The following is a 50022-nucleotide window of genomic DNA, read 5'->3' on the forward strand; positions in this document are numbered from 1 at the left end:
CGCGATATTCATCGGCACCTTGATTTCACGCGCCTTTTTCATCGAAGCCTGCACCACCGCCTGCGCCTGAGCCGTCGTCAAATCGCCCGGCAGCGTTTTGGTCAAATCCGCCGAAAACGCCGGCGCACCCAATGCCAAAGTACACAACAATGCAACTGATTTTATGCCGCGCATAACTGTCTCCTTGTATTGAATCAATGAAAGGTACTGCACTTTTGATTGTATGCCTGTCGGCGGGAAGAATAAAGGTCGTCTGAAAACCTGATTTTCAAGTTTTCAGACGACCTCGGATGGGTTTTGGGTTTCAAACACCGTATGCCCACAGCTTCAGCAGGTCGGATTCGCCAATCCGAAACTTACCCTTACCCCTGCTTCTGGATGATATGCACGTCGCGTTGCGGGAAAGGAATATTGATATTGGCGGCGCGCAGGTTTTCCACTACCTGCTCGTTCAGCCCGAAGCGGAACGCGCCCAAATCGGCTTCATTCGTCCACGCCCAAAGCGTGATTTCGATGGCGCTGTCGCCCAAGTTGGTAATAAATGTTACCGCTTCTTTGCCTGGAGTCTGCACACACAGAGGATGCTCGGTGGCGGCTTTTAAAACAGCGGCTTTGGCGGCTTTCAAATCACAGGCGTAATCGACGCCGACTACCACCTGCACGCGGCACAGCGGCATGGAAGAACGATTCACGATACTGTTGCTCATAACGACGCTATTAGGCAGGATGACTTCTTCGTTATCCGGCGTACTCAGCGCGGTCTGCACCATTTTAATTTCGCTAACAACGCCTTCGAAGCCGTTGACTTTGATGTAGTCGCCGACTTTAAACGGACGGAACAGAATAATTAGTGCGCCGGCGGCAAAGTTCGACAGCTGGTCTTTCAGCGACAAAGCCACCGCCAAGCCCGCGCCGCCGATTAAGGCGGTAACCGACGTGGTCGGAATGCCCAGCTTGCCCAGTGCGGCAATAATAATCAGGATTAACAGGCCGACATTAGCCACATTGCCGAGGAAGCTGACGAGCGTTCTGTCCACTTTGGCGCGGGTCAGCGCAGCTTTCATCAAAATAACAAGGCGGGAAGCTATCCATCTGCCGACAAAGAAAATCGCCAACGCGGCAACGAGGTTGGTACCGAATGCCATGCCGATTTCAACGAGACGTTCCCAGCCTGAGAATGAAGAGAGGTTTTCAAGATCGAAATTCATGATTTTTATTTATGGTTCAAGAATGGTAAAAATTTTGGATATTATGGGTTTTGCACCAAGCCTGTCCACATTTTCAGACGACCTTAAAACCTTGTACCCAAGCTGATGTGCCAACGGAGTTTCTTGTCTTGGTGTCCGTAGGCAAGGTCGAAGGAGAACGGGGCGACGGGGCTGAACCAGCGCACGCCGACACCGGTACCGTGTTGCATACTCATGTTTTTGAAATTGCTGGTAACGTCGCCGACATCGTGGAAGATGGCGCCGGATACGCTTTTGGTAATTGGGAATTGGTATTCGAGGCTGCCGACCAGTAACGCCCTATCGGGTAGGATTGAATTTTTCGGACCTTCCAAGCCGATGCTGTCGAGTTCGTAACCGCGTATAGAAGATGCGCCGCCGGTGCGGAACATTAAACTGGAAGGCACGTCTTTGCCTTCGTGGGCGTAAACGTAGCCTGCTTGTCCGCGCACGATGAAGGTACCGAGTTTTTTGTTTTCAGGCGTGTAGAAATAGCCTGCGCGGGCGGTGGCGCGCGCCATGGCGGTGGAAGAAAGGAGCTTGCCCAGCGTTACGCCGACTTTGCCGTCGAGGTAGTAGCCGTTTTCGGGACGCAGTTCAGTTTCGATGTTTTGGCGTTTCCACGAGGCGGTCAGCATGGTGGCGTGGCTGCGACCGAGGTCGTAATTGGTATCGGGGACTTTGCGTTCTTCGGTAATAAATTCAATACCGAGACGCGATTCGATGCTGTTGCGGTCGCGCACGCGCCAAATGCCGCTGGTCAGGGCGCGTTTTTCAAGATTTTGTGTGGTCGAGCGGTTGTAGGACGTGTTGGTCGTCCAATATTTGCCTTCGCTGTTGCGCGGCTGGCTGATACCGGCGGCAAGGGTGGTTTCGTATTTGTCCATGTCCCAAACGACGGAACCGATGTAGCCTTTGTTGAAGAGGTTGTAATAGTCGTAGCCGATGCGTCCGCCGAGACCGTATTCGGAATCGTAGCGGATACCGGTTTCGAGTTTGTGGCGTTTGACTTCGGTTACGTTGACTTTGACGGGCACGCGGTCGCCTTGGAGTCGGTCGAAGTCGGCTTGGACGGATGCGCCGGAGTAATGTCCGTTTTGTTCGAGCGCTTGTTGGAAGTCGAGCAAGAGGTCGAGGTCGTAAGGCGCGCCGGGTTTGAAGCGTGCCAGACCGGCGACGACGTTGTCGGGATAGCGGCGGGTACCGGTGATTTCAAAGTCGCCGAAATAAATGGGACGGTTGCTTTCGACGATCACGTTCAGATCGGCGGTGTTGTTGTTGGGATTGACGGTGGCTTGGGTGTTGCTGAGTTTGGCAAGCGGGTATTTTTTACGGGTTACTGCGCTGAGGACGGAGGTTTTGCTGCCGCTCCAGCCGTCTTGGTCAAAGTATTCGCCAACGGGCTGCTGCCAGTTGAGCATGGCTTTTTGGTAATACTCGGCAAGGTTGTCGTCTGAAAGGATGTCACCGAGGATGGCGACGCTGACGTTGTCGATTTTGGTGCGCGGGCCGGGATTGACGGCGACGGTATAGCTCGAACCGTTGTCTTGGACGTTGACGCTGCCGTTGAAATAGCCTTTGGTTTTGAGCATGGTTTTGACGTTGTCGGGCGCTTCTTCGGCGAGGAAGCCGACCTGCTCTTTGTCCAACTCTTCGTCCTGCTGCTGGGTAATCAGCGGCAGGTATTCTTCGAGCATGGATTTGACTTCGCTGTTTTTGGTTTCGATTTTGACGGGAAACTTGGGCGTCAGTTTGCCTACTTTGTCAGCCTGCTCGGATTGCCCGCCCTGCTTGAAACCGGGAATCGGTTCGTAGTCTTCGGCACGCGGCAGATCGGCTGCGGCTGCGTGTCCGTAGGCAAGGGCGAGTGAAACAATCAAAATGGGCGAAGTCAGTCTGGTCATGGCAAAAAAATGTTTCAACGGCAGAAGGGTTCTAAATTCTACCATTATTTTCAATCGGGTTTAAAACCTGCCCGAGACGGAGGAGTCGTCTGAAAAGGCGGATGCGCCTGCCCCTGCGCGACAGAAGCAAAACACATTAACTCCCTCCAATCCGAAAAATACAGCACAAACTGCCCAATTCTCTAAAAAATCAAGCATTTTTCGCCACAACAATCGATTTGATATGTAAACCTGCGCAATAATTGATATTTTCTTTTAAAATGCAACGTTTCTTAACACATAAAGTAAGAGGACGTATCATGGCAAGTGGTAATCCACTGCTGAACGCAGTCAACCGTATCGGACTTGTCCCGCAAATCATCATCGGTTTGATGTTGGGCGTCTTGGTCGGCTCCATTTCCCCGAAAGCAGGTTTGGGCGCAGGGCTGCTCGGCGAATTGTTCGTCGGCGCATTGAAAGCCGTCGCCCCCGTATTGGTGTTTGTCTTAGTAACCGCCGCGCTGGTGCAATACCGCAAAGGCGGCGAAGCCAAAATCAAACCCATCATTATTCTGTATCTCGTCGGCACATTTGCCGCAGCCGCCGTCGCCGTTGCCGCCAGTATGGCATTCCCGACCGCGCTGGTGTTTAAAGACGTAGCTACCTCCACCCTCGCCCCGCCCTCCGGCATCATCCAAGTCCTCAAAGAGCTTTTGATGAAGCTCGTGTCCAACCCGATTAACGCCATCGCGCAAGCCAACTACATCGGCATTCTCGCATGGGCGTTGGTTTTAGGCTCCGCATTGCGCCACCACGGCTCCGACACCACCCGCCAAGTCGTCGCCGACCTCTCCGACGCCGTTACCACCGTCGTGCAATGGGTTATCCGTTTCGCCCCCTTGGGTATTTTCGGACTGGTCTCCCAAACCGTTGCCGAAACCGGCTTTTCCGCCTTCCTCAGCTACGGACGCCTGCTGGCCGTCCTGCTCGGCAGCATGGCGTTTATCGCCCTCGTCGTGAACCCGCTCATCGTCTGGTCGCAAACCCGCAAAAACCCCTACGGACTGGTCTTCACCTGCCTGCGCGAAAGCGGACTCTACGCCTTCTTCACCCGCTCCTCCGCCGCCAACATCCCCGTCAACATGGCATTGGCGAAAAAACTCGGCTTGCATGAAGACACCTACTCCGTCTCCATCCCGCTGGGCGCAACCATCAACATGGCAGGTGCAGCGATTACCATCACCGTCTTAGCCATGGCAGCCGCCTACACCAAAGGCATCGTCGTCGATTACCCAACCGCCCTGCTCCTGAGCCTCGTCGCCACCGTCGGCGCATGCGGCGCATCCGGCGTTGCCGGCGGCTCGCTGCTGCTGATCCCCGTCGCCTGCAGCCTCTTGGGCATCGACAACGATTTCGCCATGCGCGTCGTCGGCGTCGGCATGATTATCGGCGTAATCCAAGACTCCGCCGAAACCGCCCTCAACTCCTCCACCGACGTACTCTTTACCGCCGCCGCCGACTTAGGCAGCCGCCGCAAAGAATAAAGATTTGGTTATTTCTCAAAAAGTCAAAAGGTCGTCTGAAATTTCAGACGACCTTTTTTCTATACTATTAAATCGAATTCATATACCCATACCGTCATTCCCGCGCAGGCGGGAATCCAGACATTCAGTTTTCAGAAATGTTTGGAGGTTGCCGTAATGCCAAACTTCTGGATTCCCGCCTGCGCGGGAATGACGGCATGAGTGGTTTCTATTTTAAACCGATATACTGTGCAGTTTAGGCAGATCGGACTTTTGAATCAGATATAGGTCTCCGACATACATCCCTACCCTCTTCCGCCACACAAATTTTCCGCTACGCCAGAAAGATAACCTAAACCTAAATAAAAGGTCGTCTGAAAATCCTGTTTTCAGACGACCTTTTGCTGTATGAATTTCGTAAAATTAAGGAATAATCGGAACCTGCCCGTACAGTCGCGTTCCAACTACTTTCATCTTTTTAGGATTCGGATGTTCAAAAAAATCCTCGTTTTTATATTGGTTTTATTCTTTACCGCTGCGCTTTTGCCGCTGTGGATTATGTGGCGCGATTTTCAGGTGTCGCGGTTGGATGCGGATACGGTGCGTCCGGCGGATGCTGCGGTTGTGCTTTCGACCCGTGCTTATGAAGGGGGTCGTCTGAATCCTTGTTTGGTGGCGCGCGTTGAAGCGGCCGTCGAGCTGTATCGTGCCGGCAAGGTGAAGAAGCTGGTGATGACGGGAGGAATCAGCCGTGATTTGCAGTCTTCCGCGGGCAATATGCAGATGATTGCGGAGAAAATGGGCGTACCGAAGGCAGATATTATTCAGGAACGGGAAGCGGGCAATACGTTTGAAAACATCGTGTTCAGCCGAAAATTTATCGAAAACAGCCCACGCGTCGTCATCGTCAGCGCCGGTTTTCATTTGGCGCGGGCGCGGATGATGGCGGACAAGCAGTGGCAGGGACACGATATTCAGGTGTATGCCGCGCCGTTTTGTTCCGAGCCCTACGGCGGCTACGGTTTCACGGTATTGCGCGAGTCGGCGGCGTTTGTCAAAAACGCTTTGAAGGGAAGGTTGTAGTTTCAGACGACCCGAAGTTGCCGGGTCAAATCATGTATAATTGCAAACAATTTGACTGTTTGATTTAACCGTTTGACCGACCTACCGACAGGACTCCGACATGATTAACCCTATCGCTGCACTTTCCCCCCTAGACGGCCGCTACGCCAAATCCGTTGAAGCATTGCGTCCGATTTTCTCCGAATACGGCCTGATGAGGGCGCGCGTCAAAGTCGAATTGAGCTGGCTCAAAGCCCTCGCCGCCGAACCGAAAATCACCGAAATTCCCGCCTTCAGCGATTTCACGCTTGCCGAAATCGACAAAGTCATCGAAAACTTTTCATTGGAAGACGCAGCCGCCGTCAAATCCATCGAAGCGACCACCAATCATGATGTCAAAGCCATCGAATACTGGCTTAAAGAACGCTTCGCCGGCGTACCCGAAGTCGCCGCCGCCAGCGAGTTCATCCACTTCGCCTGCACCAGCGAGGACATCAACAACCTGTCCCACGCCCTGATGCTGCAAGAAGCGCGCGAAACCGTCATCCTGCCGAAACTTGCCGAAATCATCGAAAAACTTACCGGCATGGCGCACGACCTTGCCGCCGTCCCCATGATGAGCCGCACCCACGGTCAGCCCGCCACACCGACCACTTTGGGCAAAGAAACCGCCAACATCGTGTACCGCCTGCAACGCCAGTTTAAAAACCTTCAGGCGCAAGAATTTCTCGGCAAAATCAACGGCGCGGTCGGCAACTACAACGCCCACATGGTCGCCTATCCCGACGTCGATTGGGAAACCCACTGCCGCAACTTCGTCGAAATCGGCCTCGGTCTGGCCTTCAACCCCTACACCATCCAAATCGAACCGCACGACTACATGGCTGAATTCTTCCAAACCCTCAGCCGCATCAACACCATCTTGATCGACTTCAACCGCGACGTTTGGGGTTATATTTCATTGGGTTACTTCAAACAAAAAGTCAAAGCAGGCGAAGTCGGCTCTTCCACCATGCCGCACAAAGTCAACCCCATCGACTTTGAAAACTCCGAAGGCAACCTTGGCATGGCCAACGCCGTATTGGGCTTCTTATCCGAAAAACTGCCCGTTTCCCGCTGGCAGCGCGATCTGACCGACAGCACCGTCCTGCGCAATATGGGCGTAGGCGTAGGCTATGCCGTGTTAGGTTTCGCCGCCCACCTGCGCGGCCTGAACAAACTCGAACCCAACCCCGCCGCACTGGCTGCCGATTTGGATGCCACTTGGGAGTTGCTCGCCGAACCGATTCAAACCGTGATGCGCCGCCACGGCGTCGCCAATCCTTACGAAAAACTGAAAGACCTGACACGCGGCAAAGGCGGCATCACGCCCGAAGTGCTGAAAGTCTTCATCGAATCGCTGGAAATCCCCGCCGAAGCCAAAGCCCAACTGCTCGCCCTGACCCCCGCGCTGTACATCGGCAAAGCGGAAGAATTGGCGAAACGGATTTGATGCAGCCTTGATGATTTGAGATTGAGTTGAAACAAAAGGTCGTCTGAAAACCAAGATTCAGGTTTTTCAGACGACCTTTCGTCATATTAAGAGTAGCGTGGGCTTTGCCCACGACTTTTAACCCAGACATCAGAATCCAATCATTTCTATTCATTCGTGGGTAAAACCCACGCTACGGGCTTAGTTTTTGATACGGAACTCGCCACTAGCTGTCATTCCCGCCCCCGCCTACGCGAGGACATTGCTGATTTGAATTGACTATATTCAGCGGGCAAAGCCCATGCTACGGGGTTCGGCTTATCCACAGCGTGTTTTGATTCATCGAGGTCGTCTGAAAACTGGGAAACCAAAGTTTTCAGACGACTTTTTTCAATCTTAGAGCGTGTTCATAGTCTTCGTAGCAGGACTCCCAAGAAAGCCAAAGCTACCATTTGCAGACTGGTACTCAACTTACGCTCGCAGTTTTTCCAAAGCCGCCTGTTCTTTTCCAACCAGGAAAAGCTGCGCTCTACTACCCATCGCTTCGGCAATACTGCAAAACGGTGCAATTCGTTTCGTTTGGCAATCTCTACCTCCGCACCAATCAACTCCTGTACCGACGAAGCAAATGCCTTACCCGTGTAACCACCGTCAGCAAGGATTTTTTGTATCGCACCAAGATTATCCCGCCCACGTTCCAATGCCACCAGGCAGCCTTTTCTATCCGTAACATCCGCCGTCGTTACCGCAAGGGCATGCGGCAAACCTTGCGTGTCAACCGCTATATGTCGCTTGATACCGCTAACCTTCTTGCCCGCATCGTAGCCTTTTTCCATGGCGGTATCCGTGTTCTTCACACTCTGCGCATCAATAATCAGGAAAGTAGTTGCTTCATGGCGCCCCTGCTTGCGGCGCTCCGCAACTACCTGATTTTTTTAATGCTTCCTCAAGGATGCTGATGCCACTCTCGCGTGGTTTGGTCCATCTCTGGAAGTAGGAATGCACGGTGCGCCATTTGGGGAAGTCGCCCGGCAAAGCGCGCCAGGAGCAGCCAGTGCGTTGCAGGTAGAGAATGGCACAAAAGACATCGTACAAGTCCACCTGGCGTGGCGCTGTGCGTTTACGGGCACTTTCCAGCAGGGGAAGGAGAGGCGCAAATTGCTCGCGACTGATATCGCTTGGGTAGGTTTTTCTGTTCATGCCGATAGTTTACAGCAGAGGCTGAGACAATGAACACGTTCTTAAATCCCACTTCTTAATCAGAACAGTAAATAGATAAGACACCCTCAAAACAAACGTAGCGCGGGTTCTACCCGCGAAGCAGATGTCAGCACAAATACCCGAATCAGACTGACGGACAGCAAAGCTCGCGGGCAAAGCCCACGCTACGGGGTTAGGTTATCTCAAGCGTGTTTTGATTAATAAAGGTCGTCTGAAAACCGTGTCCGGCTTTGCAGCATAACCAATCTGCCTGTCGGTACGACTTTTCACTTACGCTTCAAACGCATCCAGCCAAATCTGCCAGCTTTCGTCGGTATCGGCACAGACGGTCAGGATTTCGCCGTTTTCGATGCTTTGGAACGACAGGCTTCGGGCGTGGAGCATGAGGCGGGTGGGGCCGAGGTGGGCGGCGGTGGCGTGATTTTGGCGCAGGTCGCCGTAGTTGGTGTCGCCGACGATGGGGTGGAAGATGTGTTTCATGTGGCGGCGCAGTTGGTGTTTGCGGCCTGTGTGCGGGATGAGTTCTGCCCACGAGTAGCGCGAGGTCGGGTAGCGGGCGGCGGATTGGAAGGGCAATTCGGTGCGCGCAAGGCAGCGGTATCGGGTTTGGGCTTCTTGGAGGGTGGCTTCGGTTTGGGATTCGGCGATTTTGTCGGGCTGATATTTGAGGGGGTAGTCGATGAGTCCGTCGTCGGGCAAATATCCGCGCACGATTGCCCAGTAGGTTTTGCGTGTGGTTTTTTGTTCGAACTGCTGCGTCAGCAGGCGGGCGGCTTCGGGGTCAAGGGCAAACAGGAGGACGCCGGATGTGGGGCGGTCGAGGCGGTGGGCGGGATAGACGTGTTGTCCGATTTGGTCGCGCAGGGTCTGCATGACGAACTGTGTTTCGTGGCGGTCGAGCCAGCTTCGGTGGACGAGCATTCCAGCGGGTTTGTTGACGGCGATGGTGCGGCTGTCGCGGTAGAGGATGTCGAGCATGGCAGGATATGGGCGGAAATGGGGGATTGTAACGCAAGCGGTCGCGGCTGCAATGGCAATCTTGGGCTGGAACGCATGATTCGGTTCAAATAAGGAACACTTGCTGCCGTTCATGTTTGCGTTTTCAGACGACCTCGGGTTCTGTCGGTTACAATGTGGGGGTTCAACAAGATGAAGGAAAAACTGTGAGCCTGCTCAAAAAACTGCCCAAGCCTATGCTGACCGATGAGGCGCGCCGCGAGATTCAGGCGCGGGAGTCGTATCATGTTTTGAAGATTATTTCGGAATTTGTCGAGGCGGGCGAGGAGCTGCGGGCAATTCAGCCTGCGGTCAGCATTTACGGCAGTGCGCGCACGCCGGAAAACCATCCCGACTACGAATTTACGCTGCGGCTGGCGCGCAAGCTCTCGGATGCCGGTTTTTCCGTTATTTCGGGCGGCGGGCCGGGGATTATGGAAGCGGCGAACAAGGGCGCGTTTGCGGGCGCAAGCCCGGCGGTGGGGCTGAATATCGTGTTGCCGCACGAGCAAAAAGCCAATCCGTATCAGGATTTGTCCATCAAGTTCCAACATTTCTTCCCGCGCAAAGTGATGTTTGTGAAACACGCGGTTGCGTATGTCGTCATGCCCGGCGGCTTCGGCACGCTGGACGAATTGTTTGAAAGCCTGACGCTGGTGCAGACAGGCAAAACGCCCGACCGTCCGATTATCTTGGTGGGCAAGGATTTCTGGTCGGGCTTGTTGGACTGGATACGCAAAGAGCTGCTCGGGCGCGGGCTGATTTCGGAAGCAGATATGGATTTAATCCGACTGATCGACGGCGAAGACGAAATCATCGAAGAAATCTTCGCGCATTACGAAAACCGCTTGGAAGATTTTTCCGAAGGCGTCAACGCGTGGTCGCTCGGATTGTGACGGGTTGAGAGGTCGTCTGAAAACCTTCCGAATCTCGCGGGTGAGTTGAAATCAAGACAAGCGGCAACGCCGTATCGGTTTCCAGTTAACCCGATATATAGTGGATTAAATTTAAATCAGGACAAGGCGAGGCAACGCCGTACTGGTTTAAATTTAATCCACTATAGAATCGTTTCAGACGACCCCTGCCTATTTCGGTACAATACCTTTTCGCCGCAAGGCTGCCATGCCGCTGCGAATATTCCCTTTATCCAATCCACCCGATCCAACCGTTCATGACCGATACCGCTCAAATCATTACCAGCTACGGCCGCCGCTACATCGTGCGCACGCCCGACGGCAAAACCTACGAAGCCAGCACGCGCAAAAAGCGGGTGGACTTCGCCTGCGGCGACCGCGTGCATATCCAAAACCTCAACGCCGAACAAGCCGTCATCGAAGACTACCTGCCGCGCGAAAGCCTGCTCTACCGCCAAGACGCTTGGAAAACCAAGCTCATCGCCGCCAACGTCAGCCAGCTCCTTATCGTTACCGCCGCCGTTCCCTCTCCCAGTGAAGCCCTGCTGCAACGCGCCCTCCTAGCCGCCGAAGCCGCGGGCATCCAAGCCGTCATCGTCCTGAACAAAGCCGACCTGCCCGAAACCGCCCTCTGGCGCGAAAAACTCAAATTCTACGAAACGCTCGGTTATCCCGTCATCGAAACCCGCGCATTGGAAAACGCCGACGTCCTGCGCCCCGTCCTGCAAGGGCATACCAACATCCTGCTCGGACAAAGCGGCATGGGCAAATCCACCCTGACCAACGCCCTCTTGGGCAACCAAACCGCCCGCACCGGCGACATCTCCACCGCGCTCGATTCAGGCAAACACACCACTACCCACGCCCAGCTTTACGATTTAAACGAAGCAACCCAATTAATCGACTCACCCGGTTTGCAAGAATTTGGCCTGCACCACCTCCAAGCCGCCGACCTGCTGCAATACTTCCCCGACCTGCTCCACCTCGTCGGGCAATGCCGCTTCCACAACTGCACCCACCGCGCCGAACCCGGCTGCGCCGTCAAAGCCGCCGCAGAAGCAGGCGAAGCCAAACCCGAACGCATCGAATTTTTGCAACGGATAACGGATGAGTTGTTGAGATAGGGTAGGCAATCGGAATTGTCTTTGTGAAATAAAAAAACGTCGTCTGAAAACTTGTAAAACAGGTTTTTCAGACGACCTTTTTTCATAACGGCAAACTTACGCAACCGCAGGGGCAACGGCTTTCACATAATTCAGCGCGATAAATTGCTTTTCGGGGTCAAGCTCGGTGATTTTGAGCAGGACTTGCGTTTTAGGCAGCGCGTCAAACGGGATGCCGGTGGCGCGCGTTACCAGCGGCAGGCCTTCGATGCGGACGAGGTCTTCTTTGAGGATGGTTGCGGTCAGCTCGCTTGTGCCTTGCTGTTGCAGGTACACGAGGCTCCAGTAGGCTTCCATCTGCCGTTGGAAATCGGCGTAGGCGGCGTAGGCGGTGTCGAAATCGCGCAGTGCGGCGAAGAGTTCGGCATCGCTTTGCTGGAAGAGCGGCTCGGCGGTGTCGTCTATCAGGCTGAGGAGTTGTTTTTGATTGATGTAGTCGGCGGCGCGGCGCAGCGGCGAGGTGAACCAGCCGTAATGTTGCACGCCCATGCCGATGTGCGGCTCGGATTTGGTGCTCATGCGCACTTTTCCGGCGGGTTGCACGCGGAAGAGGCCGGGCAGGTCGTTGTCATGGAGCATCTGCGCCCAAGTGCTGTTAGCCAAAATCATCATTTCGCTGACCAGCATATCGATGGGCGAACCGCGTTCGCGGCGGACGACGGAGACTTTGCCTGCTTCATCCAATTCGATGCTGTAATCGTATTGCGGCGCGCGGTCGGGTTCGTATTTGCCGCGTGCTTTTTGCAGGGCGACGGCGAATTGGTGGAACCAAATCAGGTCTTGATGGTGGGCGAACATCATTTCGCCGGCTTCGTCCAAGCCGGTTTCAGCGTTGAAATGCGGCTCGATGGTTTGAATGCGCAGGTTTTCAGCGATGTTGACGGCTTCGATTTTGCAGGTCGGCTCGCCGACGTTGAACTCGCTGTCCACATCAAAATAAATGCTGACGGCAGGACGGTACGCGCCCGCATCGAGGCTGAACGCGGCAATCCAGTTTTCGGGCAGCATGGTGATTTTGCCGCCAGGAAAATAGACCGTGCTCAAGCGTTCCATGATGTTTTTTTCCATTTTGTCGCCCGGTTTAACGGCGAGCGACGGTGCGGCGATGTGGATGCCGACGCGTTTCGTGCCGTTGCCCAAATCGGTCAGGCTCAAGGCGTCGTCCACTTCGGTGGTCGATTCGTCGTCGATGGAAAAGGCGGTAACGTCGGCCTTGGGCAGGTCGGGCAGGTCGGGCAGGGGGAGGTCGGGGAAACCTGTTCCTTTGGGGAAGTATTTGATTTCAAACCCGTCTTGCAGATATTGGGGAATGGACGTAATGCCGCCTGTTTTTTTCGCCAATTCATAGGCGGAGGTTTTCAGCGCGTCGGCGGCTTTGGTAAAGGCTTTGTAGGTCAGCGACTGCTTGTCGGGCGCGTGCAGGATGGTTTTCAAATCCGCCGCGATTTCAGACGGCATCTCGCCGCGTTTCAAGGCTTCCGCCCAAGCGTCGATTTGCGCGTCTTGCTGTTTTTTGCGTTCGATGGCGGCAAGTGCCTGTTTCAAAGTTTCTTCGGGCGCGGCTTTGAACACGCCTTTGGCTTTTTTGTAGAAATACATCGGCGCGGCGTACAGCGCAATCAAGGTCGCCGCCAGCTCGGTTTTGGTCGGCGCATGGCCGTAATATTCTTCGGCAATCGCCTCGGCGGAAAATTCTTCTTCGCCGCATACTTCCCACAATAAATCGGTGTCGATGTCCGCCGCCTGCGCCTGCGCGTTTTCCAAAAACGCCGCCATGTCGCCGTCGAACTCGGTAAAGACGTTGTTCGCCTTCACTTTGGTGCGTTTGCCGTGTTGGGTATCGACTTGGTAGGTGGCGTCGTTTTTTTGGACGATGGCGGCGACTTTGAATTGGCCGGACTCTTCATAAAAGATATTCATGTATTGCTGCTGTCAGGTTGAAGTGGGAAACGGGCGATTTTAGCAGATTCTTACTGATAAAGACGGACAAAAGGTCGTCTGAAAAACTTGCCCTCCCTTTCCCATTTCATTGAAACCGCCTTTTCAGACGACCTCCGCCTACTTTGACCGCGCTCAAACCTGTTGCGCTCCGCCCATGCTGCCTGATTTGAAATAATTTGTTTAAAAATAAAAGGATAGGTTTGCATTCTGCCCGAGGTCGTCTGAAAGTCTGCGCTTTGCAAACCTGTGGTTTAGGATTAGTATAACTATACCAATTTATCCTAAATCCATTTCAAATCATTCACTTCGGAGAGATTCCATGAGCTACACGGCCCCTGTAAACGAATTGCGTTTCGGCATCCGCGTGCACGGCAGGTTGGACGAAATCCTGCAACTGCCCCATGCGGAAGGTTTGGATGTGGAAACGGTGGATGCGGTGTTGGACGAGGCGGCGCGGTTTGCCTCGGAGCAATGGGCGGGCACCAACCGCACCGGCGACCTCTACGGCGCGGGTTTTTCAGACGACGTGATTACCACCCATCCCGATTTGGCGCGTGCCTACTATGATTTCTGCGAAGCGGGTTGGGCGGGTTTGCGCGCGCCGGCGGAGTTTGGCGGACAGGGGCTGCCGGCGGTCGTGTCGGCGGCGTGTGAAGAGATGTGGTGCGCCGCCAACCTCGCCCTGTCGCTGATGCCGATGCTGACGCTGGGGGCGGTGGACGCGCTGTTCAAACACGGCAGCGAGGAGCAGAAACAGACCTATCTGCCGAAAATGTGCAGCGGCGAATGGGCGGGAACGATGAATTTGAGCGAACCGCAGGCGGGTTCGGATTTGAACCACATCGCCACCCGCGCCGTGCCGAAAGAAAACGGCGCGTATGCCCTCAGCGGTCAGAAAATCTTCATCACTTGGGGCGATCAGGAAATGACGGAAAACATCGTCCATCTGGTGCTCGCGCGCCTGCCCGATGCCGCGCCGGGCGTGCAGGGCGTGTCGATGTTTATCGTGCCGAAATATTTGGTGAACGCGGACGGCAGCTTGGGCGGACGCAACGGCGTGCGCGCCATCGGCATCGAACACAAGCTCGGCATACACGCCAGCCCGACCTGTACGATGGAGTTCGACAACGCCGAAGGTTATCTGGTCGGCAGGGCGGGCAAGGGTTTGGCGTATATGTTTACCATGATGAAAACCGCGCGGCTGAACGTCGGCATCGAAGGCCACGCCGTCGCCGAACGCGCCTACCAAAACGCGCTCGCCTATGCGAAAGAGCGCGTGCAGGGACGCGACGAGGCGGACGGTTCAGACGACGTGGCGATTATCCGCCATCCCGACGTGCGCCGTATGTTGTTGATACAAAAGGCAACGCTTGCCGCCCAACGCGCCCTGTATCTGCGCGCCGCCGCCCTGACCGATTTTGCCGCCGCCTGCCCCGACAACGTATTGCGCAAAGAAGCCGAGCGCGAACTGGATTTCCTGATTCCCATCGTCAAAGCCTGGCCGACCGACAACGGCGTCGTCCTAACCAACCTCGCCGTCCAGATTTACGGCGGCGCGGGCTACGTTGAAGAAAGCGGCGTGGCGCAATACCTGCGCGACGTGCGGATTACGCCGATTTACGAAGGCACCAACGGCATACAGGCAGCCGATTTGGCAGGCCGCAAAACCACCGGCAAAAACGGCGCGCTGCCCTTGAAACTGCTCGCCGAAGGCAAAGAACTGGCGGACAAACTCGCCGCCGCCGAACCCGCCGCCGCGCAGCAACTGGCGCAAGCCATTGAAACAGCGGAACAAAGCATCGCCCGCATGGTCGGATACGCCGACCGTCCCGCCCTCGCCGCCGCCGCGTCCAACGCCTACCTGCAACAAATGGGGCTGACGCTCGGCGCCATCGGACTCGCCCGCGCCTACCTTGCCGCCGCAGCCGCCCAAGCGGAAGACGCCGACGGTTTCGGCAGCGGTTTCTACGCCGCGCAGCAACACAACGCCCGCGTCTATTGCGCCCACGTCCTGCCACAGGTTTACGCCTGCGCCGCGCAGATTGAAAACGCGCAGGCATTGCTGGATGTGCCGTTAGAGCTTTATTGAGGGATACGGGTTTGAAAAGAGGTCGTCTGAAACTGGATTTTGAGTTTCAGACGACCTCTTTTATGGGTTTCAACCTATCCTTTTAAACGGCGGCAGGCTGGCTAGTAATTGTTGGCCGTATCGCTGCGTTTTGACGCGGTTGTCGAGGATGGTCACGCGGCCGTAGTCTTGTTCGGTGCGGATGAGGCGGCCGACGGCTTGGATGAGTTTGATGCCGGCTTCGGGGACGGTGATTTCGATGAAGGGGTTGCCGCCGCGCTGTTCTATCCAGCGGTTTTGGGTTTTTTCGATGGGGTTGTCGGGCATGGCGAAGGGGAGTTTGGCGATGATGACTTGCACGCAGGCGGTGCCGGGCAGGTCGAGTCCTTCGGCGAAGCTGTCGAGTCCGAAGATGATGCTGGCTTTGCCTTCTTCTATGGCTTGGTGGTGTTTTTGCAGGAGGACGGCTTTGGGCAATTCGCCTTGTACGAGCAAGAGCGGCAGGTAGTCGTCGGGCAGGCGCAGGGCGACATCCTGCATTTGTTTGCGCGAGGAAAACAGGACGAGTGTGCCGATGGCTTCGGTGGGCGAAATGAGCTTGGGCAGCCATTCGACGATGGCGGCGGTGTGCGCGGCGGGGTCTTTGGGACTGGCGTGCACCGGCGGGATGTAGAGTTCGCCTTGCGCGTCGAAATCAAACGGGCTTTCTAGGGCGAGGGTGGTGGTTTCGGGCAGCCATTGCAGTCCGGTTTGACGCAGAATCAGGTTGAAGCTGCCCAAGGATTGCAGGGTGGCGGAGGTCAACACTGCGCCTGCCGCGCGCCGCCACAGGCTGTTGGCGAGGTGAGATGCGCTGCTGATGGGGCTGGCGTTGAAAATGTAGTCGTTTTTGTCGTCGGCGCGGCGGGTAATCCATTTTGCCAGCGGTTCTTCGCCCTCGAGGGGGACGGTGGAGAGCAAGTCCCATGTGGCGGTGATTTGTTCGACGCGGGCGCGGAATACGCCGAATTCTGTACTCAGGCGGTCGATTTGCGCGCTGTTTTGGTCTTTGTCGCGGCGGGCGGCGGAGAGGGCGTCGTTGAGGCTGTTGATGTGTTTGTAGAGGCTGCGGGCGGCGATGGCGGTGTTGGAAACGGTGGTTTCGAGACCTTCGGGGATTTTGCCGTCTTCCCACAGCCAAGTCGGTTCGCTGTTTGTCCGTCTGTCGTTTTCAGACGACCCCAAGCTCAAAGAAGGCTCTTCAGCGAGGTGGAACTGCCATTCGTGCAGGCTTTCGAGCAGCGCGGCGGCGGCTTCGTCGGCAAGGTTCGCCAATTCGCCTTTGTCGGTAAGCGCGGCGATTTTGCCGGTAACCTGCGGCAGTTTTTCCAACACCCACACGGCTTGGTTCCACGAATGCTCGGCGGCAAACTGGCTGAGTGCTTTCTTGGGCAGGTGGTGCGCTTCGTCGATGCAGTAGAAGCTGTTTTCAGGGTCGGGCAAAATCACGCCGCCGCCCATGCTGATGTCGACCATCAGCAAATCATGGTTGGTTACGACGACATCGACGGTTTCCAGCGTGTCGCGGGCAAGGTAAAACGGGCATTCCGGACGGTTGGGACAGGCGGTTTTGAGGCAGCCGTAGTTGTCGTTGTTCACCTTCATCCAGATGGTGTCGTCGATTTTTTCCGGCCAAGTGTCGCGGTCGCCGTTGAACCGACGGGCGGAAAATTCGTCGGCGATGTCGCGCAGCAGCTTCAATTCTTCGGGCTTGGGTTTGCTGTCCCACAAGACGGCGGGGGCTTCGAAGCCGAGCAGGTTTTGCTGGGCGTTGCTTTGCGTGAGTTGGTAGAGTTTGTAGGGGCAGAGATAGCGGCCGCGCCCTTTGGCAAGCGCGAAGGTCAGTTCCAAACCGCTTTTTTCCACCAAAAACGGCAGGTCGCGGTCAACCAACTGCTCCTGCAAAGCAACCGTCGCGCTGCTCACAATCAGCCGCTTGCCGCGTGTCTGCGCCATAATGCCGCCCGAGAGCAGGTAGGCAAGCGATTTGCCCACGCCGGTCGGCCCTTCGATTACGGCAATGCTCTCACCCTCGCGCTTGGGCGGCTCGCCGCCTTCTTCGCGCGTCAACGTCCGCGAAAAAGCGTTGGCAACCGCCGCAATCATTTCCCGCTGCGAAGCGCGCGGACGGAAACCGGGCAGGTTTTTGCCGATATTTTGGTAATGGTCGCGGATGGCGTTTTTTTCTAAATCGGTGAGCATCGAGGTCGTCTGAAAAGGTGGATTTGCTTATGAATTTGTTATTTTAGCATTTTTCGGAGGCGGGTTCGGGAGAGATGGGAGAGGTCGTCTGAAAAGCATATTTTGGCGTTTTCAGACGACCTTTGGTCAGGGAGGCTGTATCGGGATAGGAGGTTTGAACCGTTGTTGTTTCTGTTGCCGTCATTCCCGCGCAGGCGGAAATCCATTTTTTAAATTCAGAAACTGATTTTCCAAATCAAGGTTTCTCAAGTTTTACGATGGATTCCCGCCTGCGCGGGAATGACGGAATTGGATGATATACCATATTTAAAATTCAGTATGTTTGTTATAGAGATGGGCAGTAGCGGTTCGGCGCGGGCGGATTCGATTGCATTGGTGCATCGTTGAAATAAAGATAAGGGCGCATGATTGCGCCCCTTCGGTTTTCAGACGACCCCTTAAGTTTGGCGGGGTGCTTAAGCCGTTTTGTTCCGCAACGGCAGTTTGATATGCGGCTTGGCAGGTTTGGGGGCTTCTTTCAAGCCCAGTTCGATTTGCTGCTCTTCGCTCAACAAATTGCTCCAGTCGCCTTTTTTATACCACTCGCGCCCGTCCAATTCGATGGGGTGCTGGATGCGCTCGCAGCCGTTGCCGCACTGCAAATCGTCGTCTTTGCAATATTTGTCGCAACCCCAGCAGATGCGCTCCGGCGCTTTGGGGAAGATGGGAAATTTTTTGGCCATGATGTGAAATCCTTGTTTTTATTTTCATGAAATTATAAATGATTAGACCGCGGCAGCTTGGTTTTTGTACGTCTTTTTACGCTGGACAGTTAAGAAATGTATCAGGTCGTCTGAAAGGCAGAGTCTGTGCATCCGTCTGTTTCATCACACGCCTTTCCCATATCGGCGTAAAATCCGTACCCATTCATTCGATAATAATACATTATGCCCTTCCCCGAATTGACTGACGCCGAGCTTGCCGAATCCCGCAAGCTGCTCCTGCGTTTCGCCCGCATCCAGTTGCCCGACCGCCCCGATTTGGCGGAAGACCTTGTGCAGGAAACCATGCTTTCCGCCTACCGCGCTGCCGAAGGTTTCAAAGGTGATGCACAAGTCGGCAGTTGGTTGTTTGCCATTCTGAAAAACAAAATCACCGACTGCCTGCGCCAACTTGGACGGCAGCGCGAAGTATTCGCTACGCCTGCGGAAGAAATGTTGGACGAAATCTTTGAAGAACGGTTTGCATCAGACGGACATTGGATGGCGGACGGCCATCCGCAAACTTGGGCCTCGCCCGAAAAAACGTTGGACAATAAAGAGTTTCGTGAAATCCTGCAAACCTGCCTCTACCAAATGCCCGAAAACACCGCCCGCGTATTTACCATGAAAGAAATCCTCGGTTTCTCGTCCGACGAAATCCGCGAGCAATGCGGCATCAGCACGTCCAACTACCACACCATCATGCACCGCGCCCGCGAAACCCTGCGCCAATGCCTGCAAATCAAATGGTTCGGCAATACAGAATATGCCGGTTAAGCCAGTTAGGAAACCACGATGAACAAATGCCGCAAAGCCGCCTACCTGCTCTCCAAACAACAGGACGAAACCCGCCTGACTGTTCCCGAACGTGTCTTTTTAGGCAGCCACCTGCTGATCTGTCCCCATTGTCGCGAATATAAAAAACAACTCGACCTTATTCATAAAGCCATGAAAAAAATGTTTTGAGGCTGGCGGATAAGGTAAAAAGGTCGTCTGAAACCTGATTTTGGATTTCAGACGACCTTTTTCATAAGAGGAAGCACGGATTGATCGCCGTTGAAGATGAATTTTCTATGAAGTGGAAAGCCCGTAAAAAAGCCGAGTTTTTAAGCTCGGCTTTTGAAATTTGGCGGGATATGTGCGGATTTGAAGGAGCGGCAGACGCGGTTAAAACTGCCCAATAAGCTGGCGGTTTTATAGGAATGGTCGTGCGATGCCAACATTTTTTGTCTTTTTTCAGCACAAAATATGATTTATGCCAATATTTATCACTACAACCCGCTACATGAGTAAAAACATTCATATTATATGTGTTAAAATTTTTTAGCTGTTTAATAAACAGTACCTTAACCAAAAAAATTTAAGAAGGATAGGACATGAACAAATTACTAATTGCTGCAATGATGATGGCTGCATTGACAGCTTGTTCCCAAGAGGCCAAACAAGAAACTAAGGAAGCGGCTACCACCGTTGCCTCCGATGTTAAAGACGCTACTGCTTCTGCCGTTGATACTGTTGCTTCTGCCGCTCAAGAAGCTGCAAGCAAGGTAGAAGAGGCTGCCGACAAAGCTGCGTCAGAAGTGAAAGAAGCGGCTCCTGCTGAAGCCAAACCGGAAGAAAAACCAGCAGATGCTTCTTCTGCTAAAGTGGACGGTAAAGCCGTTTTTGAAGCCAACTGTAAAATGTGCCACGGCGGTACCATCCCGGGCGCTCCGGTTGTCGGTAAAAATGACGACTGGGCTCCGCGCATCAAACAAGGCAAAGAAACCTTGCACAAACACGCACTCGAAGGCTTCAACACCATGCCGGCAAAAGGCGGCAACACCAGCCTGAGCGACGACGAAGTCAAAGCGGCGGCTGACTATATGGCAAACCAATCTGGCGCCAAATTCTAAGCCGTACAAATCAAAACGCACCTTGCAATAAGGTGCGTTTTTTTATGGGAAAACAGCTTTATAGTGGATTAAATTTAAATCAGGACAAGGCGGCGAAGCCGCAGACAGTACAGATAGTACGGCAAGGCGAGGCAACGCCGTACTGGTTTAAAGTTAATACACTATAAAAAGGCGAAAACCGTTTGAAAGCAACCCTTACGGAGACAAGTAGCTTTACAAACGGTTTTCAGGTCGGCCTAGCGACCCACCAGCAGGCAATTATACCAACATCATACCTTTTTGACAAACTCTGATTTCAAATTCATCGCGCTGCCGTCGATTTTGCAACCGATATTGTGGTCGCCTTCTTGCAGGCGTATGCCTTTTACCTTAGTTCCTTGCTTGATAACCATGGAGCTGCCTTTGACTTTGAGGTCTTTAATCAGGACAACGGTGTCGCCGTCTTGCAACACGGCGCCGTTGGCATCTTTGACGCTCAGGGTTTCTTCGGCGGCTTCGCCGTCGTTTTCCGTCCATTCAAACGCGCATTCGGGGCAGATGTATTGGCTGCCGTCTTCGTAGGTGTATTCGGATTGGCATTGCGGGCAAGGTGGGAGTGACATGGTGGGGATTCCTTTGGTTGAGAAGCGGGGGATTATAAGGGAAAGGATGCAAGGATACGACGGCTTTGTATAGTGAATTAACTTTAAATCAGGACAAGGCGACGAAGCCGCAGACAGTACAGATAGTACGGAACCGATTCACTTGGTGCTTCAGCACCTTAGAGAATCGTTCTCTTTGAGCTAAGGCGAGGCAACGCCGTACTGGTTTAAAGTTAATCCACTATACCTATGCTTCAATACAAAACGACCTGTCTTGCAACAGGTCGTCTGAAAACACGGATGCGGCTTAGAGGGACAGCGAAGCTGCCTGAATCAGACCGCGTGCTTTGGCTTCGGCTTCGGCGGCACGTTCTTGCGAGGTGAACGGACCCATTTTGACGACGTATTCGTAGTCGCGTTTCTCCATGGAAACTTTCGGATTCATTTTGCCGTAAGAAAGGTTTACCGCAGCTTGGTTCATATAGGCTTGCGCTTCGCGCTCGGTACCGAAGGATTTCAAATCGACGAAAATGTCTTGGCCGTTGTAGGCTTGGGCGCTTTGACCCGGAACGATTTGCTCGACTTTGACATGTGCCGTGCCTTGGTTGATGAAACCCAATTGTTGGGCGGCAGCTTTGGACACGTCGATCACACGGTTGCCGTGGAAAGGGCCGCGGTCGTTGACGCGGACGATGACGCTTTTACCGTTTTTGGTGTTGGTCACACGGGCGTAGCTGGGAATGGGGAGGGTTTTGTGGGCGGCGGTCAGGGCGTTCATATTGTAACGCTCGCCACTGGAGGTTTTACGGCCGTGGAACTGGCTGCCGTACCATGAGGCGTTGCCGGTTTGGCTGAAGTTGGATACTTTGGTCATCGGCGTGTAGCGTTTGCCGGCGACTTTGTAGCTGCGGTTTGCTGAGGAACTCAGCTTCTCGGCGCGGACGATGGAGTCGGCTGAGGCGGAATGAATGGAAAGGATGCTGATTGCAACAGCAGTTAGGGTGGAGAAAAGGGTGGTTTTAGATAAAGTCAAAACGTAGTCCGTTCTAGAGTTGATAACGCGGCGGGATGGCTCCCAGGCGGTTTCAGACGACGTATTGGCAGTTTGACAAAAACCAAGCTGTTAAACAGTATCGCCTTGGTTTTTGTCAAACGGCTCAGGGAGACTCCCTTGCGGATGTTATACACCGCCTGCGTAACCGTTTTGCCGCCATGCTTCAAACAGAATCACGGCGACAGTGTTGGAAAGATTCATACTCCGGCTGCCGGGCTTCATGGGCAGGCGCAGCTTTTGCCCTTCGGGCAGGGTGTCGAGGATTTCGGCGGGCAGGCCGCGTGTCTCGGGACCGAACAAAAAGACATCGCCCTCAACAAAGGAAACTTCGTTGGGACGGGTTTTGCCTTTGGTGGTCAGCGCGAAAATGCGGCGCCCTTCCAAGGCTTTGAGACAATCTTCGAAATTCTCGTGTACCGTCAGTTTTGCAAACTCGTGATAATCCAAACCTGCGCGTTTCATTTTTGCCGAATCCAGCGGAAAACCGAGCGGCTTGACCAGATGCAAATCGGCTCCGGTGTTGGCGCACAATCGGATGATATTGCCCGTATTGGGCGGGATTTCGGGTTGGTACAAAACTATGGTAAACATATAAATCAATCACTTATAGAGCGGCATAATGCCGAAATGTTCCGTAGGTGTCAAAAACTTTAAGCTATTTTTTCATTGGCGGACGCGCCAAACTCCAGCAAAAAATCTTGCCTGCGCCTGATTTTTTCAGCGTCTGCGCCAATTCGTTCAGCGTCGAGCCGGTGGTGAACACATCGTCGATTAACAAAATATTACAGTTTTTCGAGATATGACCATTGATTTCAAAAGCATTTTTTATATTGCGCACCCTGTCTGCGCTTTTCAGCGTGCTTTGCGGCTCGCGATGTCGTCTGAAAACCGTCCGTCGCGGCAACAGCGTCCAGCCGTAATGTTCGGACAGAATATCCGCCAATTCCTCGCTTTGGTTGAAGCCGCGATGCAGCCGCCTTTCCTTGCTCAACGGCACGGGCAGCACAAAATCAAAATGCTCCGTTTCCAGCCAGTCGGGCGCATGTCGGCGCATCAGTTCCGCCAGCGGACGGCTCATGCCGAGGTCTGCCAAATGCTTCAACGCGCGTATCATACTGCTTACGGGCGGCTCATAATACAGCGAAGCCCACATCCGCTCAAATGCCGGCGGCTTCTTCTGGCAGCCGCCGCACACCGCCCCGCCCTGTATCGGGCGGAAACACAAAGGGCAACTGTTTGCCGCGTCCGTAAAAAATTCTTCCAAGTCCGCCGCACAGCCGTCGCAAAAACCGCCATACGGTCGGGTTTCGCACGCTGAAACTAAGGCGTGGCATAATACGCAACGGCTTTTGTTCCGCCATCCCGCATTGCGCCACCAAGAAAACACATCCATAGAGAAAACAGCCATGCCGCACTCCGCCAAAAAAGTTTATCTGATACACGGCTGGGCAGCGAACCACCACGTCTTCGACGACCTCATCCCGCGCCTGCCTGCCGATTGGGACATCCGCGCCCTCGACCTGCCCGGACACGGCGACGCGCCCTTTGCCGAAAACTTCAACATCGCCGCCATTGCCGAAGCCTTCGCCGAAGAAATCGACACACCAGCCCACATCCTCGGTTGGTCGCTCGGCGGCTTGGTCGCGCTCCATCTCGCCGCACGCCGTCCCGACAAAGTCCGTTCGCTCTGCCTGACCGCAAGTTTCGCCCGCCTGACCGCCGACGCGGACTACCCCGAAGGCCTGTCCAATCCCGCTTTGGGCAAGATGGTCGGCGCGTTTCGGCAGGATTATGCCAAACATATCAAACAGTTTCTACAATTACAGTTGCTGCATACACCAAACGCCGCCGAAATCATCGGCAACATCCTGCCCGACCTCTCCCGCCACGGCGCACCGCCCGCCCTGCAAGCCGCGTTGGATGCCGTCAACCAAGCCGATGCACGCCCCCTGCTTTCGAGCATCCAAGCCCCATCGCTTTTAGTGTTCGGACAAAAAGACGCCATCACCCCGCCGCGCATGGGCGAATACCTCAACCGCCACCTGGCGGACAGCGAATTGGTCTTGATGGAAAAAGCGGCACATGCCCCATTTTTGAGCCACGCCGACGAATTTGCCGAACGCTACCGCGATTTTGTTGAAAAGGTCGTCTGAAAAGGCATACTTTGATTTCTGTACAAATATGAATTTGGAAATTAAGGATTTAAATTAAGGATTAAGGAAATTTTTCTATTTTTAATAGATTAAAATGGCAGAAAACCCGTTTCGTCATTCCCGCGCAGGCGGGAATCCAGAAATTTGAAATGACGGTAACCTTTGAATATTTCTGAAAACTAGAGGTCTGGATTCCCGCCTGCGCGGGAATGACGGCATACGAGGATTAGAGTAGTTTTCGAAATGCGGCATAAGAACATAGAACCGCCACTCCTATACAAACATCAATAACGGTACTACCCCTTCAAAAAAAGAAAAAAAGGTCGTCTGAAACATGAACCCCCAAGACAAACGCTGGCAAATCCACCGCCATCTCGCCCAAGACACCGACGAGCGGCTGCAAATCGTCCGCCACGCGCCCAAGCGCGTCCTGCTGGTCGGTGCGGACGCGGACATCAGCCGCAGCCTGCTTGCCGCGCGCTATCCGAACGCGGCATTCGAAGAATACGACCCGCGCGCCGACTTCCTCCAAACCGCCGCAGCCGCGCGCAAAAGCGGTTTTTGGCAAAAGCTCACCGGCAAAACCGTCCCGCAACACTGCCAAGCCCTAACCGACCCGCTGCCCGAAGCCGCTGCCGATATGTTGTGGGCGAACCTCAGTCTGCCCCGCGCGGACGAAATCCTGCCCGTCCTGAAAAATTGGGCAAACGCCTTGAAAACAGACGGTTTATTATTCTTCACCCATTTCGGCCGCGACAGCCTGAGCGAGCTGACGGGTCGTCTGAAAAGCGTGGGGATAGCCTGTGAAACGCCGACCTTAATCGATATGCACGACCTCGGCGACATGCTTGCCGACAACGGTTTCTACGACCCCGTTACCGATACCGCCAAGCTCGAATTGAGCTACCGCAAGGCAACGACGTTCCGACAGGACATGGAAACCTTAGGGCTGTGGCACGCCTTGAAATTCAGCGACGCCCAAGCGGCTGAAGCGTTTGTGGATAAGATTTTTGAAACCGAAGGCGGTCTGACCGTTACGCTCGAAACCGTGTACGGCCATGCTGTGAAAAAATTGACGCTGCCCGAGGGGGAAAATGTGGTGCGGTTTTATCCGAAAGGCTGAACGGTTTGTCAAAACAAATGAAAGGTCGTCTGAAAACGTCTAACGAATGGTGTTAAAACGTTTTCAGACGACCTTTCTTCCTTAGCTGATTCATTCAACTTTCAATACGCCTTCCCATCGGCTGTCATTTTCACGCAGGCGGGAATCCAGAGGCTTGAAATGACGGAAACCGCGAAACATTTCTGAACATCGAAGCCTAGATTCTCTCGCCTGAGCGGGAATGGCGCTATGCACGTTTCTTATTTCGATTCACTAAAATTTGCGGGTCGGGTATTCCTACCCGACCCGCCGTTTTCAGACGACCTTTCGTACTGTCGCGGCTTTATTTCACTTTGCCTTTCAACGCGCCGTAGCCTGCCGCGTCCATTTGTTCCAGCGGGATGAATTTCAAACTTGCGCCGTTGATGCAGTAGCGCAATCCGCCTTTGTCTTGCGGACCGTCGGCGAAGACGTGTCCCAAGTGCGAATCGGCGGCATGGCTGCGTACTTCGGTGCGGCGCATGTTGTAAGTGAAATCGTCGTGTTCGGTAACGGCGGCGGCGTTAATCGGGCGGGTGAAGCTCGGCCAGCCGCAGCCGGAATCGAATTTGTCGGCGGAGCTGAACAAGGGTTCGCCGCTGACGACGTCCACATAAATGCCGGGTTTGAACAGATGGTCGTATTCGTGGCTGAAGGCGTATTCGGTCGCGCTTTTTTGGGTAACCTGGTATTGCTCTTCGGTCAGGATGCGTTTGAGTTCGGCATCGCTAGGTTTTTTATACGTTGCCGCGTCGAAGCCTTTGCCTTGCGGGGCGGCTTTGGTTTTGCCCGGCAGCGGTTCGTCGGCTTTGCGGATGTCGATGTGGCAGTAGCCGTTGGGGTTTTTAATCAGGTAGTCCTGATGGTATTCCTCGGCATCGTAGAAGTTTTTCAGCGGCTCGTTTTCGACGACGAGGGGCTGTTGGTATTTTTGCTGCTCGCGTTTGAGGGCGGCCGCGATGACGGCTTTTTCGGCGGGGTCGGTGTAGTACACGCCGCTGCGGTATTGCGTGCCGGTGTCGTTGCCTTGTTTGTTGAGGCTGGTCGGGTCAACGACGCGGAAATAGTATTGCAGGATGTCGTCGAGGCTGAGTTTGTCGGCATCGTAGGTGACTTTGACGGTCTCGGCATGGCCCGTATCGCGGTAGGACACGTCTTCGTAGCTCGGGTTTTTTGTTTTGCCGTTGGCGTAGCCGGATACGGCGTCAACCACGCCGTCTATGCGTTGGAAATAGGCTTCCAAACCCCAGAAGCAGCCGCCTGCGAGGTAGATGGTACGCGTGTTCATGATTTTTGAATCCTTTTTCTGTGTGTCGGGTTTGTAGAACGAATTTTTCAGACGGCCTAAATCGGCATTCGGGTCGCGGATTAACGCCAATGCCTGCGCTTCGTTGATGCTGCCCTTGACGATGCGCTGCACGTCGCCGTCTTTACCGATTAATGCCCACGAAGGGTAAACGCCGATATTCAGGCTTTGGGCGATGGTGCCGCCGTTGTCAGTAACGACGGGCAGCTTAGGATAGTTCAAACCGGCATACCATTTTTGAAAGTCGCCGTCTTTTTTCTCGTGCAGAAAGCCGGGCGACGCGACGGTAATCAGGTTGGCGGAGCTGAACCGCTTGTCCTGCGCCCATTTTTCGGTCTGCCCCAATTCGGACAAACACAAAGGACACCAGCTCGCCCAGAATTTAATCAAGGTCGGTTTGTCTTTTTTCAAGTAAACGCTGGCGGGGCGATTGTCCGCGGTTTTCAAAGTGGACAAAGTGTGCGGCACGGTCGCGGCTTCGGCATCGGCGATTTTGGGCGAACAGGCACCCAGCGCAAACAGGCAGCCGAACTTGGCGCAAAGGGAAAAGAAGGTACGGGGTTTCATCTCTATGTTTCCTGTGTGGACGGTTTGTATTATTAGACGTTGAAGATGCCAAAACCTTACAGCCTGGATTTTCAGACGACCTTGCCACGTAAAATACGCTACAATACGCTCTATTTCAAGTTTCTAAAATTAAAAGGAAAATTCAATGTTCAACTTCTTCCGCCGCAAGAAAAAACAGGAAACGCCCGCTCAAGAAGAAACCCGTATTCAGGAAACCGCCGCCGAAGCCGTAGAACGCGTCGAAACCACCGTTTCGCAAACGCTTGAAACGGTTCAGGAAAACATCGGTGAAAAAGCGGAAGAGCTGACGGCGGCAGTCGAAACGGCGGTAGAAAGTGCAAAAGAGCGCGCCGAAGAAATCCGCGAGACCGTAGTTGAACATGTTTCCGAAACGGTCGAACACGTCCGCGAGGCAATCAGCGAAACGTCGTCTGAAACGGTCGAAAAAGTGGAAGAGCGTGTTGAAGCCGCTCGCGAAACCGTTGCCGAAAATGTTTCCGCCGCGGTCGAACACGTCCATGAAGCAGTCAGCGAAGGGTCGTCTGAAACCGCAGAAACTGTCGAAACCGTAGAAATCCAAGCTGAAGCCGCGCCTGCAACATCCGAAGAACATTCCGTGCAAACCCTTGAAAATACAGCCGTCGCAACGTCGTCTGAAACCTCCGAACTGTCCGAACCCAAACTCGGCTGGGCGGCGCGTTTGAAACAAGGTTTGACCAAATCGCGCGACAAAATGGCGAAATCGCTGGCGGGCGTGTTCGGCGGCGGGCAAATCGACGAAGATTTGTACGAAGAGCTGGAAACCGTGTTGATTACCAGCGACATGGGCATAGAAGCGACGGAATACCTAATGAAAGACGTGCGCAACCGCGTCAGCCTCAAAGGGCTGAAAGACGGCAACGAATTACGCGGCGCGTTGAAAGAAGCTTTGTACGATCTGATTAAGCCGTTGGAAAAACCATTGGTCTTGCCCGAAACGAAAGAGCCGTTCGTCATCATGCTGGCGGGCATCAACGGCGCGGGCAAAACCACCTCCATCGGCAAACTCGCCAAATATTTCCAAGCGCAGGGCAAATCCGTGCTGCTTGCCGCAGGCGATACCTTCCGCGCCGCCGCCCGCGAGCAGCTTCAAGCATGGGGCGAACGCAACAACGTAACCGTCATCTCCCAAACCACGGGCGATTCCGCCGCCGTCTGCTTCGATGCCGTCCAAGCCGCCAAAGCGCGCGGTATCGACATCGTGCTTGCCGATACCGCCGGCCGCCTGCCCACGCAGCTTCATTTGATGGAAGAAATCAAAAAAGTGAAGCGCGTGCTGCAAAAAGCGATGCCTGACGCGCCGCACGAAATCATCGTCGTGCTCGATGCCAACATCGGGCAAAACGCCGTCAACCAAGTCAAAGCCTTCGATGAGGCGCTGGGTCTAACCGGCTTAATCGTAACCAAACTCGACGGCACGGCAAAAGGCGGCATTCTCGCCGCGCTTGCTTCCGACCGCCCCGTCCCCGTCCGCTACATCGGCGTGGGCGAAGGCATAGACGATTTGCGCCCGTTTAACGCACGCGCGTTTGTGGACGCATTGCTCGATTGATACTACCGCACGGTAAAACAGTAAAGAAGAAGGTCGTCTGAAAAGTTTTCAGACGACCTTCTTCTTTTTGAGGCTGCCCTAGCATATACGGCAGCTCCGCTAATACATTGCTCTCGAAATGCGAATCTTGATTGCCATCGGCTTATGCAACAACCAAAATACCTTGTTCCAGCCAGTCCGCCCATTTTTGCCTTAATGCATCCTGCCAGCCGTTTTCAGACGACATAAACTCTGCCAGCATGGCTTGCAGTCCGTTCAGGGAGGCGGGCGTGTCTGCCAACGTTTCCAGCAATAATGCGTCGAAATCGTCGAGAGTTTGGTACATCACGTCGTCTTCGCTGTTACGCCACACCAAAACGGCGGTTTCGATCACCTGCAATTCGTCGGTAACGTCGTAGTGGTAACGGCGGACGAAGGCGGCGGGAGAAAGGGTGTATGCCAAATCGTCTGAATCGGCGGGCGGGGTTTGGCTGTCGGTTTGGGCGACTTCGGCGAGCAGTTGGGTGTGTTCAAAGTCCATCAGTGCCAAGAGGTCGTCTGAAAGCGGCAGGCTCTGGCAGTATTGGAGAAACTCGCCGGCAATTTCTTGAAAATAAGGGGTTTGCGCGCGCGCGTCCCGGATGAAACCTTCTTTCAGACGACCCCATTCTCCGCTGTCGAGATATTGCGGCGTTTCGGTATAACAGCGGTCGATGAAGCTGTGGATATTGTTGCGTATCAGGCGGATATAGACGTTCAGGCGGTCTTGCGGCAAGCCGGCGGCGGCTTCTCCCTCGCGTATGGCTTGGGCAAAGCGGTGTTGGTATTGGGCGGAGGTTTCAGGCTGCACGGCGGTATTCCTTTCCGGCATGCGTTTGATATTCGGCGATTTTAGCGACTTCGGCTTCGAGTTCGGCAAAAGGCGGGAAATTGAAATCGCGTTCCAACAGGGTGGGCGGAATGGTCGGCAGCTTGGTGTAGGCGAGTTCGAGCAAGTCCCAAACGGTCGGTAAGACCGCCGCACCGTGGGTATCAATCAACAATTCGGGCGTTTCGACATCGTGTCCGGCAATGTGGATGTAACACACGCGCTCTGCGTCAACGTTTTCCAAAAAGGCTTCGGGTGACAACAGTCCGTGATTGACTGCGTTGACGTAGATATTGTTCACATCGAGATGAATGCCGCAGTCGGCTTCACGGGCAACGGCGTTGAGAAACTCGACTTCGTTCATTTCGGCAAGCGGGGAATGCAGGTAGTAGGAGGTGTTTTCTACGGCGATGCGGCAGCCCAATCGGTCTTGCACTTCGCGGATACGCTGCGCGGTATGCCGCACCATTTCTTCGGTGAAGGGCAGCGGTAACAGGTCGTAGAGATGACCGCCGTCATGGCAGTAGCTCAAATGGTCGGAGAAAAACGTGCAATCGTAACGGCGCATCATTTCTTTGATGCCGTCTATCAAGGCGGTATCCAGCGGGGCTTGTCCGCCCAGCGACATGGATAATCCGTGCAACGCCAGCGGCAGCCGTTCCGCCACGCGATCAAACTGTTTACGCGCCCTGCCGCCCATTTTCAGCCAGTTTTCGGGGGCGGCTTCGATAAAGCGTATCGGACTGTCGTCTGAAAGCGAGAGGAAGTCTTCCGCCAAGTCGCGGCGGTAGCCTAAGCCTGCGTGTTGAATCATGATGTTGCTCCGTTTTGGATGGTGTTCCGACAGTTTTGGTACGAAATGGCTGTCAAAATCATATAAAAAGCCGCATTTATCAATAAAATGCGGCTTTTTGTTCTAAATTATTTAGAACCGCATTTGCCTTCGCCGCATTTGCCTTCAACTGCTTTGGCTTTGGCTTTTGCTGCTTTGGCGTTTTTAGCGGGGGCTTTTTTCACGGTTGAACCGCATTTACCCTCGCCACATTTGCCTTCGCCTGCTTTAGAAGCAGCAGCACCGCATGAACCTTCAGCAGCTTTAGCCGCACCGCAAGAGCCTTGGGCAGATTTTTGAACGCCTGCTTTGCTGCTTACCGGTTTGTCAGCGGCAACAACGCCGGCAGCCAAAGACAAAGACAAAGCACCTGCAAGGGCAGCGGCTACATTTTTTTTCATATTGATTTCCTTTTCAAAGTATCAAGTTAAACAAATTAAGAATTTGAGTTGGCGCGTTTAAAGTCCGCTCCCCGACCTTTTTCATTGATTTCCGACGCGGCATTTCGGGCAAAAACGTTTTTTCAACAGCGCATCCAGCGATAAACAGCCCGCACCTTGAAGCAGAATCGGGATTAAAACCACGATATAAATCAAAGCCATTTTATAGCCGTTGTCGCAGACATTATAACCCGCACCGGCATGGACTGCCGCCCACGCCACCCCTGTTACAATGATCAATCCCAAGGCGGACAGGCGGGTCGCCAGTCCTAAAAGCAGCAAAACCGGAAAAACCAGCTCCGCCCACATCGCCAAGTTCCAATTCGCGCTGTCGGGCAGTAAATTGAACGGAAAGGGGAATTGGTCGTTGATTTCGGCAAACCAGTTTTCGCCGTTCCATTTCTGCATGCCCGATTCCCAAAATTCGTAAGCGGCAAACAGGCGCAAAACCAATAAACCTAAAGCTGATTGCCACGGGGCTGTGATATTCGTTTTCATGATAACCGTTTCATAAAATCATTTCATGCCCGATTAGACGCGGCAGCTTGAAAATGCTTACAAGCCAATTGAAAAAATTTTGTTTGTTATTGTTTTATAAAGATATTAATATTGAGAAGGTCGTCTGAAACAGGTTTTCAAGGTTTCAGACGACCTTTTTCTATATCTTTTAAACCGTCAATCCGCCGTGCAGATTTCTACGATTTCTTCACCGTATTTGTCCAACCATTCTTCGCTCACGTCATCAATTTTGGAAAGCTCAATTAAGGTTTGCGGCCGGGCTTTGGCGATGGCGCGTAAAGTCTGTTTTTTGGCGACGGCGTGCATCTCTCCACCTTCATATCGGGCGGTATCGAGACACCATTGGAACAGGCGGCGGGCGAGCTGGCGTTCTGCCTGTTTCGGCTCGGAAAGCCCGTCTGCGTAAGGGCGGCAGATGTCGAGTATTGCCTGCCCGTATTGGGCAATTCTTTCGCTGCCAATACCGTAGATACCGAGCAGGTCGGCTTCTTCGGCGGGCGTGAAGACGACAAGGTCGGTCAGGCTGATGTTGGAAAGGACTTTGCCCAAGGCGCATTGTTTGGCGGCTGCCTGCTCGGCACGCCAAGTTTCCAGCTTTTGCTGTAATTGCTGTTCGCGCTCGGTTTGGGGGGTAAATAGGGGTTCTTCGTTGCCCGTTTGTCTGCTTTGGTTTTCGGCTGCGTTCCCGCAGACATTGAGGATGTCGATGCCGAATTTGTTGATTTTCGCCTCACCCAAACCGTAGATTTGGTGCAAATCTTCCAGCGTTTGCGGCATTTTTTCGACGATGTCGCGCAGGGTTTTGTCGCCGCAGACAACGTAGGCGGGAACTTCCTCGGCATGGGCGCGCTGCTGCCGCCAATGCCGCAATGCCTGCCATAGGCGTTCTTCGCGTTCGGTACGCAGCCAGTTGTCTTTGGGCTTTTGAGTGGCGGCTTTTTCGCGGCGCAACGGGCGCAACATGACTTCGGTTTCGCCTTTGAGGACTTTTTTTGCGGCTTCAGTCAGTTGCAATGCCTGATATTGGGCGACGTTGACGGTGAGGTAGCCGAGGCTGATGCATTGGCGGATGACGCTGCGCCATTCTTTGTCGGTTTGCCCACTGCCGATGCCGAAGGTGGAGAGTTTGTCGTGGCCGTTGCGCTGTATCCAGTCATCGCTTTTACCGCGCAGCAGGTTGGTGATATAGCCGGCGGCAAAGCGTTGTCCGGCGCGATACACGCAACTGAGGAGCTTTTGTACGAGGACGGTACCGTCGAAGCGTACGGGCGGATGCAGGCAGTTGTCGCAATGGCCGCAAGGGGCGGATTCTTCTCCGAAATGTTTGAGCAGGAGGACGCGGCGGCAGGCGGCGGTTTCGCAGACGGAAAGCATGGCATCGAGCTTCTGCATTTCGATTTGTTTCTGCACTTCGTCGCTGTTGCCTTCGGCGATGCGTTCGCGCAGCAATACCCAGTCGTTCAGCCCGTAACACAGCCAACTCACGGCAGGCAGCCCGTCCCGCCCGGCGCGGCCGGATTCTTGGTAGAAATGTTCGACGCTTTGGGGCATATCGAGATGGGCGACGAAGCGCACGTCCGGTTTGTCTATGCCCATACCGAAGGCAACGGTGGCGACGACGATAATGTTGTCTTCGCGGGTAAAACGGCGTTGGTTTGCTTCGCGCACTTCCATGCTCAAGCCGGCATGGTAGGGAATCGCGTCTAATCCGTTTTCGCAGAGGAATTGGGCGATGTCTTCGACTTTTTTGCGGCTGAGGCAATAGACGATGCCGCTTTGCCCTTCCATTTCTTTGCGGATGAAGTCGAGAAGCTGCTTTTTGCCGTTGTTTTTTTCGATAACCTGATAATAGATATTCGGGCGGTCAAAGCTAGAGATGAATTCGGGCGCGTCTTCGAGATGGAGGAAATGTTTGATGTCGGCGCGGGTCGCCGCATCGGCGGTCGCGGTCAGGGCAATGCGCGGCACTTGCGGATAGCGTTCGGCAAGCAGCCCTAATTGCTGGTATTCGGGGCGGAAATCGTGCCCCCATTGGCTGACGCAATGCGCTTCGTCTATGGCGAAAAGGCTGATGGTTTGCTGATCGAGAAAACGCAAGAAACGGTCGGTAACCAGCCGCTCCGGTGCGACGTAGAGCAGTTTCAGACGACCTTGGGCGAGTTTGTCCGCCACTTCGCGGGCTTCTTCCACCGTTGTGCTGCTGTTGACCGCTGCCGCTTCTATGCCTGCGGCGTGCAGGCTCGCCACTTGGTCGTTCATCAGGGCAATCAGCGGCGAAACGACAATGGCGACGCCTTCGCGCATCAGTGCGGGAATTTGGTAACACAGCGACTTGCCCCCGCCCGTCGGCATCAATACCAACAGGCTTCCGCCGCCTGCCAATGTATTGACGACAGCCTCCTGCTTGCCGCGAAATTCGGGATAACCGAATACTTCGTGCAAAATCTGTTGGGCGGAAGGCTGGGGCATGATGGTTCCGTAGGGAGGGAAAAGCGTTATTTTAGCGGTTTTAGACACTGCCTGCATGGGGGATATTTGAGTTGTCCACATGGGGTCGTCTGAAAACGGGTTATGCTTGGTTGGGTATCATGGATTGATTTGTGATTGAGACAAGATGGCGGAACCGCCGACAATGCAGATAGTGAGAAATAGGCTCACGCTTTTCTTTAGAAACGAAGAAAACCGTTCTCTTTAATTTCAGACGAGGCGGCGGCATACTGGTTTCAAGTCAATCGACTAGAAAACCTGTTTTCAGACGACCTTTTCATTTTTTGGCGGTTTTAAGACTTTGCAAAGCCGATTTACTGCCCCGCCGTCTTCGCGCATAATACGGCAGTCTAATAATTTATCCTAAGCAACCGAAACTTATGAACATCAAACACTTTTCCCTTATTTCAACTTTATCCGCAGCCCTGCTCCTGAGCGCCTGTCAGACGACTACGACCACAAGCGGCGGCGTCAGCGGCAACTGGGACAACATCGGTACGATTTCCGAAGGCAATATCAAAGTGGCGATTGATAAAAACAGCATCAAGAAAAACGGCACTTTGGTCACTTTCCGCGATAGAAAAACCGTGTCAAAGATGAAAGAGGAACGCTTCGTCAACACGCCTGCCTACAAAACCGCCATCGGCGACTGGGAAATCCACTGCACCAACAAAACCTACCGCCTGACCGCCTTGCAACTCCTCGACGAACACGGCAAAGAAATTTCCAAACACAGCTACACCGCGACGAATATCCGCCCCATGAGCGTGATGAACGGTACGATTACCGAAAAACAATTCGAAGCCGTATGCGGCAGTAAGCTCTAATACTCAACTTATCTACATACTTATCCACAAGATAGTCAAATCAAAAGGTCGTCTGAAAACCATGAATATGGGGATTCAGACGACCTTTTTGGTTTTTTCGGGAAAGTTATATTCAGGATTATCCACATTTTATTGAATACGAGATTTATCGGTTCAAAGCATAATCCCTAAGCATCACACTCATCCGATTTCTAACGCAAGCGAACGCCCGTTTCCCCATCAATAATCTGGCTCGGCGACTTTTGTTTGCCGATTAAACCGCTGACTACCCATACATTCCTCCCAAACTGCCTTCTTACTTCCCGCTCTGTCCTACATGCGCGTTTACCCGCGCGGTTGCATGAAGTCGAGACCAAAGGCGTTTTCAAAGCCTGACACAAGCGGCGCGCACCTGCATGGGCGGGAACCCTGACCGCCAACTTGCTGCGCCTTTTTCCGCGCAATGCGGGTGAAACGTCAGCAGCCGCTGGAAGCAGAAAGGTTTTGGGCGCAGGCCATTCGTTTCTGAGCATGGTTTGAATGTTTTCAGACGACCTTTTGAGCAGAGGCTGTAATTGCTCCAATTGGTTGCCAATGACAATCATGCCTTTATGTTGTGGTCTTTTTTTCAGATGAATCAGTCGGTTGAGTGCTTTAGGCAAGGTCGGGATACAGCCTATGCCGTAACAGGACTCGGTAGGATAGGCGACCAAGCCGCCTTTTTTAAGATGGGATTGCAGCTTGCGAAGCGTCGGAGCTGAAAGGATTCTGGGGAATAGCATAATAGGGGAGGTCGTCTGAGACACAATCACGTTTTCAGACGACCTGTTTCTTTGATTAACGGTTGATGGCTTTGTCGGCAATGTCTTTACGGTATTGCATGCCGTCAAAGCTGATTTTTTCCAATGCGTTATACGCCTTGGCTTTGGCTTGAGCCACATCGTCGCCCAGACCAACGACACACAATACGCGGCCGCCGTTGGTCAATACGTCGCCTTTCTCGTTTGCCGTTGTGCCTGCGTGGAAAACTTTGCCGATTTGATTGGCAGCAGCCAGACCGGAAATAACATCGCCTTTTTTAGGCGTTTCAGGGTAATTTTGCGCCGCCAGCACCACTCCTACGGCAGTTTGCGGGTTCCATTCTGCGGTTACGCTATCGAGTTTGCCGTCTATTGCCGCTTCGACTAAATCCGCCAAGTCGCTGTTTAGACGACTCATAATCGGCTGGGTTTCTGGATCGCCAAAACGGCAGTTAAACTCAATCGTATAGGGTGCGCCGCTTTTATCAATCATCAAACCTGCGTACAGGAAGCCGGTAAACTCATGCCCTTCTGCTTTCATACCCGCTACGGTCGGCAAAATAATCTCGTTCATCGCGCGCTCGTACACGGCGGGCGTTACCACAGGCGCGGGACTGTACGCGCCCATACCGCCCGTATTCGGGCCTTTGTCGCCGTCTAAAAGACGCTTGTGGTCTTGGCTGGTCGCCATAGGCAACACATAATTGCCATCAACCATGACGATAAAGCTCGCTTCTTCGCCTTGCAGGAAATCTTCAATCACAACACGCGCGCCGGCATTGCCCATTTTGTTGCCCAGCAGCATATCGTCAATCGCAGCATGCGCTTCATCCAAAGTCATTGCCACGATCACACCTTTGCCTGCCGCCAAACCATCGGCTTTGATGACGATGGGCGCACCTTTCTGATTGACGTAATCATGTGCAGCATCGGCGTTTTCAAAGGTTTGATATTGCGCAGTCGGAATATTGTATTTCGCCATAAATGCTTTGGCGAAATCTTTAGAACTTTCCAACTGCGCCGCATATTGTGTCGGACCAAATATTTTCAATCCGGCAGTACGGAAATCATCCACAATACCCGCCGCCAAAGGCGCTTCAGGACCGACGACGGTAAAAGCAATATTTTCTTTGCGGCAGAATTCAATCAAATCCTGATGCGCAGTCAAGGCGATATTTTGGAGCTTGGGTTCAATCGCCGTACCCGCGTTACCGGGCGCAACAAATACTGTTTCCACTTTGGGCGACTGCGCCAATTTCCAAGCCAGCGCGTGTTCGCGACCGCCATTACCGATAACCAGCAGTTTCATGCCATCTCCTTGACAAATATGTACTTTTAACGAAAACTCGACATAAAGGGACTATTGTCCCATTCGAAGAAATTTTGGTGGAATCAAACAAAAGACCGCCTCATTCCACTATGCCAACCTATTTAACTTATCCACAAAATTGAAAAGGACAAGCAGCTATGCAAAAACGTATTGATGAAATCCAAAGCAAATACCGCGAATGGTGTCATTTACTACCGCAATTGGAAGAAGACCTAAAACGCTGGAAACATGCCGTCGCTTTGATTCGCGATATGGACAATTTCTATACCTACGAATATCAGGCTTGCCATCGGGCTATTGAAGATGGAGCGGAGGTGGATTTGCGTACGGAAGGCGAATACAGCATTATGAGTGAAGACGCATTATGGAATGCGCTGGGCGAATTCCATCAATTAGCTTGGCTATATTTGCGCTCCAGCATCGATGCCTTGGACAGATATACGCAAGAAGATTAATGTGCGAAGAGGTCGTCTGAAAACCCTAAGATGCGGATTTTCAGACGACCTTTTCATTCAAAAGGCTTTTCCGTATTTACTTCGATCTGCCGTGTATTCTTCCAAGCCGCAACGCAGGCCTCATAATTAGCCAACGACAAACTTACCGTCAATCGGCAATCCAACTGTAAATCCTGCTCCAATATATCCACCTGATATTGTTTAGCGATGCGTATCGCTTCATTCAAAAATGGATATTCACATTTCAGCCAAACAGTTTTTTCAATATTCTTTTCAACCACTTCCGCAACCGCCAACGCCTGAGCCGTTGCCTCTTTGTATGCGTGAATCAGACCGGGAACACCCAATAAAGTACCGCCGAAATAGCGTACGACCACGACCAAAACATCGGTTACGCCTACCGAATCAATCTGTCCCAAAATTGGTCGCCCAGCGCTTCCTGATGGCTCTCCATCATCGTTGGCGCGAAATTGCATGCCATCCACACCTAAACGATAGGCATAGCACCAGTGTCGCGCTTTATGATGCTCTTCCTTTAACGGATCGAGGTATTTTTTCACATCAGCCAATGTCCGAATCGGATAGGCAAATGCGATAAAACGGCTGCCTTTATCTTTAAACTCAGCCTGCGTTGGGGAAGTAATGGTTTTATAAGTCGTAATCATGCTGAAATGTTTTCAGACGACCTCATGAATAACAAGGTCGTCTGAACGTTTCACGTGAAACATCAATTTTTCAATGCTTCTGTTAATTGTGGGACGATTTCAAATAAATCGCCAACCAATCCGTAATCAGCCACATTGAAAATCGGTGCATCCGCATCTTTGTTGATTGCAACAATCACTTTGCTGTCTTGCATACCCGCAACGTGTTGAATCGCACCTGAAATACCGATTGCAAAATAGAGCTGCGGTGCAACCACTTTACCGGTTTGTCCGACTTGTACGTCATTCGGCGCATATTCGGCATCAACTGCCGCACGGGATGCACCGATTGCCGCACCTAAAACATCCGCCAACGGCGTCAGCACTTCATTGAATTTTTCCGCACTTCCCAACGCGCGGCCACCTGAAACAATGACTTTTGCCTGAGTTAATTCAGGACGATCGGAGTGGGAAAGCTGGCGGTTCACAAAACGACTCAGGTTTTGAGCAGGGGTTGCTTCAACATTAACTGCCTCAGCATTCCCATCTTGCGCCGATGCTGCGTCAAAAGCCGTCGCACGGAAGGTCAGCACCAATTTTTCTGAATCGGCTTGCACGGTTTCAAATGCATTCCCTGCGTAAATAGGGCGCACAAAAGTCGTGTTATCCACAATCTCGGTCAAATCAGAAATTTGCGGTACGTCTAATAAGGCCGCTACGCGAGGCAAAAGGTTTTTACCAAATGTGGTTGCCGTTGCCGCAACATAGCGGTAATCCGCTGCCAATTTAACAACCAATGGAGCCAATTCTTCAGCCAAACCTTCGGCATAATGGGCAGCATCCGCAACCAAAACTTTATCCACACCCGCTACTTGTTTCGCAGATTCCACCACAGCCGATGCGCCGCTTCCGGCAACCAATAAATCGACTTTGCCCAGTTTGGCGGCAGCGGTAACAGCATGCAAAGTGGCAGGATTCAACTGTTTGTTGTCGTGTTCAGCAATAATCAATACGCTCATTTCAGTCTCCTCAAATCACTTTGGCTTCGTTTTTCAATTTTTCAACCAATTCGGCAACGCTTGCCACTTTTACGCCTGCCTGACGCGCTTTAGGCTCGGAGAATTTCACCGTTTTCAGACGAGGTGAAATATCGGCAACCAAATCGGCAGGAGCCAGTTTTTCCAAAGGTTTTTTCTTTGCCGCCATAATATTGGGGAGTTTGACAAAGCGCGGTTCGTTCAGACGCAAATCTGCGCTGATGACTGCAGGCAGTTTCAACGCAATCGTTTCTTCGCCGCCATCGATTTCGCGCACGATCTGTACCTCGTCGCCTTCAATTTGTACTTTTGAAGCAAACGTACCTTGCGCCGCATTCAGTAAAGCTGCCAGCATTTGTGCCACTTGGTTGGCATCATCATCAATCGCTTGTTTGCCCAAAAAGAGAATTTGCGGATTTTCTTTGTCCGCAACGGCTTTCAGCAGCTTGGCAACTGCCAGCGGCTCCAATTTCGCATCGGTTTCAACATGAATTGCACGGTCGGCACCCATCGCCAAAGCAGTACGCAACGTTTCTTCGCATTTTTTCTCGCCCAAAGAAACCGCTACGATTTCGCTTACTTTTCCGGTTTCTTTCAAACGGACGGCTTCTTCCACAGCAATTTCGTCAAACGGATTCATCGACATTTTGACATTGCCGATATCTACATCCGACCCATCGGCTTTTACACGAACTTTAACGTTGTAGTCCACTACGCGCTTTACTGCGACCAGTGCTTTCATTGAATTCTCCTAAAAAGAACGTTGCTTTCACCATCCAGCGAAACCAAACCTTCTTCTCTATAAAATCAAATCCGTTTTTTTAGAAACGAATTCATTCAGAAATCTTTCGGATAATGCTTGCCGATTATATCATTTTTAAAGCATTTGCTCAGGCTGGTAGATATACATTCTCATGCTCAATAAAAAATATCAGGTGCTATATCAGTTTCAGACGACCTCTTAGCCTTTGTCTGCTGCGACACAATCCATCAGCGTTTGATAAACCAAATCTGCAGTCGGAATCTGCCCGATATTGCCCAAATTTTTTGCAACAGCCGAAACTTGAACGCCTGTTTTAATCGGATCGGTATCGGTATAAATACCGACCACAGGTTTTTCCAAGGCATTTGCCAAATGCAACAAACCGGTATCCACGCCGACAATTCCGACCGCGTGTTTCAGCAGATACGCCGCCTGCAATAAATTCATTTTGTCGCACACAATAGCAAACGGCAGCCCATCTGCAATTTTTTCGGCACGCGTTTTTTCAGCTTCATTTCCCCAAGGCAGGTAAATATTGCATTGCTGTTCTTCATTCAACTTTTGCAGCAATGTCCGCCAGTTTTCCACAGGCCATAACTTACTGTCCCGGCTGGTCGCGTGCAAAGCCGCATAATACGGCTGCTCTAAATTTTTCAGACGACCTGCTTCGAGAACGGTCAAACCGAATACCTGCGTTTCAGGCATCACATACCCAAATACTTGGGCGAACAGCTCACGGTTGCGCCAAACGGCATTTTTCCCTTTGGGTACAGCGTATGTTTTAGTATATGCAACCGCAGCCAATCCCTCGCGCGCACTGTGTTTATCCAAACCATAAATAGGGGATTTTGCCATTTTGGCGAAACACGCGCTTTTAATCAGACCTTGACTGTCCAATACGAAATCAAATGCTTCCTGCCGCAAAGTCTGTTTCAGACGACCTATTTCCTGCCAAGTTTCAGCCTGAAAAAGATGTTTGCGCCATTTCCGCCATTTCATCACATGGATTTTTTTCACAAACGGATGCAGGCGCGCAATATCCGCAAATCCGGCTTCACACAGCCAATGAAGCTCTACATCAGGGCATTGTCGCGCCAAATCTTCGATTGCGGGCAAAGTGTGAATTAAATCGCCCATACTGGACAAGCGGACAAGCAAAATTTTCATATTTTTGAAGGTTGTTTCACGTGAAACAATTGTAACTTATTGATTATTAATATATTTTTTAATTTCGTCAGCGTTTTTTAAGATCATTGCACCAGCAGAACACATTTCCTGCCATGCCGTTTCGATGGTATCTGGCGCAATACCCCGACAAGCCGCTTCATTGACAATAACCTGCCAACTGCCGCCTTTGATCAACTGCAAAACCGTTGTTTTCACACAATAATCCGTAGCCAAGCCGCCGACAATGACCGTATCCGTATTTTGACAACGCAGCCATTCAATCAACCCTGTGCTCAGTTTTTCCTCAATATCGTGAAAACACGCGCCGTAAGGATGCAACTCAGGATCAACACCTTTCCAAACGCAATAATCGTATTCCTTAGCAGAAGGCAGCCCGTCCAACAATTCATAGCCGCGCGTACCGACCATTGCATGAGCCACCCAAGTCAAATCCGCATCAGGCAACCCTGTCGGTTTCAACATATCAACAGGGTTATCCACAAGCCATTTCGCCGCCGCATGATGCGCATCTTTCGTCATCACACGCAAATCCGCCGAAGCTGCTTGGGCATTCAACTCTTCTACAATCAAATGCCCCTCGTTCACAGGCAGCTCGTCAGGACACAAAGGCGTAAAAGTTTTTTGTGCATCAACATCAATGGAAACAATCATCTCATCATTTCAACGCAATTAAAATGCCCTGTATTATAACAAATTACTGCCCAAAAGCGGTAAAACCGACTGTGATAAGATAACGTTTTTCCGAAAAACTTGTCCACAATCCTCATGACTTACACCATCGTCCCCATTGCCACCGCCCGCTCGCCCTACAAACAGAAATTCGGCGTCGCCCGCCAGCCCGGATTGGTTCCCGCCGCAGAAGTCTGTATTGAGCTGAATCCCGAATTTACCGCAGACAGCGTGCGCGGACTGGAACGCTTCGATTATGTGTGGATAAGTTTTATTTTTCATGGCGTTTTAGATGAAGGCTGGGCACAAATGGTGCGTCCGCCACGGCTCGGCGGCAAACAAAAAATGGGCGTATTCGCTACGCGCAGCCCCCACCGCCCCAATCATCTCGGACTATCACTCTTAAAACTCAACCGCATCGAAACCGGCAAACCCGTCCGCCTTTATTGCAGCGGCGCAGACCTGCTAGACGGCACGCCGATTATCGACATCAAGCCCTACATACCCTTTGTCGAATCCAAACCCGACGCATCATCCGGCTTCGTCAGCGGCAAACCCGAAGAGCTTGAAGTCGTATGGCTGGAAAACATCGGAGCGGAAAATTTATCTGAAAGCACCAAAAACCTGATTAGCCAAAGCATTGCCCAAGACCCGCGTCCCGCCTATCAGAATATTCCCGAACGGATTTACGTCATGAATATTGAGGATTATGAAGTCAGATTTCAAATTGAGGAAAACCGTGCGACGGTTATTGGGATAAGCGTTGTTTGAAATTTAGTGGTTGATTTCATTACAAAAGGTTGTCTGAAAACCTAAATCTCTGGGTTTTCAGACGACCTTATTTTGTTCAATCGATGCGGGTCTTATTCAATTAACGCTTGAGATAAACCGAACCCGTAGTGTGAGCTTCGCCCACAAAATCGATCATCCAACAACCAAATCAGACAATAGCCGAATTTGCTTTCATCTCGTGGGCAAAGCCCACGCTACTCGTTGCGGCAACGGCAACTTGCCTCTTCCCCCCGTCCGGTGGGGGAAGGTTAGGATGGAAGTGGCTTTATGGGTTTAGATAAAATCAAATTCGTATAGCTCGCAGAGCCACCCTCTCCCCAGCCCTCTCCCGCCGGATGGGAGAGGGGGCGGGTTGCAGGTAAAAAAGAGGTCGTCTGAAAACTTTGAGATTTGAGTTTTAGAGAAACTCGTTCACGCTTTTTTCAGACGACCTCGTTTATTCAATCAACACAGGCTTGGGATAACCGAAGTAGCGTGGGCTTTGCCCACGAAACGAATAAAAATTTGATAGTTGTCTGATTCGAATTATCGGATGATAGATCTTGTGGGCAAAGCCTACGCTACAATTGCTGCAACGGTAACCTGTCCCTTCCCCCGTCCGGCGGGGGAAGGTTAGGATGGGGGTGGCTTTATGGGTTTAGGTAAAATCAAATTCGTTAGTTCGTAGAGCCACTCTCTCCCCAGCCCTCTCCCACCAGGCGGGAGAGGGTGCAGGTTACAAATAAAAAACAAGGTCGTCTGAAAATGTGAAACCAAGTTTAGTAAAACTCGTTCACGCTCGTTTTCAGACGACCTTTTCTCTTACTTATCCACAGACTGGTTTACCCAATCCGAAATCCTTTAGATTTTGCCTGCGAAGTATTCCAAAGTGCGGACGAGTTGGCAGGTGTAGGACATTTCGTTGTCGTACCAGGCAACGGTTTTTACCAGTTGTTTGTCGCCTACGGTCATCACGCGGGTTTGGGTGGCGTCGAAGAGCGAGCCGTATTCGATACCGATGACATCAGAAGAAACGATTTGATCTTCAGTGTACCCTAAAGTATCGCTGGCAGCAGCTTTCATTGCGGCGTTGATTTCTTCTTTGGTTACAGGGCGTTCGAGGATGGAAACCAATTCGGTCAGCGAGCCGGTGGCGACGGGGACGCGTTGGGCGGAGCCGTCGAGTTTGCCATTCAATTCAGGGATAACCAAACCGATGGCTTTGGCGGCGCCGGTGCTGTTGGGCACGATGTTGAGCGCGGCGGCGCGGGCGCGGCGCAAATCGCCTTTGCGGTGCGGCGCATCAAGGGTGTTTTGGTCGCCGGTGTAGGCGTGGATGGTGGTCATCAGACCTTCGACTACGCCGAACTCTTTTTGCAGAACTGCCGCCATCGGGGCAAGGCAGTTGGTGGTGCAGGAAGCGGCGGAAATAACGGTTTCGCTGCCGTCCAAAATGTCTTGGTTCACGCCATATACGACGGTTTTTACGTCATTGCCGCCGGGGGCGGAAATAACGACTTTGCGCGCACCGGCGCGGATGTGGGCTTCGGCTTTGGTTTTGCTGGTAAAGAAGCCGGTACATTCGAGGACGACGTCCACGCCCAAATCGCCCCAAGGCAATTCTTCAGGATTCGGATTGGCGAAGACTTTGATTTCTTTGCCGTTCACCACGATGGCATCGTCTTTCAATTCGGCAGTACCTTGGAATCGGCCTTGGGTGCTGTCGTATTTGAAAAGGTGCAGCAGCATTTCGGCAGGGGTCAGGTCGTTGACGGCGACGACTTCGATACCTTCGGCTTTTTCGATTTGACGCAATGCCAGACGGCCGATGCGGCCGAAACCGTTAATCGCTACTTTGATGCTCATTTTCATACTCCTTGTAGTAGGGAAAGGGGAAAAATTTCAGTAAGGGTATTGTATCCTGAAATAAAACTACTACCTAGAATTACACGAAGCTACTTTAAAAATGTTTGATTTAAATAAAAAAACCATGAAATAGGTCGTCTGAAAACATGCATTGGCAAGATTTGCATCCATATTTGGGGATAAATTCCGGCCGGTTTTTAAATTAATATGTAATTATTTAAAAAATGGTGATTATGATGAGTACGTCCCTATTTTGTGGATAACCTGATTACTGATTGTATAATCAAATTGTTGTATTCATTTAAAGGCTGCGTTCAAATTCTGTTTTTTGTGAGAACAAAGTCGGATAATCTGTAATTGTTTGAATTTTTCTGTGGATAAAATCAGATTTGTCCACTTCGATTACACGTCATTTTGTGGATAATCTTATTGGTACAAAGGGTCTTCTGAAAAATCTGTGGTTCTGAAACGCCTACATTAGCAAATACTATTAAAAATAATGGATTATTTTTTCCTTTTTATCGTATTATCCAAACATCAAACCAATGATTACTAAGGAGGCGGTTTATGCTGCAACGAACTTTGGCAAAATCCATCAGCGTAACCGGCGTCGGATTGCATTCGGGCGAACGGGTTGCGTTGACCTTACACCCTGCGCCTGAAAACAGCGGGATTTCCTTCCGCCGTACCGATTTGGACGGCGAAATGGGCGACATCATCAAACTTACGCCCTACCTCATCAACGATACGCGCCTGTCGTCCACCATCGTAACCGACAAAGGCGTGCGCGTCGGCACCATCGAACACATCATGTCCGCGCTGTCTGCCTACGGCATCGACAATGCGCTGATTGAGTTGAACGCGCCCGAAATCCCGATTATGGACGGCTCCAGCCTGCCGTTTATTTATCTTTTGCAAGATGCGGGCGTTGTCGATCAAAAGGCGCAAAAGCGGTTTTTGAAAATCCTCAAGCCTGTCGAAGTCAAGGAAGCGGGCAAATGGGTGCGTTTTACGCCGTATGACGGCTTTAAAGTGACGCTGACCATCGAATTCGACCATCCGGTTTTCAACCGCAGCTCGCCCACTTTTGAAATCGATTTCGCGGGCAAGTCCTACATCGACGAAATCGCGCGCGCGCGCACCTTTGGCTTTATGCACGAAGTAGAAATGATGCGCGCCCACAATCTCGGACTGGGCGGCAATTTGAACAACGCCATTGTGATTGACGATATGGACGTTTTGAATCCGGAAGGTTTGCGTTATCCCGACGAGTTCGTCCGCCACAAAATCCTCGATGCCATCGGCGATTTGTATATCGTCGGGCACCCGATTATCGGCGCATTCGAAGGCTACAAATCCGGCCACGCGATTAACAACGCTTTATTGCGCGCAGTTTTGGCGGATGAAACCGCTTACGAATGGGTTGAATTCGCCGACGACGAGGATTTGCCGTCTGCCTTCCACGAGCTGCCCGCGGCTTGAGATAAGACAGCGCACAAAAAGGCTGTGGATGATTGTTCGTCCACAGCCTTTTTATTGAATAACTTAGAAGGTCGTCTGAAATCTTAAAACCAAGATTTCAGACGAGCTTTTTTCTATAAAACGAAACAAAAAAACCATCTTCTGCCAATATTTCAACCTTGATTATCCACATGACTATCTAATCTATCCTTATGAAAAATAGAAAGATTATATTTTTTCTCAAATTTTATACACATTTTATCCATAGCTTTTCTCCAGCAATAAAAAAGGTCGTCTGAAAACCCAAATTCGGATTTCAGACGACCTTTTATCCACAAGCTTATCGGTGATCAATCGCCCATGACTTTGCCTTCGCGGCGCGGGTCGGCACCGCCGAGCAAACCGTCTTTGCCGATCACAATGCCTTGCACGCCGGAATTCAAATCGCGGACTTGGACTTTGTAGCCTAGTTTTTCCAAGGCTGACGCTTTGTCCGCCGCTGCGGTTTTTTCCTCGATTTCATACTGGCTGCCGCGATTGAGCATATTCGGCAGAGAGATTGCCGCCTGAATGTCCATGCCCCAGTCGATATGCGCCACCAGCGTTTTGGCAACGAAACCGATAATACGGCTGCCGCCGGGCGAACCGACCGCCATATAAGGTTTGCCGTCTTTCATCACAATGGTCGGCGCCATCGAAGAACGCGGCCGTTTACCGCCCGCCACGCTGTTGGCAACGGTTTTACCGTCCGCGCCGACGGGGTTGAAAGCGAAATCGGTCAATTCATTGTTGAGCAGATAGCCGTTTGCCATCAGCCCCGAGCCGAACGCGTTTTCAATCGAAGTCGTCATGGACACGACGTTGCCGTCTTTATCCACCACCACCAAATGGCTGGTGGACGGCAGCTCTACCGCCATACCCTGCGCGTATTTCTTGCCAAACTTACCCGCCTGAATGTTTTCCAACGCCTTGTCGGCTTGGCGGATTTCTTCGGCACGCGGTTTCAGATAAGCCTGCGAAATCAAGGCTCGGGTCGGGACGTTGACAAACGCGGGATCGCCGATGTAATGATCTCGGTCGGCAAACGCAATCCGTGACGCATCGCCTATCCAGCGCCAACTGTGGATATTTTCCGCTCCCAACGCCTTCATATCCTGATTTTGCAACACGCCCAAAATCTCGCCCAAAGCAATCGCGCCCGAACTTGGCGCACCCATGCCGCAAACTTCGTATTCACGATAGGGCGCACAAACCGGTTGACGCTCGATAACGCGGTAGTTTTTCAAATCCGACAAACTGATTTTGCCGGGGTTATCCACAGCGCCGGTAACGGCACGGACAATATTCTGCGCCTGCGTGCCCTGATAAAACGGCGCGCTGCCTTTTTCCGCCAACAGGCGTACGGAGCGGGCAAATTCAGGGTTTTTCAACACCGTTCCCGCTGCCAAAGGCTTGCCGTCAGGCAGGAAATAGGCGGCGGTTTGGGGATAACGTTTCAAAGGCTCAAGATTCTGCTCGATGGATTTTGCCATGCGCGGTGAAACCGTAAAGCCTTGTTCTGCCAAAGTAATCGGTTTGTCAAACAGACTCGCCCAAGGCAACTTGCCGTAACGCTTGTGGACATCTTCCAGCAGCTTCGGAATCCCCGGCACGCCGACCGAACGGCCGCCGACCACTGCGTTCATAAAGCCCATCGGTTTGCCGTTTTCATCCAAAAAAAGCTCCGGCGTTGCCGCTTTCGGCGCCGTTTCGCGGGCATCGAACGTCGTCAGCTTTTTCGCCTTATTGTCCCAATACACCAAAAACGCGCCGCCACCCAAACCTGAAGACTGCGGCTCGGTCAGACCCAAGGTCGTCTGCATGGCAATCATCGCATCTATCGCGCTGCCGCCGCGTTTCAATATTTCGTAACCCGCCTCGGTTGCCAACGGATTGGCAGACGCCGCCATATAATGTTTGGCGCGAATCAATTTTTGCTCGGTCAGCCCCGTCCCTTGTTCCGGCGCATGGTTATCCACAGCCGTCGGTGCAGGCGCGGCATCAGGTTTCTGCATAGGCTGGTGCGCACACGCCGCCAAAACCAAAACCGCCAACAGGTTTAAGCCAAAGGAAAATTTCATATTTGCTCCCTTTTAGTTAGCTATTTTTCAGACGACCTTTACAGGGTTAAAAAATACAAAAGGTCGTCTGAAACATGGAAACCGATTGGACTGTTTATCTCGTTATACAGTTCCGTTCGAGCCCGGTATAAAACCGGAAGGCCGTGTGTATAGCCGGAAAGTTATGCACAGAACCAAATCAAATTTCAAAATTATCCACATCTGCCAACAAGGCAAACAGCGGTTTATCCGCATCCAAAATTAGCATTCAATTTATTGAACTAAATGAGGAATCAAAGTTATACACAAGAAAAAGCGCGACTCAATATAATCATCTATTTATTATTTAAAATCTTATTTATAGTTTGTTTTCCCAACACGCAGCCAACGCCAGCAACGTAAAGGCATCTTTTCAAAAAATTAGATAGTTAAGGATTGTTAAACCTCTGTAAATCAGATAGAGTTACGGCTGATAAATTAAATTAATAATGGAGCTTCCATCAATGAAAGGCGATATCGGCGTCATCGGCTTGGCCGTTATGGGTCAAAATTTGATTTTGAATATGAACGATCGCGGTTTCAAAGTCGTGGCGTACAACCGGACCACCGCTAAAGTAGACGATTTTCTCAACGGCGCAGCCAAAGGCACCAACATTATCGGTGCCTATTCATTGCAAGATTTAGTGGATAAACTGGAAAAACCTCGAAAAATCATGATGATGGTGCGCGCAGGTTCTGTCGTTGACGACTTTATCGAGCAACTTGTCCCGCTTTTGGACCAAGGCGACATTATTATTGACGGCGGCAACGCCAACTATCCCGATTCCACCCGCCGCACCCACGAGCTGGCGGCAAAAGGAATCCGCTTTATCGGCGCGGGCGTTTCCGGCGGCGAAGAAGGCGCGCGTCACGGTCCGTCCATCATGCCCGGCGGCGACGAAGCCGCATGGCCGGCAGTCAAACCCATCTTCCAAGCCATTGCCGCCAAAACCCCGCAAGGCGAACCCTGCTGCGACTGGGTCGGCCGCGACGGCGCAGGCCATTTCGTCAAAATGGTGCACAACGGCATCGAATACGGCGATATGCAGTTGATTTGCGAAGCCTACCAATTCATGAAAGACGGCTTAGGTCTGAGCTACGACGAAATGCACCGCATTTTCAGCGAATGGAACCAAACCGAGCTGGATTCCTACCTGATTGAAATCACCGCCGCGATTTTGGGCTACAAAGACGAAAACGGCGAACCTTTGGTCGAAAAAATCCTCGATACCGCCGGACAAAAAGGTACAGGCAAATGGACCGGCATCAACGCCCTCGACTTGGGCATCCCGTTGACCCTGATTTCCGAAGCCGTGTTCGCCCGCTGCGTATCCGCGTTCAAAGACCAACGCGTTCAAACCGGCAGCTTGTTCGGCAAAACCGTTACCCCCGTTGACGGCGACAAAGCCGCATGGGTCGAAGCCCTGCGCCAAGCCCTATTGGCATCCAAAATCATCTCCTACGCACAAGGCTTCATGCTCATCCGCGAAGCCAGCGAAAACAACGATTGGGCATTGAACTACGGCAACACCGCCCTTCTGTGGCGCGAAGGCTGCATCATCCGCAGCGCGTTCTTGGGCAACATCCGCGACGCATACAAAGCCAATCCCGATTTGGTGTTCTTGGGTTCCGATCCTTATTTCAAAGGCGTATTGGAAAACTGCCTGCCCGCATGGCGCAAAGTGGTCGCCAAAGCCATCGAATGCGGCATCCCCATGCCCTGCATGGCTTCCGCGATTACCTTCCTCGACGGCTACACCACCGAACGCCTGCCCGCCAACCTGCTGCAAGCCCAACGCGACTACTTCGGCGCGCACACCTATGAGCGCACCGACAAACCGCGCGGCGAGTTCTTCCACACCAACTGGACAGGCAAAGGCGGCGATACCGCATCGACCACTTACGATATTTGATTTGTCTGAGTTAGCAACAAGGTCGTCTGAAAACTGAACTGGCCCCCAAATCTTGGACACTCATAAAAGCCTATTCAGGCGCTCTGTGCAAGCTGGGTTCTGTATGCGACAGGACTCAGCTTTTTCAATTTCAAACTGCAACGCTCGCGGTTGTAGTAATCCATATAATCATCTATCTGTTTCATCAATTCATCCACCGTCAATTCCCCTGCACGATAGAAACACTCCGTCTTCAGCACCGCAAAGAAGCTTTCCATCGGTGCATTGTCCCAGCAGTTCGCCTTTCGCGACATGCTTTGAACCATGGAATGTTTTGCAA

Annotated in this window: 46 protein-coding genes (1 of these 46 only partly in view); 17 read left to right on the forward strand and 29 right to left on the reverse strand. The window is 52.4% G+C overall.

What is annotated here, in order from left to right:
• The 3 genes from DBY90_RS00950 to DBY90_RS00960 form a co-directional block, all read right to left on the reverse strand.
• Nucleotides 1–174 carry the 5' end (the start) of a GlcG/HbpS family heme-binding protein gene (locus DBY90_RS00950; RefSeq protein ID WP_070492883.1) on the reverse strand. 321 nt of this gene lie to the left of the window's left edge, so the window shows 174 of its 495 coding nt (coding positions 1–174); the start codon lies at nt 172–174; the stop codon falls past the left edge of the window.
• A gap of 188 nt (nt 175–362) precedes the next feature.
• Nucleotides 363–1208: a mechanosensitive ion channel family protein gene (locus DBY90_RS00955; protein ID WP_003741932.1), complete on the reverse strand. Its 846-nt coding sequence runs from the start codon at nt 1206–1208 to the stop codon at nt 363–365.
• An 83-nt stretch (nt 1209–1291) separates the two neighbouring features.
• Nucleotides 1292–3130: an autotransporter assembly complex protein TamA gene (locus DBY90_RS00960; RefSeq protein ID WP_070492934.1), complete on the reverse strand. Its 1839-nt coding sequence runs from the start codon at nt 3128–3130 to the stop codon at nt 1292–1294.
• A gap of 299 nt (nt 3131–3429) precedes the next feature.
• On the opposite strand from DBY90_RS00960, the gene sstT reads away from it, so the two are divergent.
• From sstT to purB, 3 genes are all read left to right on the forward strand, one after another.
• Nucleotides 3430–4653 (forward strand): serine/threonine transporter SstT, encoded by a 1224-nt coding sequence (sstT, locus tag DBY90_RS00965; protein ID WP_070492885.1) that lies wholly within the window; start codon nt 3430–3432, stop codon nt 4651–4653.
• Nucleotides 4654–5121: 468 nt separating this feature from the next.
• Complete coding sequence (locus DBY90_RS00970; RefSeq protein ID WP_107986401.1) at nt 5122–5715, forward strand: YdcF family protein; 594 nt, start codon at nt 5122–5124, stop codon at nt 5713–5715.
• Nucleotides 5716–5815: 100 nt separating this feature from the next.
• Nucleotides 5816–7186: an adenylosuccinate lyase gene (gene purB / locus DBY90_RS00975; protein WP_107986403.1), complete on the forward strand. Its 1371-nt coding sequence runs from the start codon at nt 5816–5818 to the stop codon at nt 7184–7186.
• A 386-nt stretch (nt 7187–7572) separates the two neighbouring features.
• On the opposite strand, the gene DBY90_RS00980 is transcribed toward purB, so the two are convergent.
• Together DBY90_RS00980 and truC are read right to left on the reverse strand one after the other, a co-directional pair.
• Nucleotides 7573–8365, reverse strand: a protein-coding gene (locus tag DBY90_RS00980) for an IS5 family transposase (protein ID WP_234403582.1) whose coding sequence is annotated in 2 segments (ribosomal slippage) — nt 7573–8100 and nt 8102–8365 — 792 coding nt in all. Because the reading frame shifts where the segments join, the coding sequence is not laid out codon by codon here.
• 291 nt (nt 8366–8656) lie between these two features.
• Nucleotides 8657–9364, reverse strand: a complete 708-nt coding sequence (gene truC / locus DBY90_RS00985) for a tRNA pseudouridine(65) synthase TruC (RefSeq protein WP_070492936.1) — start codon at nt 9362–9364, stop codon at nt 8657–8659.
• A gap of 185 nt (nt 9365–9549) precedes the next feature.
• Between truC and DBY90_RS00990 the strand changes: the two genes are divergently transcribed.
• Together DBY90_RS00990 and rsgA are read left to right on the forward strand one after the other, a co-directional pair.
• On the forward strand, nt 9550–10278 hold the full coding sequence (locus DBY90_RS00990) for an LOG family protein (RefSeq protein WP_039404238.1): 729 nt from the start codon (nt 9550–9552) through the stop codon (nt 10276–10278).
• A gap of 275 nt (nt 10279–10553) precedes the next feature.
• Nucleotides 10554–11420: a ribosome small subunit-dependent GTPase A gene (gene rsgA / locus DBY90_RS00995; protein WP_107986405.1), complete on the forward strand. Its 867-nt coding sequence runs from the start codon at nt 10554–10556 to the stop codon at nt 11418–11420.
• Nucleotides 11421–11516: 96 nt separating this feature from the next.
• On the opposite strand, the gene DBY90_RS01000 is transcribed toward rsgA, so the two are convergent.
• Nucleotides 11517–13379, reverse strand: coding sequence for a ribonuclease catalytic domain-containing protein (locus tag DBY90_RS01000; RefSeq protein ID WP_070492900.1), 1863 nt, complete (start codon nt 13377–13379; stop codon nt 11517–11519).
• 340 nt (nt 13380–13719) lie between these two features.
• Here DBY90_RS01000 and DBY90_RS01005 point away from each other — a divergent pair, with 340 nt between their 5' ends.
• Entirely contained in the window at nt 13720–15489 is a 1770-nt protein-coding gene (locus DBY90_RS01005; RefSeq protein WP_070492902.1) for an acyl-CoA dehydrogenase family protein, read from the forward strand.
• A gap of 69 nt (nt 15490–15558) precedes the next feature.
• On the opposite strand, the gene dinG is transcribed toward DBY90_RS01005, so the two are convergent.
• The 3 genes from dinG to DBY90_RS01015 form a co-directional block, all read right to left on the reverse strand.
• Entirely contained in the window at nt 15559–17709 is a 2151-nt protein-coding gene (gene dinG, locus DBY90_RS01010; protein WP_070492904.1) for an ATP-dependent DNA helicase DinG, read from the reverse strand.
• Nucleotides 17710–17752: 43 nt separating this feature from the next.
• On the reverse strand, nt 17753–17893 hold the full coding sequence (locus tag DBY90_RS13075; protein ID WP_199904687.1) for a hypothetical protein: 141 nt from the start codon (nt 17891–17893) through the stop codon (nt 17753–17755).
• Between the two features lie 271 nt (nt 17894–18164).
• Entirely contained in the window at nt 18165–18431 is a 267-nt protein-coding gene (locus DBY90_RS01015; protein WP_039855617.1) for a DUF3079 domain-containing protein, read from the reverse strand.
• A gap of 204 nt (nt 18432–18635) precedes the next feature.
• On the opposite strand from DBY90_RS01015, the gene DBY90_RS01020 reads away from it, so the two are divergent.
• The 3 genes from DBY90_RS01020 (at nt 18636) to DBY90_RS13515 (ending at nt 20344) form a co-directional block, all read left to right on the forward strand.
• The gene (locus tag DBY90_RS01020; protein WP_070492906.1) at nt 18636–19226 is read left to right on the forward strand and encodes a sigma-70 family RNA polymerase sigma factor; all 591 of its coding nucleotides are present in this window, start codon (nt 18636–18638) and stop codon (nt 19224–19226) included.
• A gap of 18 nt (nt 19227–19244) precedes the next feature.
• A complete protein-coding gene (locus DBY90_RS12540) occupies nt 19245–19415 on the forward strand; it encodes an anti-sigma factor family protein (RefSeq protein ID WP_141743849.1) in 171 nt (56 codons plus the stop codon).
• Nucleotides 19416–19825: 410 nt separating this feature from the next.
• Complete coding sequence (locus tag DBY90_RS13515; RefSeq protein WP_070492908.1) at nt 19826–20344, forward strand: c-type cytochrome; 519 nt, start codon at nt 19826–19828, stop codon at nt 20342–20344.
• Nucleotides 20345–20613: 269 nt separating this feature from the next.
• Here DBY90_RS13515 and DBY90_RS01030 read toward each other — a convergent pair whose 3' ends face one another.
• The 4 genes from DBY90_RS01030 to DBY90_RS01045 form a co-directional block, all read right to left on the reverse strand.
• On the reverse strand, nt 20614–20946 hold the full coding sequence (locus tag DBY90_RS01030; RefSeq protein WP_070493535.1) for a zinc ribbon domain-containing protein YjdM: 333 nt from the start codon (nt 20944–20946) through the stop codon (nt 20614–20616).
• A 286-nt stretch (nt 20947–21232) separates the two neighbouring features.
• Nucleotides 21233–21958, reverse strand: a complete 726-nt coding sequence (locus DBY90_RS01035; RefSeq protein ID WP_003741901.1) for a septal ring lytic transglycosylase RlpA family protein — start codon at nt 21956–21958, stop codon at nt 21233–21235.
• Between the two features lie 147 nt (nt 21959–22105).
• Nucleotides 22106–22570, reverse strand: coding sequence for a tRNA (uridine(34)/cytosine(34)/5-carboxymethylaminomethyluridine(34)-2'-O)-methyltransferase TrmL (trmL, locus tag DBY90_RS01040; RefSeq protein WP_003755921.1), 465 nt, complete (start codon nt 22568–22570; stop codon nt 22106–22108).
• Between the two features lie 64 nt (nt 22571–22634).
• Nucleotides 22635–23372 carry a ComF family protein gene (locus tag DBY90_RS01045; protein ID WP_070493550.1) on the reverse strand — a complete coding sequence of 246 codons (738 nt, stop codon included), beginning with the start codon at nt 23370–23372 and terminating at the stop codon, nt 22635–22637.
• A 13-nt stretch (nt 23373–23385) separates the two neighbouring features.
• On the opposite strand from DBY90_RS01045, the gene bioH reads away from it, so the two are divergent.
• Together bioH and DBY90_RS01055 are read left to right on the forward strand one after the other, a co-directional pair.
• Entirely contained in the window at nt 23386–24132 is a 747-nt protein-coding gene (gene bioH, locus DBY90_RS01050; protein WP_070493538.1) for a pimeloyl-ACP methyl ester esterase BioH, read from the forward strand.
• A 334-nt stretch (nt 24133–24466) separates the two neighbouring features.
• The gene (locus DBY90_RS01055; RefSeq protein WP_070493541.1) at nt 24467–25255 is read left to right on the forward strand and encodes a class I SAM-dependent methyltransferase; all 789 of its coding nucleotides are present in this window, start codon (nt 24467–24469) and stop codon (nt 25253–25255) included.
• 322 nt (nt 25256–25577) lie between these two features.
• Here the strand turns inward: DBY90_RS01055 and msrAB are convergent, their stop codons facing one another.
• Nucleotides 25578–27146, reverse strand: coding sequence for a bifunctional peptide-methionine (S)-S-oxide reductase MsrA/peptide-methionine (R)-S-oxide reductase MsrB (gene msrAB, locus DBY90_RS01060; RefSeq protein WP_070493544.1), 1569 nt, complete (start codon nt 27144–27146; stop codon nt 25578–25580).
• A 145-nt stretch (nt 27147–27291) separates the two neighbouring features.
• Here msrAB and ftsY point away from each other — a divergent pair, with 145 nt between their 5' ends.
• Nucleotides 27292–28737: a signal recognition particle-docking protein FtsY gene (gene ftsY, locus DBY90_RS01070; protein WP_070493547.1), complete on the forward strand. Its 1446-nt coding sequence runs from the start codon at nt 27292–27294 to the stop codon at nt 28735–28737.
• A gap of 142 nt (nt 28738–28879) precedes the next feature.
• Here ftsY and DBY90_RS01075 read toward each other — a convergent pair whose 3' ends face one another.
• The 5 genes from DBY90_RS01075 to recQ all read right to left on the reverse strand — a co-directional run bounded on the left by DBY90_RS01075 (nt 28880) and on the right by recQ (nt 33844).
• Nucleotides 28880–29566 (reverse strand): HvfC family RiPP maturation protein, encoded by a 687-nt coding sequence (locus DBY90_RS01075; protein ID WP_070491665.1) that lies wholly within the window; start codon nt 29564–29566, stop codon nt 28880–28882.
• Nucleotides 29556–30398 carry an HvfB family MNIO-type RiPP peptide maturase gene (locus DBY90_RS01080; protein ID WP_070491667.1) on the reverse strand — a complete coding sequence of 281 codons (843 nt, stop codon included), beginning with the start codon at nt 30396–30398 and terminating at the stop codon, nt 29556–29558. The genes DBY90_RS01075 and DBY90_RS01080 overlap by 11 nt, the downstream gene beginning before the upstream one ends.
• 107 nt (nt 30399–30505) lie before the next feature.
• Nucleotides 30506–30817 carry an HvfA family oxazolone/thioamide-modified RiPP metallophore gene (locus DBY90_RS01085; RefSeq protein WP_049231310.1) on the reverse strand — a complete coding sequence of 104 codons (312 nt, stop codon included), beginning with the start codon at nt 30815–30817 and terminating at the stop codon, nt 30506–30508.
• An 81-nt stretch (nt 30818–30898) separates the two neighbouring features.
• On the reverse strand, nt 30899–31354 hold the full coding sequence (locus DBY90_RS01090; protein ID WP_070491668.1) for an HvfX family Cu-binding RiPP maturation protein: 456 nt from the start codon (nt 31352–31354) through the stop codon (nt 30899–30901).
• 177 nt (nt 31355–31531) lie between these two features.
• Nucleotides 31532–33844 (reverse strand): DNA helicase RecQ, encoded by a 2313-nt coding sequence (gene recQ / locus DBY90_RS01095; protein ID WP_070491670.1) that lies wholly within the window; start codon nt 33842–33844, stop codon nt 31532–31534.
• A gap of 398 nt (nt 33845–34242) precedes the next feature.
• On the opposite strand from recQ, the gene DBY90_RS01100 reads away from it, so the two are divergent.
• A complete protein-coding gene (locus DBY90_RS01100) occupies nt 34243–34689 on the forward strand; it encodes a surface-adhesin E family protein (protein WP_003743578.1) in 447 nt (148 codons plus the stop codon).
• A gap of 191 nt (nt 34690–34880) precedes the next feature.
• Here DBY90_RS01100 and DBY90_RS01105 read toward each other — a convergent pair whose 3' ends face one another.
• Together DBY90_RS01105 and purD are read right to left on the reverse strand one after the other, a co-directional pair.
• Nucleotides 34881–35450 carry an L-threonylcarbamoyladenylate synthase gene (locus DBY90_RS01105; protein WP_070491673.1) on the reverse strand — a complete coding sequence of 190 codons (570 nt, stop codon included), beginning with the start codon at nt 35448–35450 and terminating at the stop codon, nt 34881–34883.
• Between the two features lie 55 nt (nt 35451–35505).
• A complete protein-coding gene (gene purD / locus DBY90_RS01110) occupies nt 35506–36777 on the reverse strand; it encodes a phosphoribosylamine--glycine ligase (protein WP_070491675.1) in 1272 nt (423 codons plus the stop codon).
• A 158-nt stretch (nt 36778–36935) separates the two neighbouring features.
• On the opposite strand from purD, the gene DBY90_RS01115 reads away from it, so the two are divergent.
• Nucleotides 36936–37253: a DUF4298 domain-containing protein gene (locus DBY90_RS01115; protein WP_070491677.1), complete on the forward strand. Its 318-nt coding sequence runs from the start codon at nt 36936–36938 to the stop codon at nt 37251–37253.
• 53 nt (nt 37254–37306) lie between these two features.
• On the opposite strand, the gene DBY90_RS01120 is transcribed toward DBY90_RS01115, so the two are convergent.
• The 5 genes from DBY90_RS01120 to DBY90_RS01140 form a co-directional block, all read right to left on the reverse strand.
• Nucleotides 37307–37918, reverse strand: coding sequence for an IMPACT family protein (locus tag DBY90_RS01120; RefSeq protein WP_070491679.1), 612 nt, complete (start codon nt 37916–37918; stop codon nt 37307–37309).
• Between the two features lie 62 nt (nt 37919–37980).
• Nucleotides 37981–38916 carry an electron transfer flavoprotein subunit alpha/FixB family protein gene (locus tag DBY90_RS01125; protein WP_070491681.1) on the reverse strand — a complete coding sequence of 312 codons (936 nt, stop codon included), beginning with the start codon at nt 38914–38916 and terminating at the stop codon, nt 37981–37983.
• A 10-nt stretch (nt 38917–38926) separates the two neighbouring features.
• Entirely contained in the window at nt 38927–39676 is a 750-nt protein-coding gene (locus DBY90_RS01130) for an electron transfer flavoprotein subunit beta/FixA family protein (protein ID WP_070491683.1), read from the reverse strand.
• 219 nt (nt 39677–39895) lie between these two features.
• Nucleotides 39896–40864, reverse strand: coding sequence for a lipopolysaccharide heptosyltransferase I (gene waaC, locus DBY90_RS01135; protein ID WP_070491685.1), 969 nt, complete (start codon nt 40862–40864; stop codon nt 39896–39898).
• Nucleotides 40865–40900: 36 nt separating this feature from the next.
• Nucleotides 40901–41536, reverse strand: coding sequence for a nicotinamidase (locus DBY90_RS01140; RefSeq protein ID WP_070491687.1), 636 nt, complete (start codon nt 41534–41536; stop codon nt 40901–40903).
• A gap of 114 nt (nt 41537–41650) precedes the next feature.
• On the opposite strand from DBY90_RS01140, the gene tsaA reads away from it, so the two are divergent.
• Nucleotides 41651–42325 (forward strand): tRNA (N6-threonylcarbamoyladenosine(37)-N6)-methyltransferase TrmO, encoded by a 675-nt coding sequence (tsaA, locus tag DBY90_RS01145; protein ID WP_070491689.1) that lies wholly within the window; start codon nt 41651–41653, stop codon nt 42323–42325.
• A gap of 861 nt (nt 42326–43186) precedes the next feature.
• Here tsaA and gap read toward each other — a convergent pair.
• A complete protein-coding gene (gene gap / locus DBY90_RS01160) occupies nt 43187–44191 on the reverse strand; it encodes a type I glyceraldehyde-3-phosphate dehydrogenase (RefSeq protein ID WP_070491691.1) in 1005 nt (334 codons plus the stop codon).
• 567 nt (nt 44192–44758) lie between these two features.
• Here gap and lpxC point away from each other — a divergent pair.
• A complete protein-coding gene (lpxC, locus tag DBY90_RS01165; RefSeq protein WP_070491694.1) occupies nt 44759–45673 on the forward strand; it encodes a UDP-3-O-acyl-N-acetylglucosamine deacetylase in 915 nt (304 codons plus the stop codon).
• Between the two features lie 329 nt (nt 45674–46002).
• Here lpxC and ggt read toward each other — a convergent pair whose 3' ends face one another.
• On the reverse strand, nt 46003–47772 hold the full coding sequence (gene ggt / locus DBY90_RS01170; RefSeq protein ID WP_070491696.1) for a gamma-glutamyltransferase: 1770 nt from the start codon (nt 47770–47772) through the stop codon (nt 46003–46005).
• A gap of 482 nt (nt 47773–48254) precedes the next feature.
• Here ggt and gnd point away from each other — a divergent pair, with 482 nt between their 5' ends.
• Nucleotides 48255–49703, forward strand: coding sequence for a decarboxylating NADP(+)-dependent phosphogluconate dehydrogenase (gene gnd, locus DBY90_RS01175; RefSeq protein ID WP_070491698.1), 1449 nt, complete (start codon nt 48255–48257; stop codon nt 49701–49703).
• 74 nt (nt 49704–49777) lie between these two features.
• On the opposite strand, the gene DBY90_RS01180 is transcribed toward gnd, so the two are convergent.
• Nucleotides 49778–50022 (reverse strand): IS3 family transposase (locus DBY90_RS01180; RefSeq protein WP_234405084.1); only part of this gene is annotated, 245 nt, incomplete at its 5' end.

The organism is Neisseria mucosa, assembly GCF_003044445.1.
In the GTDB taxonomy this organism is placed as follows: Bacteria; Pseudomonadota; Gammaproteobacteria; order Burkholderiales; family Neisseriaceae; genus Neisseria; species Neisseria mucosa_A.

Excerpts from the sequence above, each read along its gene's own strand:
- DBY90_RS01030 (WP_070493535.1), bottom strand. The coding sequence starts at position 20,946 with ATGTCACTCCCACCTTGCCCGCAATGCCAATCCGAATACACCTACGAA.
- DBY90_RS01105 (WP_070491673.1), bottom strand. The coding sequence starts at position 35,450 with ATGCTATTCCCCAGAATCCTTTCAGCTCCGACGCTTCGCAAGCTGCAA.
- purB (WP_107986403.1), top strand. The coding sequence starts at position 5,816 with ATGATTAACCCTATCGCTGCACTTTCCCCCCTAGACGGCCGCTACGCC.
- gap (WP_070491691.1), bottom strand. The coding sequence starts at position 44,191 with ATGAGCATCAAAGTAGCGATTAACGGTTTCGGCCGCATCGGCCGTCTG.
- DBY90_RS01130 (WP_070491683.1), bottom strand. The coding sequence starts at position 39,676 with ATGAAAGCACTGGTCGCAGTAAAGCGCGTAGTGGACTACAACGTTAAA.
- DBY90_RS00955 (WP_003741932.1), bottom strand. The coding sequence starts at position 1,208 with ATGAATTTCGATCTTGAAAACCTCTCTTCATTCTCAGGCTGGGAACGT.
- DBY90_RS01000 (WP_070492900.1), bottom strand. The coding sequence starts at position 13,379 with ATGAATATCTTTTATGAAGAGTCCGGCCAATTCAAAGTCGCCGCCATC.
- DBY90_RS01020 (WP_070492906.1), top strand. The coding sequence starts at position 18,636 with ATGCCCTTCCCCGAATTGACTGACGCCGAGCTTGCCGAATCCCGCAAG.
- tsaA (WP_070491689.1), top strand. The coding sequence starts at position 41,651 with ATGACTTACACCATCGTCCCCATTGCCACCGCCCGCTCGCCCTACAAA.
- truC (WP_070492936.1), bottom strand. The coding sequence starts at position 9,364 with ATGCTCGACATCCTCTACCGCGACAGCCGCACCATCGCCGTCAACAAA.
- DBY90_RS01140 (WP_070491687.1), bottom strand. The coding sequence starts at position 41,536 with ATGATTGTTTCCATTGATGTTGATGCACAAAAAACTTTTACGCCTTTG.
- ftsY (WP_070493547.1), top strand. The coding sequence starts at position 27,292 with ATGTTCAACTTCTTCCGCCGCAAGAAAAAACAGGAAACGCCCGCTCAA.
- DBY90_RS00970 (WP_107986401.1), top strand. The coding sequence starts at position 5,122 with ATGTTCAAAAAAATCCTCGTTTTTATATTGGTTTTATTCTTTACCGCT.
- bioH (WP_070493538.1), top strand. The coding sequence starts at position 23,386 with ATGCCGCACTCCGCCAAAAAAGTTTATCTGATACACGGCTGGGCAGCG.
- DBY90_RS01085 (WP_049231310.1), bottom strand. The coding sequence starts at position 30,817 with ATGAAAAAAAATGTAGCCGCTGCCCTTGCAGGTGCTTTGTCTTTGTCT.
- DBY90_RS13075 (WP_199904687.1), bottom strand. The coding sequence starts at position 17,893 with ATGACGGCAACAGAAACAACAACGGTTCAAACCTCCTATCCCGATACA.
- rsgA (WP_107986405.1), top strand. The coding sequence starts at position 10,554 with ATGACCGATACCGCTCAAATCATTACCAGCTACGGCCGCCGCTACATC.
- msrAB (WP_070493544.1), bottom strand. The coding sequence starts at position 27,146 with ATGAAACCCCGTACCTTCTTTTCCCTTTGCGCCAAGTTCGGCTGCCTG.
- DBY90_RS01055 (WP_070493541.1), top strand. The coding sequence starts at position 24,467 with ATGAACCCCCAAGACAAACGCTGGCAAATCCACCGCCATCTCGCCCAA.
- trmL (WP_003755921.1), bottom strand. The coding sequence starts at position 22,570 with ATGTTTACCATAGTTTTGTACCAACCCGAAATCCCGCCCAATACGGGC.
- DBY90_RS01100 (WP_003743578.1), top strand. The coding sequence starts at position 34,243 with ATGAACATCAAACACTTTTCCCTTATTTCAACTTTATCCGCAGCCCTG.
- DBY90_RS01120 (WP_070491679.1), bottom strand. The coding sequence starts at position 37,918 with ATGATTACGACTTATAAAACCATTACTTCCCCAACGCAGGCTGAGTTT.
- ggt (WP_070491696.1), bottom strand. The coding sequence starts at position 47,772 with ATGAAATTTTCCTTTGGCTTAAACCTGTTGGCGGTTTTGGTTTTGGCG.
- DBY90_RS01015 (WP_039855617.1), bottom strand. The coding sequence starts at position 18,431 with ATGGCCAAAAAATTTCCCATCTTCCCCAAAGCGCCGGAGCGCATCTGC.
- DBY90_RS01125 (WP_070491681.1), bottom strand. The coding sequence starts at position 38,916 with ATGAGCGTATTGATTATTGCTGAACACGACAACAAACAGTTGAATCCT.
- dinG (WP_070492904.1), bottom strand. The coding sequence starts at position 17,709 with ATGCTCACCGATTTAGAAAAAAACGCCATCCGCGACCATTACCAAAAT.
- DBY90_RS01005 (WP_070492902.1), top strand. The coding sequence starts at position 13,720 with ATGAGCTACACGGCCCCTGTAAACGAATTGCGTTTCGGCATCCGCGTG.
- recQ (WP_070491670.1), bottom strand. The coding sequence starts at position 33,844 with ATGCCCCAGCCTTCCGCCCAACAGATTTTGCACGAAGTATTCGGTTAT.
- DBY90_RS13515 (WP_070492908.1), top strand. The coding sequence starts at position 19,826 with ATGAACAAATTACTAATTGCTGCAATGATGATGGCTGCATTGACAGCT.
- DBY90_RS12540 (WP_141743849.1), top strand. The coding sequence starts at position 19,245 with ATGAACAAATGCCGCAAAGCCGCCTACCTGCTCTCCAAACAACAGGAC.
- sstT (WP_070492885.1), top strand. The coding sequence starts at position 3,430 with ATGGCAAGTGGTAATCCACTGCTGAACGCAGTCAACCGTATCGGACTT.
- lpxC (WP_070491694.1), top strand. The coding sequence starts at position 44,759 with ATGCTGCAACGAACTTTGGCAAAATCCATCAGCGTAACCGGCGTCGGA.
- DBY90_RS01080 (WP_070491667.1), bottom strand. The coding sequence starts at position 30,398 with ATGATTCAACACGCAGGCTTAGGCTACCGCCGCGACTTGGCGGAAGAC.
- DBY90_RS01090 (WP_070491668.1), bottom strand. The coding sequence starts at position 31,354 with ATGAAAACGAATATCACAGCCCCGTGGCAATCAGCTTTAGGTTTATTG.
- DBY90_RS01115 (WP_070491677.1), top strand. The coding sequence starts at position 36,936 with ATGCAAAAACGTATTGATGAAATCCAAAGCAAATACCGCGAATGGTGT.
- gnd (WP_070491698.1), top strand. The coding sequence starts at position 48,255 with ATGAAAGGCGATATCGGCGTCATCGGCTTGGCCGTTATGGGTCAAAAT.
- waaC (WP_070491685.1), bottom strand. The coding sequence starts at position 40,864 with ATGAAAATTTTGCTTGTCCGCTTGTCCAGTATGGGCGATTTAATTCAC.
- DBY90_RS01045 (WP_070493550.1), bottom strand. The coding sequence starts at position 23,372 with ATGGATGTGTTTTCTTGGTGGCGCAATGCGGGATGGCGGAACAAAAGC.
- purD (WP_070491675.1), bottom strand. The coding sequence starts at position 36,777 with ATGAAACTGCTGGTTATCGGTAATGGCGGTCGCGAACACGCGCTGGCT.
- DBY90_RS00960 (WP_070492934.1), bottom strand. The coding sequence starts at position 3,130 with ATGACCAGACTGACTTCGCCCATTTTGATTGTTTCACTCGCCCTTGCC.